At 63.7% G+C, this 50,058-nt stretch carries 49 protein-coding genes and 1 tRNA gene (1 of these 50 only partly in view); 21 read left to right on the top strand and 29 right to left on the bottom strand.

Going from position 1 to position 50,058, the window contains the following annotated elements:
* Nucleotides 1-219: 219 nt before the first annotated feature.
* The 3 genes from IVA98_RS36415 to clpX form a co-directional block, all read right to left on the bottom strand.
* The gene (locus tag IVA98_RS36415; RefSeq protein ID WP_247299521.1) at nucleotides 220-624 is read right to left on the bottom strand and encodes a GFA family protein; all 405 of its coding nucleotides are present in this window, start codon (nucleotides 622-624) and stop codon (nucleotides 220-222) included.
* Between the two features lie 69 nt (nucleotides 625-693).
* Nucleotides 694-3,117, bottom strand: coding sequence for an endopeptidase La (gene lon, locus IVA98_RS36410; protein ID WP_247356887.1), 2,424 nt, complete (start codon nucleotides 3,115-3,117; stop codon nucleotides 694-696).
* Between the two features lie 323 nt (nucleotides 3,118-3,440).
* Nucleotides 3,441-4,712 carry an ATP-dependent Clp protease ATP-binding subunit ClpX gene (gene clpX, locus IVA98_RS36405; protein WP_008547851.1) on the bottom strand — a complete coding sequence of 424 codons (1,272 nt, stop codon included), beginning with the start codon at nucleotides 4,710-4,712 and terminating at the stop codon, nucleotides 3,441-3,443.
* A 178-nt stretch (nucleotides 4,713-4,890) separates the two neighbouring features.
* On the opposite strand from clpX, the gene IVA98_RS36400 reads away from it, so the two are divergent.
* The gene (locus IVA98_RS36400) at nucleotides 4,891-5,094 is read left to right on the top strand and encodes a hypothetical protein (protein WP_247299522.1); all 204 of its coding nucleotides are present in this window, start codon (nucleotides 4,891-4,893) and stop codon (nucleotides 5,092-5,094) included.
* A 57-nt stretch (nucleotides 5,095-5,151) separates the two neighbouring features.
* Here the strand turns inward: IVA98_RS36400 and IVA98_RS36395 are convergent, their stop codons facing one another.
* The 3 genes from IVA98_RS36395 to IVA98_RS36385 all read right to left on the bottom strand — a co-directional run bounded on the left by IVA98_RS36395 (nucleotide 5,152) and on the right by IVA98_RS36385 (nucleotide 7,696).
* On the bottom strand, nucleotides 5,152-5,787 hold the full coding sequence (locus tag IVA98_RS36395; RefSeq protein ID WP_247299524.1) for an ATP-dependent Clp protease proteolytic subunit: 636 nt from the start codon (nucleotides 5,785-5,787) through the stop codon (nucleotides 5,152-5,154).
* A gap of 289 nt (nucleotides 5,788-6,076) precedes the next feature.
* Complete coding sequence (gene tig, locus IVA98_RS36390) at nucleotides 6,077-7,438, bottom strand: trigger factor (protein ID WP_247356885.1); 1,362 nt, start codon at nucleotides 7,436-7,438, stop codon at nucleotides 6,077-6,079.
* Between the two features lie 173 nt (nucleotides 7,439-7,611).
* Nucleotides 7,612-7,696: transfer RNA gene (locus IVA98_RS36385), tRNA-Leu, on the bottom strand.
* 153 nt (nucleotides 7,697-7,849) lie between these two features.
* Between IVA98_RS36385 and IVA98_RS36380 the strand changes: the two genes are divergently transcribed.
* Nucleotides 7,850-9,151 (top strand): multicopper oxidase family protein, encoded by a 1,302-nt coding sequence (locus IVA98_RS36380; protein ID WP_247337376.1) that lies wholly within the window; start codon nucleotides 7,850-7,852, stop codon nucleotides 9,149-9,151.
* A 12-nt stretch (nucleotides 9,152-9,163) separates the two neighbouring features.
* On the opposite strand, the gene IVA98_RS36375 is transcribed toward IVA98_RS36380, so the two are convergent.
* From IVA98_RS36375 to IVA98_RS36360, 4 genes are read right to left on the bottom strand one after another with little or no spacing between them, the layout of a single operon-like run.
* Nucleotides 9,164-9,451 carry an addiction module antidote protein gene (locus IVA98_RS36375; RefSeq protein WP_247299530.1) on the bottom strand — a complete coding sequence of 96 codons (288 nt, stop codon included), beginning with the start codon at nucleotides 9,449-9,451 and terminating at the stop codon, nucleotides 9,164-9,166.
* Between the two features lies 1 nt (nucleotide 9,452).
* On the bottom strand, nucleotides 9,453-9,749 hold the full coding sequence (locus IVA98_RS36370; protein ID WP_247299532.1) for a type II toxin-antitoxin system RelE/ParE family toxin: 297 nt from the start codon (nucleotides 9,747-9,749) through the stop codon (nucleotides 9,453-9,455).
* Nucleotides 9,750-9,780: 31 nt separating this feature from the next.
* Entirely contained in the window at nucleotides 9,781-10,197 is a 417-nt protein-coding gene (locus IVA98_RS36365; protein WP_247299534.1) for a GNAT family N-acetyltransferase, read from the bottom strand.
* 26 nt (nucleotides 10,198-10,223) lie between these two features.
* Nucleotides 10,224-11,723, bottom strand: coding sequence for an NAD(P)H-hydrate dehydratase (locus tag IVA98_RS36360; protein WP_247299536.1), 1,500 nt, complete (start codon nucleotides 11,721-11,723; stop codon nucleotides 10,224-10,226).
* 381 nt (nucleotides 11,724-12,104) lie between these two features.
* Between IVA98_RS36360 and IVA98_RS36355 the strand changes: the two genes are divergently transcribed.
* Nucleotides 12,105-12,443 carry a P-II family nitrogen regulator gene (locus IVA98_RS36355; protein ID WP_007603495.1) on the top strand — a complete coding sequence of 113 codons (339 nt, stop codon included), beginning with the start codon at nucleotides 12,105-12,107 and terminating at the stop codon, nucleotides 12,441-12,443.
* Between the two features lie 150 nt (nucleotides 12,444-12,593).
* Complete coding sequence (glnA, locus tag IVA98_RS36350; RefSeq protein WP_247277112.1) at nucleotides 12,594-14,003, top strand: type I glutamate--ammonia ligase; 1,410 nt, start codon at nucleotides 12,594-12,596, stop codon at nucleotides 14,001-14,003.
* Nucleotides 14,004-14,295: 292 nt separating this feature from the next.
* Here glnA and IVA98_RS36345 read toward each other — a convergent pair whose 3' ends face one another.
* The 3 genes from IVA98_RS36345 to IVA98_RS36335 form a co-directional block, all read right to left on the bottom strand.
* Complete coding sequence (locus tag IVA98_RS36345) at nucleotides 14,296-15,057, bottom strand: slipin family protein (RefSeq protein ID WP_247277111.1); 762 nt, start codon at nucleotides 15,055-15,057, stop codon at nucleotides 14,296-14,298.
* A complete protein-coding gene (locus tag IVA98_RS36340) occupies nucleotides 15,054-16,436 on the bottom strand; it encodes an NfeD family protein (RefSeq protein ID WP_247337374.1) in 1,383 nt (460 codons plus the stop codon). The genes IVA98_RS36345 and IVA98_RS36340 overlap by 4 nt, the downstream gene beginning before the upstream one ends.
* A 355-nt stretch (nucleotides 16,437-16,791) precedes the next feature.
* Entirely contained in the window at nucleotides 16,792-17,565 is a 774-nt protein-coding gene (locus IVA98_RS36335; protein ID WP_247277109.1) for a gamma-glutamyl-gamma-aminobutyrate hydrolase family protein, read from the bottom strand.
* Nucleotides 17,566-17,810: 245 nt separating this feature from the next.
* On the opposite strand from IVA98_RS36335, the gene IVA98_RS36330 reads away from it, so the two are divergent.
* Nucleotides 17,811-18,950, top strand: a complete 1,140-nt coding sequence (locus IVA98_RS36330; protein ID WP_247356882.1) for an AI-2E family transporter — start codon at nucleotides 17,811-17,813, stop codon at nucleotides 18,948-18,950.
* A gap of 9 nt (nucleotides 18,951-18,959) precedes the next feature.
* On the opposite strand, the gene IVA98_RS36325 is transcribed toward IVA98_RS36330, so the two are convergent.
* From IVA98_RS36325 to IVA98_RS36300, 6 genes are all read right to left on the bottom strand, one after another.
* The gene (locus IVA98_RS36325; protein WP_247277107.1) at nucleotides 18,960-19,256 is read right to left on the bottom strand and encodes an antibiotic biosynthesis monooxygenase family protein; all 297 of its coding nucleotides are present in this window, start codon (nucleotides 19,254-19,256) and stop codon (nucleotides 18,960-18,962) included.
* 101 nt (nucleotides 19,257-19,357) lie between these two features.
* Nucleotides 19,358-19,594 carry a hypothetical protein gene (locus IVA98_RS36320; protein ID WP_247299541.1) on the bottom strand — a complete coding sequence of 79 codons (237 nt, stop codon included), beginning with the start codon at nucleotides 19,592-19,594 and terminating at the stop codon, nucleotides 19,358-19,360.
* Between the two features lie 59 nt (nucleotides 19,595-19,653).
* On the bottom strand, nucleotides 19,654-20,874 hold the full coding sequence (locus IVA98_RS36315) for a GGDEF domain-containing protein (RefSeq protein WP_247356879.1): 1,221 nt from the start codon (nucleotides 20,872-20,874) through the stop codon (nucleotides 19,654-19,656).
* A gap of 229 nt (nucleotides 20,875-21,103) precedes the next feature.
* Complete coding sequence (gene rpsI, locus IVA98_RS36310) at nucleotides 21,104-21,583, bottom strand: 30S ribosomal protein S9 (RefSeq protein ID WP_247299545.1); 480 nt, start codon at nucleotides 21,581-21,583, stop codon at nucleotides 21,104-21,106.
* Between the two features lies 1 nt (nucleotide 21,584).
* Complete coding sequence (gene rplM, locus IVA98_RS36305; RefSeq protein WP_011087726.1) at nucleotides 21,585-22,049, bottom strand: 50S ribosomal protein L13; 465 nt, start codon at nucleotides 22,047-22,049, stop codon at nucleotides 21,585-21,587.
* Between the two features lie 155 nt (nucleotides 22,050-22,204).
* Nucleotides 22,205-22,633, bottom strand: coding sequence for a PaaI family thioesterase (locus tag IVA98_RS36300; RefSeq protein ID WP_247277103.1), 429 nt, complete (start codon nucleotides 22,631-22,633; stop codon nucleotides 22,205-22,207).
* Between the two features lie 86 nt (nucleotides 22,634-22,719).
* Here IVA98_RS36300 and IVA98_RS36295 point away from each other — a divergent pair, with 86 nt between their 5' ends.
* From IVA98_RS36295 to IVA98_RS36280, 4 genes are all read left to right on the top strand, one after another.
* Nucleotides 22,720-23,544, top strand: a complete 825-nt coding sequence (locus IVA98_RS36295) for an enoyl-CoA hydratase (RefSeq protein WP_247356876.1) — start codon at nucleotides 22,720-22,722, stop codon at nucleotides 23,542-23,544.
* 19 nt (nucleotides 23,545-23,563) lie between these two features.
* Complete coding sequence (locus IVA98_RS36290; protein WP_247299555.1) at nucleotides 23,564-24,148, top strand: CoA-binding protein; 585 nt, start codon at nucleotides 23,564-23,566, stop codon at nucleotides 24,146-24,148.
* 137 nt (nucleotides 24,149-24,285) lie between these two features.
* A complete protein-coding gene (locus IVA98_RS36285; RefSeq protein WP_247356873.1) occupies nucleotides 24,286-25,566 on the top strand; it encodes an O-acetylhomoserine aminocarboxypropyltransferase in 1,281 nt (426 codons plus the stop codon).
* Between the two features lie 154 nt (nucleotides 25,567-25,720).
* The gene (locus IVA98_RS36280; RefSeq protein ID WP_247356870.1) at nucleotides 25,721-26,065 is read left to right on the top strand and encodes a hypothetical protein; all 345 of its coding nucleotides are present in this window, start codon (nucleotides 25,721-25,723) and stop codon (nucleotides 26,063-26,065) included.
* Here the strand turns inward: IVA98_RS36280 and IVA98_RS36275 are convergent, their stop codons facing one another.
* On the bottom strand, nucleotides 26,066-27,148 hold the full coding sequence (locus IVA98_RS36275) for a COX15/CtaA family protein (protein ID WP_247299559.1): 1,083 nt from the start codon (nucleotides 27,146-27,148) through the stop codon (nucleotides 26,066-26,068).
* A 109-nt stretch (nucleotides 27,149-27,257) separates the two neighbouring features.
* On the opposite strand from IVA98_RS36275, the gene IVA98_RS36270 reads away from it, so the two are divergent.
* Nucleotides 27,258-27,479, top strand: coding sequence for a DUF2842 domain-containing protein (locus IVA98_RS36270; protein ID WP_247299561.1), 222 nt, complete (start codon nucleotides 27,258-27,260; stop codon nucleotides 27,477-27,479).
* Between the two features lie 5 nt (nucleotides 27,480-27,484).
* On the opposite strand, the gene IVA98_RS36265 is transcribed toward IVA98_RS36270, so the two are convergent.
* Nucleotides 27,485-28,528 carry a polysaccharide deacetylase family protein gene (locus IVA98_RS36265; protein ID WP_247337368.1) on the bottom strand — a complete coding sequence of 348 codons (1,044 nt, stop codon included), beginning with the start codon at nucleotides 28,526-28,528 and terminating at the stop codon, nucleotides 27,485-27,487.
* 129 nt (nucleotides 28,529-28,657) lie between these two features.
* Here IVA98_RS36265 and IVA98_RS36260 point away from each other — a divergent pair, with 129 nt between their 5' ends.
* Entirely contained in the window at nucleotides 28,658-29,839 is a 1,182-nt protein-coding gene (locus IVA98_RS36260; RefSeq protein WP_247299565.1) for a GNAT family N-acetyltransferase, read from the top strand.
* 79 nt (nucleotides 29,840-29,918) lie between these two features.
* On the opposite strand, the gene IVA98_RS36255 is transcribed toward IVA98_RS36260, so the two are convergent.
* Nucleotides 29,919-32,165, bottom strand: coding sequence for a GumC family protein (locus IVA98_RS36255; protein ID WP_247299567.1), 2,247 nt, complete (start codon nucleotides 32,163-32,165; stop codon nucleotides 29,919-29,921).
* 202 nt (nucleotides 32,166-32,367) lie between these two features.
* On the opposite strand from IVA98_RS36255, the gene IVA98_RS36250 reads away from it, so the two are divergent.
* The 3 genes from IVA98_RS36250 to IVA98_RS36240 all read left to right on the top strand — a co-directional run bounded on the left by IVA98_RS36250 (nucleotide 32,368) and on the right by IVA98_RS36240 (nucleotide 36,583).
* Nucleotides 32,368-33,501 carry a glycosyltransferase family 4 protein gene (locus IVA98_RS36250; protein ID WP_247299569.1) on the top strand — a complete coding sequence of 378 codons (1,134 nt, stop codon included), beginning with the start codon at nucleotides 32,368-32,370 and terminating at the stop codon, nucleotides 33,499-33,501.
* Nucleotides 33,502-33,619: 118 nt separating this feature from the next.
* Complete coding sequence (locus IVA98_RS36245) at nucleotides 33,620-35,170, top strand: undecaprenyl-phosphate glucose phosphotransferase (protein ID WP_247299571.1); 1,551 nt, start codon at nucleotides 33,620-33,622, stop codon at nucleotides 35,168-35,170.
* A 156-nt stretch (nucleotides 35,171-35,326) separates the two neighbouring features.
* Nucleotides 35,327-36,583 carry an O-antigen ligase family protein gene (locus IVA98_RS36240; protein WP_247337364.1) on the top strand — a complete coding sequence of 419 codons (1,257 nt, stop codon included), beginning with the start codon at nucleotides 35,327-35,329 and terminating at the stop codon, nucleotides 36,581-36,583.
* Here IVA98_RS36240 and IVA98_RS36235 read toward each other — a convergent pair.
* Entirely contained in the window at nucleotides 36,552-37,028 is a 477-nt protein-coding gene (locus tag IVA98_RS36235) for a MarR family winged helix-turn-helix transcriptional regulator (protein WP_247299692.1), read from the bottom strand. The genes IVA98_RS36240 and IVA98_RS36235 overlap by 32 nt on opposite strands.
* A 147-nt stretch (nucleotides 37,029-37,175) precedes the next feature.
* Between IVA98_RS36235 and IVA98_RS36230 the strand changes: the two genes are divergently transcribed.
* Nucleotides 37,176-38,372 carry an FAD-dependent monooxygenase gene (locus IVA98_RS36230; RefSeq protein ID WP_247356867.1) on the top strand — a complete coding sequence of 399 codons (1,197 nt, stop codon included), beginning with the start codon at nucleotides 37,176-37,178 and terminating at the stop codon, nucleotides 38,370-38,372.
* 134 nt (nucleotides 38,373-38,506) lie between these two features.
* Here IVA98_RS36230 and IVA98_RS36225 read toward each other — a convergent pair whose 3' ends face one another.
* The 3 genes from IVA98_RS36225 to IVA98_RS36215 are packed head-to-tail and all read right to left on the bottom strand — an operon-like array spanning nucleotide 38,507 to nucleotide 41,299.
* Nucleotides 38,507-39,685 (bottom strand): saccharopine dehydrogenase family protein, encoded by a 1,179-nt coding sequence (locus IVA98_RS36225; RefSeq protein WP_247299577.1) that lies wholly within the window; start codon nucleotides 39,683-39,685, stop codon nucleotides 38,507-38,509.
* A gap of 9 nt (nucleotides 39,686-39,694) precedes the next feature.
* Nucleotides 39,695-40,477: a DUF169 domain-containing protein gene (locus tag IVA98_RS36220; RefSeq protein WP_247356864.1), complete on the bottom strand. Its 783-nt coding sequence runs from the start codon at nucleotides 40,475-40,477 to the stop codon at nucleotides 39,695-39,697.
* 54 nt (nucleotides 40,478-40,531) lie between these two features.
* Nucleotides 40,532-41,299 (bottom strand): YdcF family protein, encoded by a 768-nt coding sequence (locus IVA98_RS36215; protein ID WP_247356903.1) that lies wholly within the window; start codon nucleotides 41,297-41,299, stop codon nucleotides 40,532-40,534.
* A gap of 168 nt (nucleotides 41,300-41,467) precedes the next feature.
* Between IVA98_RS36215 and IVA98_RS36210 the strand changes: the two genes are divergently transcribed.
* From IVA98_RS36210 to IVA98_RS36200, 3 genes are all read left to right on the top strand, one after another.
* Nucleotides 41,468-42,409 carry an acetamidase/formamidase family protein gene (locus IVA98_RS36210; protein WP_247299581.1) on the top strand — a complete coding sequence of 314 codons (942 nt, stop codon included), beginning with the start codon at nucleotides 41,468-41,470 and terminating at the stop codon, nucleotides 42,407-42,409.
* Nucleotides 42,410-42,609: 200 nt separating this feature from the next.
* Nucleotides 42,610-42,807 carry a hypothetical protein gene (locus IVA98_RS36205; RefSeq protein ID WP_007603456.1) on the top strand — a complete coding sequence of 66 codons (198 nt, stop codon included), beginning with the start codon at nucleotides 42,610-42,612 and terminating at the stop codon, nucleotides 42,805-42,807.
* A gap of 73 nt (nucleotides 42,808-42,880) precedes the next feature.
* Nucleotides 42,881-43,384 (top strand): GcrA family cell cycle regulator, encoded by a 504-nt coding sequence (locus IVA98_RS36200; protein WP_247356863.1) that lies wholly within the window; start codon nucleotides 42,881-42,883, stop codon nucleotides 43,382-43,384.
* Between the two features lie 260 nt (nucleotides 43,385-43,644).
* Here the strand turns inward: IVA98_RS36200 and IVA98_RS36195 are convergent, their stop codons facing one another.
* Nucleotides 43,645-45,198 (bottom strand): porin, encoded by a 1,554-nt coding sequence (locus IVA98_RS36195; RefSeq protein WP_247299585.1) that lies wholly within the window; start codon nucleotides 45,196-45,198, stop codon nucleotides 43,645-43,647.
* Between the two features lie 404 nt (nucleotides 45,199-45,602).
* Between IVA98_RS36195 and IVA98_RS36190 the strand changes: the two genes are divergently transcribed.
* On the top strand, nucleotides 45,603-46,109 hold the full coding sequence (locus IVA98_RS36190; protein ID WP_247277084.1) for a MarR family winged helix-turn-helix transcriptional regulator: 507 nt from the start codon (nucleotides 45,603-45,605) through the stop codon (nucleotides 46,107-46,109).
* 19 nt (nucleotides 46,110-46,128) lie between these two features.
* Here the strand turns inward: IVA98_RS36190 and IVA98_RS36185 are convergent, their stop codons facing one another.
* Both IVA98_RS36185 and IVA98_RS36180 read right to left on the bottom strand, forming a co-directional pair.
* Nucleotides 46,129-47,235 (bottom strand): alpha/beta hydrolase family protein, encoded by a 1,107-nt coding sequence (locus IVA98_RS36185; RefSeq protein ID WP_247356861.1) that lies wholly within the window; start codon nucleotides 47,233-47,235, stop codon nucleotides 46,129-46,131.
* Nucleotides 47,236-47,489: 254 nt separating this feature from the next.
* Nucleotides 47,490-48,461 (bottom strand): SDR family NAD(P)-dependent oxidoreductase, encoded by a 972-nt coding sequence (locus IVA98_RS36180; RefSeq protein ID WP_247299589.1) that lies wholly within the window; start codon nucleotides 48,459-48,461, stop codon nucleotides 47,490-47,492.
* A gap of 569 nt (nucleotides 48,462-49,030) precedes the next feature.
* Here IVA98_RS36180 and IVA98_RS36175 point away from each other — a divergent pair.
* Entirely contained in the window at nucleotides 49,031-49,270 is a 240-nt protein-coding gene (locus IVA98_RS36175; protein ID WP_247299591.1) for a hypothetical protein, read from the top strand.
* A gap of 520 nt (nucleotides 49,271-49,790) precedes the next feature.
* Nucleotides 49,791-50,058, top strand: the 5' portion of a protein-coding gene (locus IVA98_RS36170; protein WP_247299593.1) for a septal ring lytic transglycosylase RlpA family protein. Its footprint extends 245 nt past the window's final position; 268 of the gene's 513 nt are visible here — the first part of the coding sequence; it begins with the start codon at nucleotides 49,791-49,793; the stop codon falls past the right edge of the window.

Below are 50,058 nucleotides of genomic sequence, written 5' to 3'. Positions count from 1 at the left end.
AACTCGCTTTCCACGGCATCTACACCTCCCGCAGAACAAAAGCGGAAAGTGTAACCCGTCTGTCCGGTACGAAATGTCACCTATGTCTCGGGCCGCTCAGCTCGCTTCGCGACCTACGGCTGGGCAAGCCACCTTCGGAACATCATTGACGCGAAGCGGGCGAGGGCTGTCACGCCGGAGCCCGACAGGCGAAGGCGGACTTCCCGATACACGCCAAGCTCAATCCTTCGGTCTCCCCGGCAGCCCTGGCACCGCATCGATCCAGACCGCGGCCGACTGGCACCAGATCTGCCGGACCGGCCTAAGAGTGTTGCGCTGGCGGATGCTGCCCCAGCGGATGCCCCAGTCGTCGGCCTGGTCGCCCTCACCGCTCGTGAACAGCGGGGAACCGCAATCGGCGCAGAAATGCTGGAAGCGCATTCGGCCGTTGTCGCCCCGCTTGCCATAGATTTTGGGCGTGCCGCCGGTCAGGCGGACGTCCGCTCCGGAACAGACGGCCGTCACCCGGAACGGCGAGCCGGTCAGGGCCTGGCAGTCAGTGCAGTGGCAAACCGAGACCGCCTCGGGATCGATGTCGGCCTCGAAGCTGATCTTGCCGCAATGGCATTGCCCATCGATCTGCATCGCCTCTCCCTCTGGCCCCAAAACAAAAACGGCGCCCGAAGGCGCCGTTTTATCATCTTTCGCTGAACCTTAGTGGGCGGTCAGGCCGCCGGCGGCCTCATCCCCGTCCGGCTTCACCGTCACCTTGGTGTCCTCTTCCCAGACAATCGGCACCGGCTTCTTGACCAGCGCCTTGGCGACAACGTCGTCGAGGCGAGAAACCGGGATGATCTCCATGCCGCCCTTGATCGCATCGGAAATCTCCGTGAGATCCTTGGCATTGTCCTCGGGGATCAGCACCGTCTTGATGCCGCCGCGGGCAGCAGCCAGCAGCTTCTCCTTCAGGCCGCCGATCGGCAGCACGCGACCGCGCAGCGTGATCTCGCCTGTCATCGCGACATCGTGGCGGACCGGAATGCCGGTCATGACCGAGATGATCGCGGTCGCCATGGCGACACCCGCGGACGGACCATCCTTCGGCGTCGCGCCCTCCGGCACGTGCACGTGGATGTCGCGCTTGTCGAACAGCGGCGGCTCGACGCCGTAGTTGATCGCACGCGAGCGGACGTAGGATGCCGCCGCCGATATCGACTCCTTCATGACATCACGGAGATTGCCCGTGACCGTCATCTTGCCCTTGCCGGGCATCATGACGCCTTCGATCGTCAGCAGCTCGCCGCCGACGTCGGTCCAGGCAAGGCCGGTGACGATGCCGACCTGCGGCTCGCTCTCGATTTCGCCGAAGCGGTATTTCGGCACACCGAGCAGCTCTTCCAGAGTCTTCTCGGTGACCTTGACCGACTTCTTCTTGGAGATCATCAGCTCCTTCACCGCCTTGCGGGCGAGTGTCGAGAGCTCACGCTCCAGATTGCGCACGCCCGCTTCGCGGGTATAGCGGCGGATCAAGAGCAGCAGCGCGTCGTCGTCGATCGAGAACTCCTTGGAGTCCAGGCCGTGCTTGGACACCGCGTTCGGGATCAAGTGCTTGCGCGCGATCTCGACCTTCTCGTTCTCGGTGTAGCCCGCGATCCGGATGATCTCCATGCGATCCATCAGCGGGCCCGGAATATTGAGCGTATTCGCGGTCGTGATGAACATCACGTTGGACAGATCGTAGTCGACCTCGAGATAGTGGTCGTTGAAGGTCGCGTTCTGCTCGGGGTCGAGCACCTCGAGCAGCGCCGAGGACGGATCGCCGCGGAAATCGGCGCCCATCTTGTCGATCTCGTCCAGCAGGAACAGCGGATTGGACGACTTCGCCTTGCGCATCGACTGGATGATCTTGCCGGGCATCGAGCCGATATAGGTGCGGCGGTGGCCACGGATCTCGGCCTCGTCGCGCACGCCGCCAAGCGAGACGCGCACGAATTCGCGCCCCGTCGCCTTCGCGATCGACTTGCCGAGCGAGGTCTTGCCGACGCCGGGAGGCCCGACGAGGCACAGGATCGGACCCGTCAGCTTGTTGGCGCGCGACTGCACTGCGAGATACTCGACGATGCGTTCCTTGACCTTCTCGAGCCCGTAATGATCGGAGTCCAGGATGGCTTGCGCCGCTTCCAGATCCTTCTTCACCTTGGACTTCTTGTTCCACGGGATCGACAGCAGCCAATCCAGATAGTTGCGCACGACGGTCGCTTCCGCGGACATCGGCGACATCTGGCGCAGCTTCTTCAATTCGTGCTGCGCCTTCTCGCGCGCTTCCTTGGAGAGCTTGGTCTTGGAGATCTTCTCTTCGAGATCGGCGAGCTCGTCGCGACCGTCGTCGTCGCCGAGTTCCTTCTGGATCGCCTTCATCTGCTCGTTGAGATAATACTCGCGCTGGGTCTTCTCCATCTGGCGCTTGACGCGCGAGCGGATGCGCTTCTCGACCTGGAGCACGGAGATCTCGCTCTCCATCAGGCCCAGCACCTTCTCGAGGCGCGTGGTGACGGACAGCGTCTCCAGGATGCCCTGGCGGTCCGCGATCTTGACCGCAAGATGCGAGGCGACGGTGTCGGCGAGCTTGGCGAAATCGGTGATCGCCTGCACGACGCCGACGACCTCGGCCGAGATCTTCTTGTTGAGCTTCACGTAGCTCTCGAAGTCGGACACGACCGAGCGCGCCAGCGCCTCCGCCTCGACCGACTTCGCGTCGGTGTCGGCGAGCGCGACGGCGGTCGCTTCGTAATAGTCGGCGCGATCGGTGTATTTCTGCACGCGCGCACGCTCGAGCCCTTCAACCAGCACCTTCACGGTGCCGTCGGGAAGCTTCAAGAGCTGGAGCACGCTGGCAAGCGTACCGGTCTCGTAGATGGCACCGGGCGCCGGATCATCATCGGACGCGTTCTTCTGCGTCGCCAGCATGATCAGCGCATCGTTCTTCATCACCTCTTCGAGCGCGCGGATCGACTTCTCGCGGCCGACGAAGAGCGGCACGATCATGTGCGGGAAGACGACGATATCGCGCAGCGGCAGCACGGGATAAGCGTGCGTTTCGCCATGAACGATGGTTGGCCGAGGTTTGGGATTAGTCATGGCCTTTTCCTTTTGCTTTGCCCCCTTGCACGCAGCCCGCTGATCATGCGCAACCGCCACAAGGTGCCGACGTGATCCGCAGAGCCGGTCGGTCCTTTTGCGAGTCGGACCGGCTTGCCGGATCGGAACTGAGGCGAATCCAGAAGAGAATTTTCGCTCGCCGCCGACATTAGGTGGCTATCGACCCGGGGGGTGTCAAGTCATTGAAAAACGCGCGCCTTCAGGCGCTTACGCACGCAGGTAAGCGACGCAACACCGGCTGCGGAGATACAGCTCCGCAGCCCTCCTTGATGAGACGATTGGAGCGTTCCAGCGCCGGGAAATCAGGCGCTGGCATTCTCGACGGCGCGATCGGACCGATCTGCGTAGATGTAGAGCGGACGCGCCGTGCCTTCCACGACTTCTCGCGAAATCACGACCTCTTCCACACCTTCCAGACCCGGCAGGTCGAACATGGTCTCGAGCAGGATCGCCTCGAGGATCGAACGCAAACCGCGCGCGCCGGTCTTGCGCTCGATCGCCTTGCGCGCGACCGCGCCAAGCGCCTCGTCGGCGAAGGTCAGCTCGATGTTCTCCATCTCGAACAGGCGTTGGTACTGTTTCACCAGCGCGTTCTTCGGCTCGGTGAGGATCTTCTTCAGCGAGGTCTCGTCCAGGTCCTCGAGCGTCGCCACGACCGGCAGACGACCGACGAACTCGGGGATGAGGCCATACTTCAGGAGATCCTCAGGCTCGACGTGACGGAAGATCTCGCCGGTCCGGCGATCCTCTGGCGCGAGCACCTGGGCACCGAAGCCGATCGAGGTCGACCGTCCGCGCGCCGAGATGATCTTTTCGAGACCGGCGAAGGCGCCGCCGCAGATGAACAGGATGTTGGTGGTATCCACCTGCAGGAATTCCTGCTGCGGATGCTTGCGGCCGCCCTGCGGCGGGACCGAAGCCACCGTGCCTTCCATGATCTTGAGCAGCGCCTGCTGCACGCCCTCACCCGACACGTCGCGCGTGATCGAGGGATTGTCGGACTTGCGGCTGATCTTGTCGATTTCGTCGATGTAGACGATGCCGCGCTGGGCGCGCTCGACATTGTAGTCGGCAGCCTGGAGCAGTTTCAGGATGATGTTCTCGACGTCCTCGCCGACATAGCCGGCTTCGGTCAGCGTCGTCGCGTCCGCCATCGTGAACGGCACGTCGAGGATGCGGGCGAGCGTCTGCGCGAGCAGCGTCTTGCCCGAGCCGGTCGGACCGATCAGCAGGATGTTCGACTTCGCGAGCTCGACGTCGTTGTGCTTGGTCTGGTGGTTGAGGCGCTTGTAGTGGTTGTGCACCGCGACCGACAGGACCTTCTTCGCATGGCTCTGGCCGATCACGTAATCGTCCAGGACCTTGCAGATTTCCTTCGGCGTCGGAATGCCGTCGCGCGACTTGACCAGCGAGGATTTGTTCTCCTCGCGGATGATGTCCATGCAGAGCTCAACGCACTCGTCGCAGATGAAGACCGTGGGACCCGCGATCAGTTTGCGGACTTCGTGCTGGCTCTTGCCGCAGAACGAGCAATATAGCGTGTTCTTGGAGTCGCTCGTGCCGACCTTACTCATTCATGTCTCCGTCCGCGGTTCGATCCCGTTCCGCTCGATCGCTCCATTCCGACACGATGGCCGGCATGAAGCTTAAGTAGAGCAAATTCCGTACCAAAAAAGACCCTACGCGTTACATCCCGTGCGAATCACGGTCGCTCGATTCTCCGCGATCTTAGCCGATCAATCGTAGCCAACCATGCTGTCACCCGACTATCAAGAATTCGCTAATCGGGGCTCGCCGGCTACCCGTGACAATACCGTGATTTCCGGCCTTGGCACGGGCGAAGTGATCGAAATCATTCCGGCGTTGCTGGATTACCACGAAAAACAAGCACGAAAGCGGAACTTTCTGCCTGTCGCAGGACGCAAGACGGCGTTTTGCAACGCGCCCTTAACGTGAACACCGTCCTGACGGTCCCCGGCGATCCCGAGGGATCGCCGTAACCACCGGGTAGTGCTATTGGGTTTTCGCCGGCGCCGGTTCCTCGGCGCGCTTGTCGATCACCCTGTCGACCAGACCGAACTCCTTGGCGTCGTTCGCAGTCAGGAACTTGTCGCGTTCCAGCGCGTCCTCGATCGACTTGTAGGTCTGGCCGGTGTGCTTGACGTAGATCTCGTTGAGCCGCTTCTTCAGATTCAGGATTTCCTGGGCGTGCAGCATGATGTCGGTGGCTTGGCCCTGGAAGCCGCCGGAGGGCTGGTGAACCATGATACGCGCGTTCGGCAGCGAGAAGCGCATCTCCTTCTCGCCGGCGGCAAGCAGCAGCGAGCCCATCGAAGCCGCCTGGCCCGTGCACAGCGTCGAGACCGGCGGGCGGATGAACTGCATGGTGTCGTAGATGGCAAGCCCCGACGTCACCACGCCGCCCGGCGAGTTGATGTACATCGAGATTTCCTTCTTCGGATTTTCAGCCTCGAGGAACAACAACTGCGCGACGATCAACGTCGACATCCCGTCCTCGACCGGGCCGGTCACGAAGATGATGCGCTCCTTCAGCAGGCGCGAGAAAATGTCGTAGGCGCGCTCGCCACGGTTGGTCTGCTCGACCACCATAGGCACGAGGTTCATGTAGGTTTCAACCGGATCGCGCATGAGTCACCTAGGGTTTCGGAGACGGACATCGCCAGGCTTGGCTGCCAGTTTGGCTGGATTTGCCGGAAGGCGGATGGACGTCCTGTGATGCAGGAACTTGGCAGAGGTAGAACATTGGTACAGGGCGTACCGACAGATATAGCCCAATTCGCGCCTGACAAGTGCGGAGCGCATTAAGGCTTAATCCCTCGGGTAGTTGAAGCTGATTCGCACAAAGAGGCCCAGCCGGCCATCTGGCTAGCTTGGCCTCTTCGCTGATCATTCTTAATAGAAGACTGCCTCAATCCCTTCAGGCAGCGGTCTTTTCCGCCTCGTCGTCCTTGTAGAGGTCCTCGCGCGAGACCTTCTTCTCGGTCACGTTTGCGAGTTCGAGGATGAAATCGACGACCTTGTCCTCATAGATCGGTGCACGAAGCTGGGCCAGCGCCTGGGCGTTGTTGCGGTAATAGTCCCAGACCTCCTTCTCACGGCCGGGCATCTGGCGCGCCCGCTCGATCACCGCGCGGCCGACCTCGTCGTCGGTCACGGTGATCTTGTTCTTCTCGCCGATCTCGGAGAGCACGAGGCCGAGGCGCACGCGGCGGTCGGCGATCTTGCGGTACTCTTCCTTGGCGGCATCTTCCGTGGTGTTCTCGTCGGCGAAGGTCTTGCCGGCGGAGTCCATCTCGGCCTTGACCGAGTTCCACATCAGATTGAACTCCTCGTCGACCAGCGAGGGCGGCGCTTCGAAGCGATGCGCCTCGTCGAGGCGGTCGAGCAGCGCGCGCTTGACACGCTGACGCGTCGCGGTCGCGAACTCGGCGGCGAGACGCTCGCGCGCGGCTTCCTTCAGCTTGTCGAGCGATTCAAGGCCGAGCGTCTTGGCGAACTCGTCGTCGATCGCGATGTCCTGCGGCGCCTCGATCAACGTCGCGGTGGTCTCGAACTCGGCGGGCTGGCCGGCGAGCTTGTCGTTCATGTAGTTCTTCGGGAACGACACTTTTAGCGTGCGCGTCTCGCCCGCGCCGATGCCGGTCAGCTGCTCCTCGAAGCCGGGGATGAAGGTGTTGGAGCCGATGACGACCTGGATGCCCTCACCGGTGCCGCCCTCGAAGGCTTCGCCGTTGATGGTGCCCTTGAAGGCGACGGTGACGCGGTCGCCCGAGGCGGCCTTGGCGCCCTCGCCCTTGTCAGCATAGGTACGGTTGGAATCAGCGATGCGCTTGATCGCCTCGTCGACGTCGGAATCGGTGACCTCGGCGACGGGCTTCTCGACCTGGAAGGTCTTGAAGTCGGCGAGCGCGATCGAAGGCACCACCTCGATTGCGACCGTGTAGGTCAGATCAGTCTTACCCGACAGCAGCTCCTCGACCTCGGCCTGCTCGGTCGGCATGATGATCTTCGGCTCGGTCGCAAGGCGGAAGCCGCGCTCGGAGAACAGCTGGGTGTTGGTGTCGCGGATGGTCTGGTCGATGGTCTCGGCCATCACCGAGCGGCCATAGACCTTCTTCAGGTGACCGACCGGCACCTTGCCGGGACGGAAGCCGTTGAGGCGGACCTTGTCCTTGAGATCGACGAGCTTGGCATCGGCCTTGGCGTCGAGATCAGACGCAGGGACGCTGATCTTGAACTCGTGCTTCAAACCTTCCGAGAGGGTCTCTGTGACCTGCATGGCGTCCAATCTTCTTCTCGTTCGGTCCCGGCGCGCATGCGTCGGGACGCTGTCATTAATCGATCCGGCGCGAGGCAGACGCCTCAACGCCGGTGGTTCAACAGGCCGGCTCCAAGCGGACAAACATCCGCGAGGAAGCTGGCCTCGTAATCCGTGCAAACGCTGAAAGCGCTTGGTGCGGGCGGAGGGACTCGAACCCCCACATCTTGCGACACTGGAACCTAAATCCAGCGCGTCTACCAGTTCCGCCACGCCCGCGTGAATTCGCATCAAGGCCGGCCGCGATGCCGCGGGCGGCCGGGCTTATAGCATGTGCCCGACTGTTCGCAGCAAAAAAATGGCTGGTCGGAGGCAGGCATCAAATAGGCATGACGGCTGGACTTATCCAGCGCGGCGTGGTCCGGATCGGCCATGACAACGCGGATTTTTGACCTGAGCCGACGCGAGGTCTTGGCGGGCCTCGGCGCCACGGCGGCCGGGCTGATCGCCGGTGGCGCCACCCCGCCGGTCACTGCCCAGCTCGCCCTCCAGGCAAGGCCGGCGACGTTGGCGCTGAGGCAGGGTCAGCCGCCTACGCCGATCTGGGAGCTCGCCGCCGTAAGCCATCTGGGAAACGTTCGTCTCAAGCGCGGCAACCGCTGCGAGGTGGTGTTCCGGAACGAGCTGCCTGTGCCGCTTGCACCAGTCTGGTCCGGCCTGAACGGCCCGGCCGCTTCCGATCCGCTCCGGGGGCGCGCGCCAACCGCCCCGGACGCGACTGAAACATCAATCATCTCAATATCTAGTGCCGGAACCCTGCTGGCCGACTTCCGGCTCTTCGAGGACGGCCTGAAGCAACCCGCGCGGCCGCTTCCGATCATCGCCGAGGAGGCAAATCGGGTCCCCGTCGATCGCGACGAGGTGTTGCTGATTGAGGAATGGCGCCTGCGGCCGGACGGGACCGCGCTTGTCCCCGGTCGCGATCCCCAGGACAGGACGCCGCTCTATACGATCAACGGACAGACTTCATTCGAGCTCTCAGCCGCGGCCAATGAGCGGCTGCGGCTGCGCTTTATCAATGGCTCCCAACGCACTGTTCTGGCGATCAAATTGGAAAGCCACGAGGTCCGGGTCATGGCCCTGGACGGGCAGCCGGCCGAGCCCTTCCCGGCTCGCAATGGCGTCCTCGTGCTGGCTCCCGGTGCGCGGGCCGACGCGTTTGTGGACGCGGCCACATCGGCCGCTTTCGTGCTGCATGACGGCAAGGAGGCGCGAAGCGTAGGCAGCCTCAAGGTATCGGGCAGGCTGGAGCGCGCGCCGCTATTGCCGCCGCAACCTCTCCCTCCCAATGACCTGCCCGATCAACTCGATCTGAGAGGCGCCCTGCGGTTCGATGTCGCGCTGGGCGCAGCCGATTCCGGCTGGGCGCGGCCGGCAAACTTTTCCACCGCTTCCGCCCCCGCCTTCCGCGCCAAGACCGGCCGCACCGTCGTGCTGGTCCTGCAGAACGCCGCCCCGATCACCACCGTGTTCCACCTGCACGGCCACCCCTTCCGCCTGCTCGACAAACTTGACGACGGCTGGAAGCCCTACTGGCTCGACACGCTCGCGATCGAGCCCCGCCAGACCCAGCGCATCGCGTTCGCGGCGACCTCACCCGGACGATGGCTGCTCGAATCCGTTCTGACCGACTGGGCCGCCCCGCGCCTGGTGCGCTGGTACGCGGTGGAGTGAGCGCCCCGCCAATTAGGCGTGCGGCTTGGCCGTAAGCTCGATCCCAAGGGCCTTCATCACCGCGATAGTCGTCTTCAGCGTCGGATTGCCGTTGGCGCTGAACGAGCGATAGAGTTGCTCACGAGAAAGGCCCGTCTCCTTGGCGATCTGCGTCATGCCTTTGGCACGGGCGACGACGCCAAGCGCGTGGGCAATATAGGCTACGTCCTCCGTCTTGAACGCCTCTTCCATGAAGACGGCAATCGCCTCGTCGGACTGAAGGTCCTCCGCCGGATCATAAGTCGTCAGCTTCTCGCCCATCTCATTCGCTCCACATCTCGGCGAGGCGCTTGGCCGCCTTGATGTCCTTCGCCTGCGTGCTCTTGTCGCCGCCGCACAGCAGAACGATGATTGTGTTGCCCCGCTTTTGAAAATAGATGCGATAGCCGGGGCCGTAATGGATACGCAGTTCGCTCACGCCATCGCCCACCGGCTCGACATCGCCGGCATGCCCTTGAGCCAGCCGATCCAATCGCGACGCAATCACCGCTCTGGCACGCTCGTCCCTGAGACGCGATCGCCACTTCCGAAAGGTCTCAGTCTGCTTGAGGTCAACCACTTGTAGTTTATAGACTACATTCTTTTGCACATCAAGTGGGTTCGCGTATCCAGCGGTAACGGACGTCCGGCTCATTCTCCACGTTTCGCATACCGTCGGTCTGCTCGACCAAGCTAAAACCCCTTCTCTCGTAGAAGCCTCGCGCCGAGGCGTTGCGCTGGAAGGTCCAGAGCTCCAGCCGTTCACAGGCGCGCTTGGCGACCTCGAGCAGTCCGGTGCCGACGCCGCGGCCTTGGGCAACGGGAAGCACATAGAGCTGCTCGATCCATCCGTCACGGAAAGCGATGAGCCCGCTCAGCACATCGCCGTCGAAACTTCCCCACACGCGGCATATCGGAAAAACGCGCTCGCGGTAGAACCAGCGGTCCTCGTCCAGCGTGTGCAGCCCAACCAGCCACGACATGGCGTGGTCGAACGCGATGCGATGGACCTGTGCGGCGGCATCCATGTCGGGCAGCGCGAGTGGCCTGAGCACTAGTACTCTACCCCGAGCGCGTCATAGATCCGCCGATGGACGGCTGGCAGCGTCTCGGTGAGATCCTCTGCGATCAGCCCGGGCCCGGCTTCCCGCCCCGCCTCGCCGTGCATCCACACGCCGATGCTGGCGGCCTCGAACGCCGGCACGCCTTGCGCCAGGAGGCCAGCGATGATGCCCGAGAGCACGTCGCCGGCGCCGGCGGTGGCGAGCCAGGGCGGCGCGTTGGCGGCGATGATGGCGCGGCCATCGGGGGCGGCGATCGTCGTGTCCGGTCCCTTCAACAGCACGACGGCGCCGGAGCGCTCGGCGGCGGCGCGAACGCGCTCGAGTTTCGAGCGGCCCGGATGCTTGTTGCTGAGGTCGGAAAACAGCCGCGGAAACTCGCCCTCGTGCGGGGTCAGCACCACCGTATTGTCCTGCGACGACTTGATCGATTCGAACAGCCGCTCGGGCTTTGCGGCAAAGCTCGTCAGCGCGTCGGCGTCCAGCACCAGGCGCCGCTGGGCCGTCAGCGCGGTGTGAACGAGATCGCAGGTGCGCTCGCCGACGCCCGCGCCGGGGCCGATCATGCAGGTGTTATAGCGCTTGTCGCCGAGAAGCTCGCCGAACTCGATCGCGGTGTCGATCGGGCGAACCATCACCGCGGTCAGCGCGCTCGCGTTGATCGCGAGCGCATCGCGCGGGCTCGCCAGCGTCACGAGGCCGGCGCCGGCCCGCAGCGCCGCGCGTGCGGCAAGCCGCGCAGCGCCCGTTGCGGCTGCATCACCGGAGACGGCCAGCACATGGCCTCGCGCAAATTTGTGACCGTCGACGCGCGGCACCGGAAAGGCGGCGCCCCAGAAATCCGGATCGTTCTCGAAGAGCTGCGGGGCGATCTCGTCCAGCACGCTTGCGTCGATGCCGATGTCGGCGACGCGCACACGGCCGCAATGCATGCGACCGGGCAGCAACAGATGCGCCGGCTTCTTGCGGAAGAAAGTCACGGTCTCCGCGGCATTCACGGCCGCGCCCATCACCGCGGCGCTGGTGCCGTTGATGCCGCTCGGCAGGTCGACGGCCAGCACCGGCGCGCCGTTGCCGTTGATCGCCTCGATCATCGCGCGCGCCTCGCCATCGACCGGACGGCTGAGACCCGCGCCGAACAGCGCATCAATGATCAGTGCCGGCTTTCCGATCGCCTGCGGATTGAACGGGAGCACCGGGTGCTTCCAGCCGCGCGCGGCCGAGGCGGCGTCACCCTGAAGCTGGTCGCGCTCGCACATCAGGATCACCGAGACCTCGCGCCCTTGGGCGGCGAGCTCGGCGGCTGCGACAAAACCGTCGCCGCCATTGTTGCCGGGACCGGCGACGATCAGGATCGGCCCCTCCTCCACCAGCGCATTGGCCGCCTCGGCGACCGCCTGGCCGGCGCCGAGCATCAGCTTGAAGCCGGGCGTGCCTGCCGCAATGCTGAGCTGATCGGCGCGCTGCATTTCAGCGTTGGTCAGAACTTCCATGCCACTTCCCTGTCCAAACGCCCGTTCAACAGGCACGTTCCGTGCCGACCCATCCCACGAAACAAACGATCTGCACACATATTGAACCGTTTGCCTATTTCGTAGTCTTCGGTATTTTGTGCCGGTCGGCGCCACCTATCAGATTGTGCTCGTTAAAAGGCTGATAACGCTCCAATAATCAGGGCATTTGCAACTTGGCATAGACCCTGCTTTCGAGGAAGCCGCTTCGGTTTGTCGTGCTCACTGGCATCTATCAGGGCGTGGCCGGCCGTCGTTGCCGGGCTGGTCAGGCATCCCGGCATAGCGAAGAACGATTGTGCGTGACAAAAGCGCATCCTGACGAAGACGTTGCTATTTGATCGAAAGGCCGGGAGGCGCGCAGTGAAGAAAATCGAAGCCATCATCAAGCCATTCAAGCTCGACGAGGTGAAGGAAGCGCTTCAGGAAGTCGGCCTACAGGGCATCACCGTCACCGAAGCCAAGGGCTTTGGCCGGCAGAAGGGTCACGCCGAACTCTACCGCGGCGCAGAATACATCGTCGACTTCCTGCCCAAGGTGAAGATCGAGATCGTGATCGGCGACGATCTGGTCGAGCGCGCCATCGACGCGATCCGGCGCGCGGCGCAGACCGGGCGCATCGGCGACGGCAAGATCTTCGTCTCCAATATCGAAGAGGCGATCCGCATCCGAACCGGCGAATCCGGGCTGGACGCTATCTGAGCCGGGTGCTATCCCGCATTTTGCGACACTCTGACAGGAAATAAGGCTGCTTCGGCGGCCTGATTTCGTTTGTACGCGCGCAAAACTCGCCCAAAGCGAGAATAATCTTGCTCATCTGGAAACCGACCCGCAGAGCCAAAAGGGGTATGCATGAAGACCGCCAAAGACGTCCTGAAATCGATCAAGGACAACGACGTCAAATACGTCGACCTGCGCTTCACCGATCCGCGCGGCAAGTGGCAGCATGTGACGTTCGACGTCAGCATGATCGATGAGGATATTTTCGCCGAAGGGACGATGTTCGACGGTTCCTCGATCGCCGGTTGGAAGGCGATCAACGAGTCCGACATGTGCCTGATGCCCGATCCGGTGACCGCGACGATCGACCCGTTCTTCGCCGAGACCACGATGGTCATCACCTGCGACGTGCTCGAGCCGACCACCGGCGAGCCCTACAACCGCGACCCCCGCGGCATCGCCAAGAAGGCCGAGGCGATGGTGAAGTCGATGGGCGTGGGCGACACCGTCTTCGTCGGCCCCGAGGCCGAGTTCTTCGTGTTCGACGACGTGCGCTTCTCCTCGACCCCCTACAACACCGGTTTCCGTCTCGACTCCTCGGAACTGCCGACCAACTCCGATACCGAATATGAAGGCGGCAATCTCGGCCACCGCGTCCGCACCAAGGGCGGCTACTTCCCGGTTCCGCCGCAGGACTCCGTGCAGGACATGCGCTCGGAGATGCTCGGGGCCATGGCCAAGATGGGCGTCAAGGTCGAGAAGCATCACCACGAAGTCGCCTCCGCCCAGCACGAGCTCGGCATGAAGTTCGACACGCTGACGCTGATGGCCGACCACATCCAGATCTACAAATATTGCATCCACCAGGTCGCGCACATCTACGGCAAGACCGCCACCTTCATGCCGAAGCCGGTCTATGGCGACAACGGTTCGGGCATGCACGTTCACCAGTCGATCTGGAAGGACGGCAAGCCGGTGTTCGCCGGCAACAAGTACGCCGACCTGTCCGAGACCTGCCTCCATTACATCGGCGGCATCATCAAGCACGCCAAGGCGATCAACGCCTTCACCAATCCCTCGACCAATTCCTACAAGCGTTTGGTCCCGGGCTATGAAGCGCCCGTGCTGCTCGCCTACTCCGCGCGCAACCGCTCGGCCTCCTGCCGCATCCCTTACACCGCTTCGCCGAAGGCCAAGCGCGTCGAGGTGCGCTTCCCCGATCCGCTCGCCAATCCCTATCTCGGCTTCGCCGCGATGCTGATGGCCGGCCTCGACGGCATCAAGAACAAGATCGATCCGGGTCCGGCGATGGACAAGGATCTCTACGATTTGCCGAAGGAAGAGCTGAAGCAGATCCCGACGGTGTGCGGCAGCTTGCGTGAAGCCCTCGAGAATCTCGACCAGGACCGCGCCTTCCTCAAGGCCGGCGGCGTGTTCGACGACGACTTCATCGATGCCTATATCGAGCTGAAGATGACCGAAGTCGAGCGCTTCGAGATGACCCCGCATCCGATCGAATTTGACATGTACTATTCGGGCTGATCGGCTCGAATGCCATGCGACAAGCAAAAGGCGCTCCGAAAGGGGGCGCCTTTTCGTTTCGGAAGTTGTGGTAAGGCTATCGCATATGACTGCTGCAATCTTGTCGAACGTGCTCGGCCTGCCTGCATAGTTCGAGGCGCACGCTGAGGCGAGTTCCTCACCATGAGGACGTGATATTCGCCGGGGGGTCCGCCATAGGCGGGGTCCTTCGGATGTTTCTCCCGTTTAAGTAGGCATCAACATTCGAGATGCCCATTTTGGGCCGAGATGGGGTCATCCTCGCCGCTTACGGCTAAGGGTTGTTAGGCCGCGGCATGAAATGATCGAGCAAGCCCGTCGGCAGCGGAAACACGACGGTCGACGACCGTTCGCCGGCGATGTCGTGCAGAGCCGCGAAATAACGCAGCTGCATTGCCTGAGGCTCCTGCGCGAGGATCCGGCCGGCTTCGACGAGCTTTTCGGCGGCCTGCTGCTCGCCCATCGCATTGATCACCTTGGCTCGCCGCAAGCGCTCCGCCTCGGCCTGTTTGGCGATCGCGCGAACCATGGTTTCGTTGATATCGACGTCCTTGATCTCTATGCCGGTGACCTTGATGCCCCAGATGTCAGTCTGCTTGTCGAGGATCTCCTGGATATCGGCGTTCAACCTGTCGCGCTCGGCAAGCATCTCGTCGAGCTCGTGCTTGCCGAGCACCGAACGCAACGTGGTCTGGGCGAGCTGGCTGGTGGCCGCCATGTAATCGCCGACCTTGATGATGGCGCGCTCGGGATCGACGATGCGGAAGTACAGAACGGCATTGACCTTGACGGACACGTTGTCCCGCGAAATCACGTCCTGCGGCGGCACGACCTGCACCATCACGCGTAGATCGACCTTGACGAGTTGCTGCACGATCGGAACGAGGATGATGAGGCCCGGGCCCTTCACACCGGTAAAGCGGCCGAGCGTAAAGATGACGCCGCGCTCGTACTCGCGCAGAATTCGAATGGCTTGGGACAGAAACATGATGACCAGCAACGCGAGTGCCGCATAGGTCAGATATTCCAGCATCATGATGTACCTCCCTTACCACTCCGCAGCGGCGCGCGCCGTATCAGCAGCGTCAGGTCGACGACGCTGGTAACTTCGACCGTCTCTCCGGGCTTGAACGAGTCGGCGCCGCGCGCCTGCCAGCGCTCGCCATGGGCGAAGACATGACCTTCGCTCCCATTCCAATCGAGGACCTCAGCAGGCAAGCCTCGCATGGCCTGCGCGCCGACCCGTTCAGGAGCCTTGGCGGCACGCCGAAGCGAACCAAGCAAGACCAGAGCAAAGCCGACGAACACAGCTGCAGTGATGCCGATCACCGACCACGACAGGCGGTAGCCGGGCGCCTCGACCCTGAACAGCATCAGCGCACCCAGCACGAAGGCAATGATCCCTCCGAGACCGATCACCACCGTCGGATTGAAGGCTTCGACGGTGAGAAGCACGAGTCCGACCAGCATCAGGGCGAGGCCGGCATAGTTGATCGGCAGCAAATTGAGCGCATAGAGGCCGATCAGCAGACAGATCGCGCCGACCACTCCGGGAGCGACGGCTCCGGGAGACATGAACTCGAAGATCAGACCGTAAATGCCCACCATCAGGAGAATGAACGCCACGTTCGGATCGGTGATGACCGCCAGGAAGCGGGATATCCGTCCCGGCTCGATGGCTTCGACGACAGCATCCTTCGTCGCGAGGCGCTGCGACTTGCCGCCTGCAATCTCCACCACACGGCCATCGATCTGCCGCAGCAATTCGGCCTGATCGCGCGCGACGAGATCGATCGCATGTGCCTCTAACGCGCCATTGGCAGAGAGAGTGGCGGCCTCACGCACCGCCTTCTCTGCCCAATCCGCATTGCGGTTGCGCAGCTCGGCAAGGCTGCGGATAAAGGCAACGGCATCGTTCGTGGCCTTCGCCGTCATCGCGTCCTTCGGCTCACCCTTCTTGTCTTTGCCATCCTTCTCGGGTGTGCCGCTCGGCAAGCCCGGTAGCGGCCCGCCAATCTGGACCGGCGTCGCCGCACCGATATTGGTGCCTGGTGCCATCGCCGCGATGTGGGTCGCATAAAGAATGTAGGTCCCGGCACTCGCCGCGTGGGCGCCGGATGGGGCGACGTAGCCGACGATAGGGATGGACGAGGCGAGCACATCCGCGATGATCTCGCGCATGCTGGAATTGAGACCGCCGGGCGTGTTCATTCTCAGAAGCACGACCTCGGCGCGCCGTTCGCTCGCTTTGGCCAAAGCCTCCCGCACGTAGCTGGCTGACGCAGGGCCAATGGCCCCGTCGATCGAAGCAACCAGTGCAACACGGCCGCTCTCCTCCGCTGAGCTGGGAAGGAGGCAGCAGGTCAAAGCCACGACGGTAATCGCCGCAACGAGGGCCGCCTTCATGGTCTGCACGGCAAGGGCTCCCTTGCAGAGCATATGGTGGTCCTCTCGTGAACCTCAATGCTGCGCAGACCAACGTCGCGATTGTGCAACGCAATGCGATGGTCCTGCAGGATGGCGATGTGATTGGTCCAAGAGAGGCGGTGGCCGACCATGCCTAGCTGATCCGCCCTGCGCCCGGCGCTGCTATCGTACCACCTCACCCCGTCCGTGCCGATCGGTCCGAACGTGCTCGCGATCATCTCGCTCGTTGGCTGCATGCCGCCGAGCGATCAGTGCGAGGGCTCCTGCTCCCCGATTCTGGCACAGACGTTGCGGCAGAAACCGGATTGCGAAAAAACCGAGGCATTCTCGCCGTGTGCTTAGCCTACGCCGCAGCCTTCTGCCGCGCCGCGAGCGCCTCGCCAAAGGCCTCGAACAGTTTGCGATTGATCGGATTGCGTTGGGGGTCGTATTCGGCGTGCCATTGCACGCCGAGCGCGAAGGTCGGGGCTTCGGCGATGCGGATCGCCTCGATGGTGCCGTCCTCGGCGACGCCCTCGATCAGCACGCGCTTGCCGGGCTCCAGGATACCCTGACCATGCAGCGAATTGACCCGGATCTTCTCGCAGCCGAGGATCTTCGCGAACGCGCCGCCCGGCGTCAGGTCGACGTCGTGGCGGTCGGCGAACACCACGGTGGGATCGGGATGGATCTCGCCATTTTCGAGCCTGGGCATACGGTGGTTTATGCGGCCCGGGATTTCGCGGATCTCGGGATGCAGCGAGCCGCCGAAGGCGACGTTCATCTCCTGCAGGCCCCGGCAGATGCCGAACAGCGGGATGCCGCGGGCGACGCAGGCCACCGAGAGCGCCAGCGCGACTTCGTCGCGGTGGATGTCGTAAGGCTCGTGCTTCTCGCAAGGATCGACGTTGAAACGCGTCGGGTGCACGTTGGCCCGGGCGCCGGTGAGGATGACGCCGTCGACAGTATCGAGCAGCGCCCCGATATCGGTGATGTCGGGCGAGCCTGCGAACATCAGCGGCAAGCCACCGGAGACCTCGGCTACGGCGCGCAGATTTCGCTCGCCGACCATCTGGACCTGAAATCGATTTTCGACGCGATGGGAATTCCCGATCACGCCGACGACCGGCTTTCTCATCTCCCGTTCCGACCTCCCGCAAGAAGATTCTCCAAACATGCCCTTGGGGGAGAACAAATTCAACAGAGGGGATCGCGGGACGGCAATGCCATTTTCGCGCAAATGCCCGGCCAGAGGGCGGCCGCGACACTGTTCGCGCTGGCACGACAAGGTGGACAACGTCAAACCGGCGGTTTTCGACCGGCTTGATCCGAGGCGGGATTTCGCGAAAGAGTGCCTCCCCGCAGCCGCCGAAAGGACCCGATGTGACCATTCCCGCAGATGAACGGCCCCGCGCCCGCGCCGATCTCGCCTGGGCGATCTCGGTCGGGGGCGTCAGTGTCGTGCTGTTCACGGCGATGCTGGTCTTCACTTGGTATTTTGCCGCCACCCTGCTGCTGATCTTCACCGGCATGCTGCTCGGCCTGGGCCTTAACGCGCTGACGGGGGCGCTCGGCCGCCGCGTGCACCTGCCCCATCCCGTCCGGCTCGCGATCGTCTGCATCGCCCTCGCTTTGATGCTCGCGGGCGTCGCCTATCTCGGCGGCGCCACCATCGCGGAGCAGGCCTCGCTGCTGAGCAAAACCATCAAGTCGCAGATCACCAACGTCAGGTCTTTCCTCGAAAACCACGGCATCGACACCAGCTTCTTCGACCTCGGCAATGCTGCATCTGACTTCTCGGCCGACGCACCGGCGAGCTCGACGCCCTCACCAGCAGCGCCCCCGCGCGGTCCTTTGCCCGGCGCCGGCGCGCTCGCTTCCAGCGGCGGAGCGATCGTGAGCCAGACCTTCAAGCTGCTGCTCGGCACCATCCATGGTGTCGGGAACATTTTTATCGTGCTGTTCCTAGGGCTGTCCTTCGCCGCCCAGCCCGGCGTCTATCACGACGGCCTGCTGTTCCTCGCGCCGGCCAAGCATCGTACGCGCGTCACCCTCATCATCGACCGTACCGCTGAGACGCTGGAGCGCTGGCTGATCGCGCAGATTACGGTCATGCTCGCGGTCGGCGCGGTGACCTGGATCGGCCTGGCCATCATCGGCATCCCCGGCGCGGTCATCCTGGGAATCCAGGCTGGCCTGCTTGCCTTTATCCCAACCGTCGGCGCCATTATCGCCGGCGTCATCGTGGTGCTGGCGAGCCTGGCTTCGGGCTGGCTCGCGGCACTGTCGGCGCTGCTGCTTTTCCTCGCCGTCCATGCGATGGAGAGCTACGTGCTGACGCCGCTCCTTCAGCGCCAGGCGCTGGACATTCCACCGGCCACGCTGTTCGCGTTCCAGATCCTGCTCGGCGTCGTGTTCGGAATCTGGGGCCTCGCGCTGGCGCTGCCACTGGTCGCCATTGCCAAGGTCATGATCGATCATTTCAAGACGTATGAGGCGCCGTCTCTGACCGAGGCGGCCTGAGCCTGCTCGTCAGGTCGTCAGCACGATCTCGGTGTGCTCGACTTCGGGGGGTGAAGCAAAATACTGCCCGACGAGGCCGCGCCATTCGGTGAAGTTTTCGGAACCGCGAAAATCGACGGTGTGGTTTTCCAGGCTCGCCCACTTCACCATCAGCCGATAGCGCTGCGGCTTCTCGATCGACTTGTGCAGTTCGAAGCCGTGAAAGCCCTTGGAGCGGCCGAAGGCGGCCTTTGCCTTCGCGACAGCCGCCTCAAAATCCTTTTCGCTGCCCGGCTTGACATCGATCTGCGCGATCTCGGTGATCATCGGTTTCCACTCATTTTTGTTCGATGGGCGTGTCTACCGCAGCCGTCGCAAAAGAAAAAGGCTCCGAAACGGCGCTTGGCCGGCTGGAAAACGCAAACCTCTCAGGCGAGCAGCAGCACGGTGCCCACCACGATGAACGCGCAACCGACGAACAGCACGAAGGGCCAGTAGCTGCGGCCTTGGCCGTATCGTCCTTGAGAACGACGCTCCGTGATCAGCGCGCGCTCGTATTCGTCCGCGGTCGAGAACAGACAGGCGAAGCCACCGCGCGCCGAGGCAGCTTGGGCTTCGAGTGACATCAGGGCGGCCTGCGGGGTCTGTCGACGGATCGATTCCATGACCATGATGGTAGGGATCGAATGGTAAACAGAGGATTACCGCAAGGTCGCCTGCCGTCTCAGGCGGTGGCCGGACGTACCTGCGCGGCGCCGGTCCGCGCCGCGCTCTGGCGGCGCCAATTCTCCAGCGACAGCGGCAGCTCCTCCGCCGCCTCGACGCGGTTTCGGCCGCCGCGCTTGGCCTGGTACAGCGCGGTGTCGGCCGAGGCCAGCAGCACCTCGAGCTCGGTGCCGGCCGGACCGCCGGCGACGCCGATGCTGACGGTGGTATCGACCGGACCTTCATCGACCACGACGCCGGAGGTCTCGAACGCTTCGCGCACGCGCTCGGCGACCAGCACCCCCTCTTCCAGCGAACACGGCAGCAGGGCTGCGAACTCCTCGCCGCCGATGCGGCCCGAGAGGTCGGAGATGCGCAGGTTGTTGACGACGACGGTCGAGAAAAGTTTCAGCATCTCGTCGCCGGCGGGATGGCCGAACCGGTCGTTGATCGACTTGAAGTGGTCGATATCAAAGATCATCACGGTCACCGGCCGCCCGGCCTTGGCCTCGCGCTCGATCACGCGCGAGCAGGCTTCGTAGAAGCCGCGCCGGTTGAGCATGCCGGTCAAGGGATCGGTGGACGCCGCGGTCCGGTGCGCGGTCACCGTGCGCTCGGACACCAGCATGAAGATCACGAACACGGTGCCGACGGCATAGAGCACGAGTTCGACCGCGAACACGGTGACCCAGATGCTCGACGAGAAGGTCGCATCGTGGGGGCGCAGGAAGCTGCCGATGAGGATCGGCAGCATCAAGACGCAGCCATGCATCATCGGCACCGCGAAGGCCGGCCGGCGCCGTTGCAGGCTCTTGCGCCGCTCGGTCCAGAGTTCGCTCGCGGTCAGGGCCGCATAGACCGAGACGATGCCGGCGCCGATGATCATGCGCAGCATGGACGGCTCGGCGCCGAGCAGCGTCACCGCGGCGATCCAGGCGAGCGCGCCAAGCACGAGGCCGGGCCAGTTGGGCTTGCGGCCATGAAAGACTCGCGCGGCGTTCCACACCATGCCGCAGGCCGCGAATCCGATCGCGTTCAGCGCGAGGTAAAGATGCGGGCCCAGCTTTTCGCCGGCCGCAGTCCACAGCGCGACGGAGGCGGCACCGAGCAGATAGGCGGTGCCCCACCATTTCAGCGCGGGGCTGTTCTCTTGCCTGCCGAAAAACACCATCATGGCGCCGAGCAGAGCGGCAACCATGGTGGCGACCAAATAGAGCGTGATGCTATCGAGCGACATCATGTCGGCCCCCTCTAGAATATAGCAGTTACGCGATCGGCACCGCCGATTTGCGCGCCCTTCCGAATGCGACGCTATGTCCCGCGGGTTCCATTCAGGTTTTCACGCGGACCCAAGTTTTCGGGAAACACGCCATCAATTTGCGTACAAACGAACAACAAAAAGGGCGCTGAAATCAGCGCCCTTTTGCATCTCATTGAAGCCGCTTTCGCGGCGAATGCGGCCGAAGTGATTAACGCTTCGAGAACTGGAAGGACCGGCGGGCCTTGGCCTTGCCGTACTTCTTGCGCTCGACCACGCGGGAGTCCCGGGTGAGGAAGCCGCCCTTCTTGAGCACGCCGCGCAGCTCCGGCTCGAAGTAGGTGAGCGCCTTGGAGATGCCGTGACGGACGGCGCCGGCCTGGCCGGACAGGCCGCCGCCGGCGACGGTGCAGATCACGTCATACTGGCCGGCGCGCGCTGCCGCGACGAACGGCTGCTGGATCATCATACGCAGCACGGGACGGGCGAAATAGACCTCGACCTCACGCGCGTTGACCATGACCTTGCCGGCGCCCGGCTTGATCCAGACGCGGGCGACTGCGTCCTTGCGCTTGCCGGTAGCATAGGCGCGGTTGAACTTGTCGACCTTCTTCTCGTGCTTGGGCGCCTCGGGCGCGGCCGCCGTCTTGAGCTGCGAGAGCTGGTCGAGCGACTGGATGGATTCGGCCATGTTATGCGGCCCTCGTGTTCTTGCGGTTCAACTTGGCGATGTCGATCTTCTCGGGCTGCTGCGCCTCGTGCGGATGATCGGCACCGCCGTAGACGCGGAGATTGCCCATTTGCACGCGGCCGAGCGGACCACGCGGGATCATGCGCTCGACGGCCTTCTCGAGCACACGCTCGGGATGCTTGCCCTCGAGGATCTGGCGCGCGGTGCGCTCCTTGACGTGGCCGACGTAGCCGGTGTGCTTGTAGTAGGTCTTCTGCTCGCGCTTGCGGCCGGTGAGGACCGCATGCTGCGCGTTGATGATGATGACGTTGTCGCCGCAATCGACGTGCGGGGTGTAGGTCGGGAGGTGCTTGCCGCGGAGCCGCATGGCGACAATGGTGGCGAGACGGCCGACGACCAGACCCTTGGCGTCGATCAGCACCCACTTCTTCGTCACCTCGGCCGGCTTTGCCGAAAAGGTTTTCATGTCAGAATTTCCGTGAGGGAGACATCGGCGCGAACACCGCACCAGACTGGGCGGTTTCTAGAGAAGAGCGGCGCAGCGGTCAATGCCCAAAGCGCGAAATTACACTAACAATATCAATGGCTTAAAATTATGGTAGTAAGATACCTGCAAAAACCTCAAACATTTGGAATGGAATAGGTGGAGGTGACATGCGCGATTGGGTCGGGCGAGGTTCCGGACAGCAGATTTACCTCGCCGACCGCAAGGCGCTTGCCGAGCTTGAGCAGCCGCGCCTCCGCCAGCACGTCCTGCCCCGGCTGGCCCTTGCGCAGGAAGTTGATGTTGAGATTGGTGGTGACCGCGAGCCCGATCGGCCCGATCGCCGATAGCAGCACCACGTACATGGCGAAATCAGCCAGCGCCATCAGCGTCGGGCCGGACACGGTTCCGCCCGGCCGCAGCATCCTTTCGCTGTAGCGCTGGCGCAAAAGGCAGGTTTGGCCATCGGCGCTTTCGATCGTAACGTCATCGCCGCTGAAGGCCTGGGGAAACTCGTCGCGCAGAAACTGCTCGAGCTCTGCCACGCTCATTTTCGCTAACGCCATGCTGTTCCCCACCCTCGCTTCATGTCCCCTGGTACATTAAGTTATCTGCGTCATCCAAATGCAATAATCTAACCGGAAACGCTTCGATGTCCGCCCAGGTCGCCCGCGCCCCTTCCCCGCAACCGCCGATCCTGCTGCGCGAAATCGTCGGCAGCATTGCCATCCTCACGCTGAACCGGCCCGAGGCCCGCAACAGCCTCTCTGAGGCGATGATCGGGCACCTGCACGCGAGCGTGAATGCGATCGCCGAGGACAAGCGTATCCGCGGAGCCGTCATCGCGGCCAACGCACCGGCATTCTGCGCGGGCCACGATTTGAAGGAACTGAGCGGTCGCCGCGCCGATCCTGATCGCGGCCGCGCCTATTTTGCGCAGATCATGACCGCCTGCAGCGCCATGATGCAGGCGATCGTGCGCCTGCCCAAACCGGTCGTCGCCGCGGTCCAGGGCGTTGCCACCGCGGCCGGCTGCCAGCTGGTTGCAAGCTGCGATCTCGCGATCGCCTCGGACGCTGCGAGTTTCGCCACGCCCGGCGTCGATATCGGCCTGTTCTGCTCGACCCCGATGGTGGCGCTGTCGCGCAACGTTCCACGCAAGCAGGCGATGGAGATGCTGCTGACGGGCGAGCCGATCTCGGCCACGCGCGCCCGCGAGATCGGCCTTATCAATCGCGTCGTCCCCGCCGGCACTGAGCGCGATGCCGCGATTGCGCTCGCAAATCAGGTCGCGCTGAAATCTGCCTACACCGTCAAGCTCGGCAAGGAGGCGTTCTATCGCCAAGCCGAGATGAGCCTTGCCGACGCCTATCGCTATGCGGCAGAGGTGATGACCGAGAACATGATGGCGCGCGACGCCGAGGAAGGCATTGGCGCCTTCATCGAGAAGCGTACGCCGACGTGGCGGGATGAATGATGACAAGAAAAGATAAGAGATGAACCACGACGCCTACCCCGACAATTACATCCGCGGCATCCTCAACAGCGTGAAGTCGATCGCGATGGTCGGCGCCTCGCCCGTCAACGTGCGGCCGAGTTATTTTGCGTTCAAATATCTGGCGCAGCGCGGCTATGACATGATCCCGGTCAATCCCGGCCATGTCGGCAAGGAGCTGCTCGGAAACCCCTTCGTGGCCTCGCTCGTAGACATCGGCCGTCCCGTCGACATGATCGACATTTTTCGCAACTCGAGCCACATCATGCCTGTCGTCGAAGAGGCGCTCACGCTCGATCCGCTGCCGAAGGTGATCTGGATGCAGCTTGGCGCGCGCGACGACGCGGCGGCGGCGAAGGCAGAGTCCGTCGGCATCAAGGTGGTGATGAACCGCTGTCCCAAGATCGAATACGGGCGCCTGTCGTCCGAGATCTCCTGGATGGGCGTCAATTCACGCACGCTCAGTTCCAAGCGCGCTCCGGCACCGACGCAAGGCATGCGGCTATCCCTCAATCGGATGAGTGTCGGCGGTGGCGACACCGCGGCATCCGATCGCGCCGCCAAAAACAAGACCGAGCAGAGCTGACGCGATCGCGAAGGATTCATTTCGCGATCGCGACAATGCGTAGCACGATCGTTCCGATGTGAAGCAGCAGCTTGACGGCGGACGCCGCGCCGATCAGCATGCCGCGCGATTTCAGATCAAGAGAACAGGACGCCTCAATGAGCGATCGCCTTCCGGGATTTTCCACGCTCGCCGTGCATGCCGGTGCACAGCCCGACCCCACCACCGGTGCGCGCGCAACTCCGATTTATCAAACGACGTCTTTCGTGTTCAACGACGCCGACCACGCCGCCTCGCTGTTCGGTCTGCAGGCGTTCGGCAACATCTATACCCGCATCGGCAATCCCACCAACGCGGTGCTGGAAGAACGTGTCGCGGCGCTCGAAGGCGGCACGGCCGCGCTTGCGGTGGCTTCGGGCCATGCCGCGCAAGTCGTGGTGCTGCAGCAATTGCTCCAGCCCGGCGACGAATTCATCGCGGCGCGAAAGCTCTATGGCGGCTCGATCAATCAGTTCACGCATGCGTTCAAGAGCTTTGGCTGGAACGTGGTGTGGGCCGACCCCGACGACATCGCAAGCTTCGAGCGCGCGGTGACGCCCCGCACGAAGGCGATCTTCATCGAGTCGATCGCTAATCCCGCCGGCGGCATCACCGATATCGAAGCGATCTCGACGGTGGCGCGCAAAGCCGGCGTGCCGCTGATCGTCGACAACACGCTGGCCTCGCCCTATCTGATCCGCCCTATCGACCATGGCGCCGACATCGTCGTGCACTCGCTGACGAAATTCCTGGGCGGCCATGGCAATTCGCTGGGCGGTATCATCGTCGATGCCGGCACCTTCGACTGGTCCACCGGCGGCAAATATCCGATGCTGTCGGAGCCACGGCCCGAATATCATGGCATCCGCCTCCAGGAGACCTTTGGCAATTTTGCCTTCGCGATCGCCTGCCGCGTGCTGGGCTTGCGCGACCTTGGGCCGGCGCTCTCGCCGTTCAACGCCTTCATGATCCTGACCGGCATCGAGACGCTGCCGCTGCGCATGCAGAAGCACTGCGACAATGCCAAGGCGGTCGCCGAATTCCTCGTCGGCCACCCGGCAGTGGCTTCAGTCAGTTATGCCGCCCTTCCGAGCGACAAGTACAATCAGCTCGCGCGCAAATATGCACCGAAGGGCGCGGGCGCCGTGTTCACCTTCAGCCTCAAGGGCGGCTATGACGCCGGCGTCAGCCTGGTGTCGAAATTGCAGCTGTTTTCGCATCTGGCCAATGTCGGCGACACCCGCTCGCTGGTGATCCACCCGGCTTCGACCACGCACAGCCAGCTCGACGATGCCGCCAAGATCAAGTCCGGCGCCGGCCCCGACGTGGTGCGGCTTTCGATCGGCATCGAGGATAAGGAAGATCTGATTGCGGATTTGGAACAGGCGCTGGGCGCGTAAGGCTTTGGCGTCATTCCGGGGGCACAGCGCTGAACCCGAGATTCCGGGTTCGGTGCTTCGCCCCGCCCCGGAATGGCTGATGTCAGTTAACACTCCTTAACCATAGCTGCCGCATACATCGTCACTGGATCGCCCCTTTGATTCGGAGCCGACGATGCTGCGCTGGATGGTGCCTGGCCTTGCGGCGATGCTGACGGTTTCAACCGCGCTGGCTGCCGATCTGCCGGCCACACCGAAGCGGCGCGCAGCTGTTCCGCCGCAGGAAGCACCAACAGTCTATGTCGAGACCGATCCCGACGCGCTGATCTCGCCGGCCTATGGCATCGGCAGTTACATCCGCAACCTGCCCGGCACGCCGCTGCTGCCCGGCTCGCACACGCTGCCGGGCTATTACGGTCGCCCCTGGGATTACGATTATCAGGGCCCGTATTACGGCGGAAAGCAGGTCGACTATTTCTGGCGACTGCCCTACGCGTGCGGCATCTATGGCTATTGCTGATCAGCTCGCCTGACCGAGCGGAACACCGCGCGGCCGCGCCTCGATCGACTGCCGCGAAGCCAGTCGCTCCGTCTGCACCACCGCGAGTATCAACACCACGATCGCGACCGCCTGGTGCGCAAGCGCCAGTCCAATCGGAACCTGGTTGAGCAGCGTCAGGATGCCGAGCACCGCCTGCACGCTTACCGCAGCCAACAACCACAGCGCGCCGCTTGCCGCCGCACCTGTGCGCGAACGCACGGCGTCAAGTGCGTGCAGCGTCGCTAGCATGAACAACGCGTACGCCGTCATGCGGTGCTCGAACTGCACCGTCAGAACGTTGTCGAACAGGTTGCGCCACCACGGCGTTTCGAACCACAGCCGTTCCGCCGAGGGAATGAACGCGCCGTCGATCTGCGGCCAGGTGTTGTAGGCGCGGCCGGCGCGCAGGCCCGCGACCAGCGCGCCGAAATAGATCTGCACCAAGGTCACGACGAGGAGCAGCGCGCTCGTGAACCGCAGGCGCGCAGGTGCTGCGATCTGCGGCCGCTCCTTGAGCCGCCGCACCGTCCAGACGATACCGGCGAAGATCAGAAGCGCGAGCACCAGATGCGTCGCCAGCCGATATTGCGACACCTCGATGCGTTCCGTCAGGCCCGAGGCCACCATCCACCAGCCGACCGCGCCCTGAAGCCCGCCAAGCGCAAACAGCAGCCATAACCGCCGCTTCAGCTCCCCCGACAGACCGCCGCGCCATAGGAAGAACAGGAACGGCAGCAGATAGGCGATGCCAATGAAACGGCCGAGCAACCGGTGGCTCCACTCCCACCAGAAGATCTCCTTGAACTCGGACAGGCTCATGCCTGCATTGAGCTCGCGATATTGCGGGATCTTCTTGTAGGCCTCGAACGCCTCGGTCCACTGCGCTTCGGTGAGCGGCGGCACGCTGCCGGTGACCGGCTTCCATTCGACGATCGAGAGGCCGGATTCCGTCAACCGCGTCGCGCCACCGACCAGCACCATCAGCGCGATCAGCGCGGCCACGGCGATCAGCCACACGCGCACGGCGCGATGCGGCTCGGACGGGGCGGAAATCGTCGTCATTGGGAGCAAAAACCAGGACTTGAACCAAGGAGGCTTGAACCGGACTGCGCGCCCCTTATAGTCCCCCGCTCCCGCAGCGCAAGTTACGCGAAAGCAGCAAGCTCCCGCCATGACGATCCGCACCCGCAAGTTCCTCGGCGCCATCCTGCTCCTGATGCTGGCCACGGTCTGGGCCTTGCTCGGCATGGCGCTGGCGCAGATGCCGTGGATCGCCGAGTCCGGCTGGCGCCAGGCGATCTACTACGTGGTCGTTGGCATGGGCTGGGTGCTGCCGGCGATGCCGATCGTGAGCTGGATGCAGCGTCCCGATCGCGCCAAGTCCAGTTCGTAGCGCTTCTAGTTCGCGGCACTGCCGGTCGGTTTCACCGGCGCAAAGGCAACGCCCGACACCAGCACGCGCATCATGCGTAGCGATCGCACCCGGCCGTCCCACGAGATCCGCGGCAGCGCGCGCAGATTGGTGCGTCCCTCTGCATCCACGATGCCCGGGATCGTCGACACGGCACTGGCAAAGCCGGCCTCCTCTGCCATCACAACGTGGCTGCGCCCAAACGACGAGCGATCGCCGAACGGAAAGGCGAAATGCCTGATCTCGCGGCGGAAGGCCGCTTCTGCGACCGCCTTGCCCATGGTCATCTCGCGGAGCGCGGCCGCATCCTTCATGTTGGCGAGAACGGGATAGTTGACGGTCGCGCTGCCGATCGTGACGAGCGGATCGGCGGCGAGCTTCGTCAGATCTTCCCAATCCATCGACGCCTCGCGCGAGATCGCGGCGAGGTCAATCCGGTAGCGCGCGCAGAGATCGGCGATCGCCGCCGACAGATCCGCCGGCGGCAGCGAACGCAACCAGCTCTCGAGATACGAAAACAGCGCCTGCTTCTCGGCATTGTCCGTGACGGTGAAGCGCTGCTCCGTCTCGCCCATCATCAGGCTGATGCGGCTCTCGCGCGCGATCATCCGTTCGAGCCCGAGCCACCAGGCTTCGCCGACGCCGTCGGGAAAGGCGGTAGGGACATAGATCGTGCAAGGCACAGCGTGCCGCGCCAGCACCGGATAGGCGAAGTTGATGAAATCCTTGTTGGCGCCATCGAAGGTCAGCGCCACGAAGCGCCGCTTCTCCGGCAGCGTCACCGCCCGGCGGCAGACCTCGTCCATGCCAAGGAAATCGTACTTCCACTGCTTCAGCGCGCGAATGGCGCGGTCGAGGAATTGCGGCGTGATCTCGTGCGCGCCCAGCGGCTGAAAGCCGCCGCGCCGCCGCGGCCGCACATGCGCAAAGCGCAGGATGGTGCCGGCACCACGACTGCGCAGCGCAGCCTGGCCGCTGAACCAGGCCAGCTCAAGCCGAAGACGCTCCAGCCATCTGTCGTCGGATGCCAAGGTCCCACCTTCGCGCGCGCCGGCGCCTGCTCCCTCTCCTATTGTCATTACCCTTTGTTGACGTTTCTTTGCAAAGGTCGGCCACCGGCCGAAATACGTATATTTTCGATTTCTCGACAGGTTTCGCGAATGACCATGGCTGCGGCGATGCAAGGCCGGACGGCAGAAGCGCCAGCGCGGTCGAAAGCGAGCCGCATCGGCCAGGTCGATATCGTCACTGATCTCGGCGGGGCCGAGGCGGCCTGGCGCGCCTTCGAGGAGAGCGGCCACCTCTTCACGCCGTATCAGCGGTTTGACCTGCTCGGTCCCTGGCAGCAGCTGGTCGGCGAACGCGAGGGCGCGCGCCCGTTCGTCGTGATCGCCCGCGACATCGAGCACCGGCCGCTCGTGCTGCTGCCGCTGTCGCTGCACCAAGCCCACGGCGTACGCACGGCCTGCTTCATGGGCGGGAAGCATACCACCTTCAACATGGGCTTGTGGAACGCTGAATTCGCGGCACAGGTCGTTCTCGCCGATCTCGATGCGCTGCTTGCGCCGCTGCGCGAGCATGTCGACGTCCTCTCGCTGACGCAGCAGCCTAAGCGCTGGCACGATCAGCAGAACCCGTTTGCGCTGCTGCCGCGGCAGAGCTCGGTCAACGGCTGCCCGTTGCTGGCGATGGAACCGGGCGGTCCGCCCGCATCGCGGATCAGCAATTCCTTCCGTCGTCGTCTCAAGAGCAAGGAGAAGAAGCTCCAGGCCCTCGCTGGCTACCGCTACCACCTTGCGACCACGGATGCGGACATCGTGCGCCTGCTCGACTGGTTCTTTCGCGTCAAGCCGGCGCGGATGGCGGAGCAGAAGCTGCCGAACGTCTTCGCCGAACCGGGCGTCGAACAGTTCATCCGCAGCGCCTGCCTCGCCCGGCAAGGAGAAGGACGCGTGATCGACGTCCACGCGCTCGAATGCGACGAGGAAGTGATCGCGATCTTTGCCGGCGTCGCCGACGGCCAGCGCCTCTCGATGATGTTCAACACCTACACGATGTCCGAGAATGCCCGCTACAGTCCCGGTCTGATCCTGATGCGCTACATCATCGACCGCTGCGCCGAGCGCGGCTACCGCTCGCTCGACCTCGGCATCGGCTCGGACGACTACAAGCGGATGTTCTGCAAGGACGACGAAGACATTTTCGACAGCTTTGTGCCGTTGACCTCACGCGGCAGGCTCGCGGCGGTGGCGATGTCCTCGTTGAACCGCGGCAAGCGGCTGGTGAAGCAGAACCAGATGCTGCTCGACCTGGCGCGCAGTCTGCGTCAGGCGTTCGGGTAACGCCGGCGCCCTCGTCTCTCCATTTGCGGGGGGAGGTAAGAGCAGCACTGATCGATAGACTACGGGGAAGCGCCCTCGCCTACGCCGCCACCACGCGCGGCGCGTCCATCGCATCGGACGGCTGCACCGGTCTGCTCAGCATCGTCACGTCGCTGAAGCCGACGGCGCTCAGCTGCTCGCACATCAGCGTGCGCGCATCCTGTGCCATCGATGCATCCGGCACCACGACGGCGCGGGCATCGACCGTCAGCAACTCGGCCGGCAGGTCGGAGGCACTGCCGGCATCCAGCAGCACGTGGTCGTATGCTCGGAGCAGCGCATCGATCGCGAGCGCCACCCGCGGTGATTGCAGCAGGCTGCGATCGAAGCCAGGACGGCCGGCCATGACCAGATGCAGCCGCGACAGCTTGTCCCGGGTGATGACCTGCGCGAAAGACGCTTCGCCCTGCATCAGCTCGGCAAGGCCGGGCGTGGAGGCATCGACGGCCACCGCGGCAATGGTCGGCGAGGATGCGGCGAGATCGACCACGACAACGCGTGCGTCACGCGCGAGATGTCGGGCGAGGGTCAGGGCCGAAAGCGTAATCGAGTCGCCGGCCGCGGTGCCGAGCACCGTGATCTTCTTCGCCGCTGCGCCCGCGGCGCGCAGGCTCTTGGCCAGCTGCTCGATCTCGGCGAATTCGGTGATGTCGGCCTCAGGCGCCATCGCCGGCTGAAGCGGCCCGGGCTCGTCGACGACGGGATCGACCCTCGGCTCGACCACCGGCTCCGCTGCCGCTTCTTGGCGCAGCGTCACCCGCGACGGTAGGACCGCAGCCACAGCCCGCGGCGCAGTCTGGCGCAGCAGCTCACCGGTGACGACGACGCCGGACGACAGCAGCAGCGTCGCAATCGTCGCGATCAGCACGATCGGCAGCTTCTTCGGGTAGGCCGGGGTATTCGAGACGATGGCGCGCGAAATGATGCGGCCGTCCGTCGGGGCGGTATCGATGGTCTCGCGGGTGTTGGCCTCGCGATATTTGGCGAGATAGGTTTCCAGCAGGTCGCGCTGCGCCTTGGCCTCGCGCTCGAGCGCGCGGAGCTGCACGTCCTGGCCGTTGGTGGATGCCGCCTGCTTCTTGAGCTGCTCGAGGCTCGCCGTCAGACCGTCGACCCGGCCGCTGGCGATTCGAGCGTCGCTTTCGAGCGAACGCGAAATCTTGGCCGCTTCGTCGCGGATCTGATTGTCGAGGTCGCCAAGCTGCGCCTTCAACTCCTTGATCCGGGGATGATTGCCGAGCAGCGTGGACGACTGCTCGGCGAGCTGCGCACGCAGCGTCACCCGCTGCTCCGACAGCCGCCGCATCAGTTCGGAGTTCACCACCTCCGATGCCTCGATCGGCTTGCCGCTCTGGAGCATTTCGCGGATCAGCCGCGCCTTGGATTCTGCGTCGGCCTTGATTGAGCGCGCGTTGTTGAGCTGGGTATTGATCTCGCCCATCTGCTGGTTCGATAGCGTGGTGTTGTTGGTGCCGACGAACAGGCTCGACTTGGAGCGGAAGTCCTCGACCCGCCCCTCCGCCTCGGAGACCTTCTTGCGCAAATTCTCGATCTCGCCGGCCAGCCACTGGCTGGCGTTCTTGGCCTGCTCCTGGCGCACACCCTGCTGGAGCACGAGATAGACGTCGGCGATAGAATTGGCGACGCGCGCGGCGAGCTCGGGATCGGCGGACTGGAATTCGACCACGATCACGCGCGACTTGTCGACGGCGTAAGCCTGGAGGCGCTCGTAATAGGCATCCAGCACGCGCTCTTCCGGCGTCATCGAGAACGGATCGCGGCCAACGCCGACCAGCGCCGCCAGCGACTTCAGCGGCGAGATGCCTTGCAGCACCGGATCGAATTCGGGCCGCTCCGCGAGCTTGTTCTTCTTGATGATCTCGCGCGCGAGATCGCGCGAGAGCACGAGCTGCACCTGGCTGGTGACGGCCTCGGCGTCGAGCGCCTGCCGCTCTTCGGTGCGATCGCTGTTCGGGCGCAGGAACACGTTCTCGCGGCCATCGATCAGGATCCGCGATTCGGACTTGTAGCGCGGTGTGACGAGATTGACGGCAACAACCGATGCAACGAGCACCAGCACGGTCGGCACGATGATCCAGCCGCGCTTGCGCGCCAATGTCGCGCCGAGCGCGTGCAGGTCGATGTCGCCGGATTCGACTTGCGCCTGCTTCGCGGCGACCGGCGCAGGCTTCGCTTCGACCTTGGGCGCGGCTTCGGATTTGGACTTTGAGACAGCCCGCTCGATTACCGCCTTGTCCTTGCCGGCACGCCAGAACGCTAAACGCATCGAACACTCCCGCAGGGGCAACGCCACAAGCTGCCTCAACGGGGCGACTACACTCCATTAAGGTTGCCGCTGGGTTAATCGCTGCGTCCGGCGACCGACGCATGCGCGCCCGTCACCGTTTGTTAACCACGACGGCCCTTAATCCGTCTCGATTATTTCACGAGAATTGTTCGGCAGTTGCCGTCGAGCGCTGGTTTTGATCATGCCCCCTGCTTCCGACCGGCCGCTTCGCATCCTGCACGCCGTGCGCGCACCCGTTGGCGGCATCTTCCGCCACATCCTCGACGTCGCCAATGGCCAGGTCGACCGCGGCCATCATGTCGGCATCCTCGCCGACAGTCTCACCGGTGGCGAGCGCGCCGACAAGGCGCTTGCCGAGCTCGCGCCGCGGCTGAAGCTCGGCGTGCATCGGCTGGCGATCCGCCGCGAACCGTCACCTGACGACGTCCTGGTGTGGCTTCGCATGCGACGCCTGATCGCGACGCTCAAGCCCGACGTCATGCACGGCCATGGCGCCAAGGCCGGCGCCTTCATCCGCATGCGGCGGCGCTCCGACGACACCATCCGCATCTACACCCCGCATGGCGGCTCGCTGCATTACCCCCTCAACACATTCAAGGGCGAGTTCTACGCGCGGCTCGAGCGCACGCTGATGGACGCGACCGACCTGTTCCTGTTCGAGAGCGCATTTGCCCGCGACACCTATCAACGCATCGTCGGCACGCCTAAGGGCGTGGTGCATTGCGTCTTCAACGGCGTCACGCCGGAGGAGTTCGAGCCCGTCGCGACCGCCGAGGATGCCACCGACCTCGCCTATGTCGGCGAGTTCAGGCACATCAAGGGCGCGGATCTGCTGGTCGATGCCGTCGCGCGCCTGCACGAGAACGGTAAGAAGGTCACGCTGACGCTCGGCGGCGACGGCGAGGAAAGCGCGGCGCTGAAGGCTCAGGTCGAGAGGCTCGGCCTCTCCAGCGCGATCCGTTTCATCGGGCACGTCAAGGCGCGGTACGGCTTCTCCAAGGGCCGGCTGCTGGTCGTCCCCTCGCGTGGCGATTCCATGCCCTATGTCGTGATCGAGGCGGGTGCTGCCGGCATTCCCATGATCGCGGCCCGCATCGGCGGCATTCCCGAGATCTTCGGGCCGGAGAGCCCCGCCCTGTTCGCGCCGAGCAATTCCGAGGCCATGGCCGAAGCGATCGCGGCCGCACTCGACGATCCGCACGGGACGGCCCAGCGCGCAACCGCCTTGCGCGCGCGCATCTCAGCGCATTTTTCGCAGCAAGCGATGGTCGACGGCGTGCTCGCCGCTTATCGGGACGCATTTGCCAATCATTAACCATTCTTAAGCCCGCTTCAGAAAATCTTCCGATTTGTTCGATAATCGAAGTGCCGGGGGATGCTTGCCCGGGTGCGCAAAGCCGTGCCGCGGGGCTTTGGAATGGACGTGGACGCCCGTGGAACCGCTCAACGCACGCTCGATGCTCGATGCCGCGACCAGCGCCGTGGCAAAGCCGGCTGACCAACCCTTTGTGGAGCGCCGCCGCCGGCTCTCGCCCGCAGCGCTCGACGTCGTCAATCAGAAGGTCGCCCGCGCCTATTCGCCCATCGTGATCGCCGGCTTCGTCCGCCTGGCTGATTTCGCGCTGCTCAGCCTCGTCGGCATTGCGCTCTACGCCGGCTATGTCATGCCGCTCGCCGGTGGGTTCAACTGGGTCTATCCTGCGCAGATTATCGCGGTGGCGGTCGCCGCCGTGGTCTGTTTCCAGGCCGCCGACATCTACCAGGTGCAGTTGTTCCGCGGGCAGCTTCGGCAGATGACGCGGATGATCTCGTCCTGGTCGTTCGTCTTCCTGCTCTTCATCGGCATCTCGTTCTTCGCCAAGTTCGGCAGCGAAGTGTCGCGGCTGTGGCTTGCCGCCTTCTACTTCCTCGGGCTCGCCGCGCTGATCGCCGAGCGTCTCATCCTGCGCTCGCTGGTACGCGGCTGGGCGCGCGAGGGCCGGCTCGACCGCCGCACCATTATCGTCGGCTCCGACAGCAACGGTGAGCAACTGGTCCAGGCGCTGAAGGCGCAGGAGGATTCCGACATCCACGTTCTCGGCGTGTTCGACGATCGCAACGACAGCCGCGCGCTCGACACCTGCGCCGGCGCGCGCAAGCTCGGCAAGGTCGACGACATCGTCGAATTCGCCCGCCGCACTCGTGTCGACCTCGTGCTGTTCGCGCTGCCGATCTCGGCGGAGACCCGCATCCTGGAGATGCTGAAGAAGCTCTGGGTGCTGCCGGTCGACATTCGCCTCTCCGCGCACACCAACAAGCTGCGCTTCCGGCCCCGCTCCTATTCCTATCTCGGCGAAGTGCCGACTCTGGACGTGTTCGAGGCGCCGATCACCGACTGGGATCTGGTGATGAAATGGCTGTTCGACCGCATCGTCGGCAGTCTCGCGCTGCTCGCCGCGCTGCCGGTAATGGGACTGGTGGCGTTGGCGGTGAAGCTCGACAGCCCCGGCCCGGTGCTGTTCCGCCAGAAACGCTTCGGCTTCAACAACGAGCGGATCGACGTCTACAAATTCCGCTCGATGTACCACCATCAGGCCGATCCGACCGCCTCGAAGGTCGTGACCAAGAACGATCCACGCGTCACCCGCGTCGGCCGCTTCATCCGCAAGAGCAGCCTCGACGAGCTGCCGCAGCTCTTCAACGTGGTCTTCTCGGGCAACCTCTCGCTGGTCGGCCCGCGTCCGCATGCGGTGCAGGGCAAGCTCCAGAGCCGCCTGTTCGACGAAGCCGTCGACGGCTATTTCGCGCGCCACCGCGTCAAGCCCGGCATCACCGGCTGGGCGCAGATCAACGGCTGGCGCGGCGAAATCGACAATGAAGAGAAGATCCAGAAGCGCGTCGAGTTCGACCTCTACTACATCGAGAATTGGTCGGTGCTGTTCGACCTCTACATTCTCCTGAAGACGCCGATCTCGCTGCTGACCAAGAACGAGAACGCGTATTGAGTTTATCTGTCATGCCCCGCGAAGGCGGGGCATCCAGTACTCCGCAGCGCCAGCCGTTGTCCGCAATAGGCGCCGCGGAGTACTGGATCGCCCGGTCAAGCCGGGCGATGACAGCGGTATTGTGGCGTACCAGTAGCGTAAGCGTATGAGCGTGCGATGGCGTATGCGGCGACAGCCGGTGAAGTAAACGTAGCCGTACGGGCTGCACCCGGCGTGCTGGCCTTCCAGCGCGCGCTGGTATGGCTGGTCGGCGCGTCGGGCGCGATCGTGTTCATCGAGCCGAGCCCCTACGAGATCGCGACGCTGCTCGCGACCGTCACCTTCTTCGCCACCGGTCTGCGGCTGAAGCTCGCGCTGATGCCGCTGGTGCTGATGCTGGTCCTGCTCAATGTCGGCTACACCATCAGCGCGATCCCGCTGCTCGATCAGCCCGAGGTGGCGAGCTGGATCGCGACCTCCTGGTATATGGCGGTGACCGTGGTGTTCTTCGCGATGGTCACCTCGGAGGATACGGCGGCCCGGCTCGACATGCTCCGCCGCGGGCTCGTGGTCGGCGCCATGGTCGCCTCGCTATTGGCGGTCGCCGGTTACTTCCACCTGATCCCTGGCGGAGACGATCTCCTCACGCTCTACGGACGTGCGCGCGGCACGTTCAAGGATCCGAACGTGCTCGGCGCCTTCCTCATCCTGCCGGCGCTGTTCTCGCTCCAGAGCGTGGTTTCGGACAAGCTCGGCAAGGCGTTCCGCAATGTCATCGGCTTCGGCCTCATGTCGCTGGCGATCCTGCTCGCCTTCTCCCGCGCCGCCTGGGGCGGCTTGGTGTTGACCTCCGCCTTCATGCTGGCGCTGATGGTGTTGACCAGCCGCACCAACGCGCAGCGGTCCCGCATCATCGCCATGGCGATCGTCGCCGCGGTGCTGGGACTGGCCTTGATCGCGGTGCTGCTGTCATTCGACTCGATTGCCGAGATGTTCAAGCAGCGCGCGAGCTTCGACCAGAGCTATGACGAGGGCCGCTTCGGCCGGTTCGGCCGCCACATCCTCGGCGCTGACATGGCGCTCGACCTGCCGTTCGGCATCGGCCCCCTGCAGTTCCACCGCTTCTTCCCCGAGGACACCCACAATTCCTATCTCAACGCCTTCATGTCCGGCGGCTGGCTCTCTGGCGTGTGCTATCCCGCGCTGGTCTTCACCACCGTCATCATGGGCTTCCGCCACATCTTCGTCCGCGTGCCCTGGCAGCGCGCCTATCTCGCGGTGTTCTCTGCCTTCATCGGCACTGTCGGCGAAAGTTTTGTGATCGACACCGACCACTGGCGGCACTTCTGGATGATGCTGGGCGCGATGTGGGGCATGATCGCGGCCGCGCAGGTCTACAAGATCAAGGCTGACGACGAAGCTTCTTCAGCTTGAGAGCGGGACGCTTCTCCGGTGGGGTCTCGAGTAGGCCCTTGAGCGTCTCCGTGGCTGCGAGCACGGCCTTGTAACCTTCATTGGCGAAGCGCAGCAGCAGACGTAATTGCTCGTCGGAATAGCCGCCGAACACCTTCTCCATCGCCTGCTGCATCGGTACGTAGAACTGACCGATCTTCATCGCCGCGTCCGGCACGACCGCGATGAAAACTTTCCGGCGATCGGTCTCGTCGCGTTCACGGCGCACCAGCCCGGCCTTTTCGAGCCGGTCGACCACGCCGGTGATGGCGCCGGTCGTGAGCCCCGTGACCTCGGCCAGCCGGCCCGCAGTGACACGGCCTTCGAGATACAGGATGTCCATGCATTCAAGGTCGGAATTGGCAATTCCGGCAACGTTCGCAACGGTCTGGCCATAGAGCACGCCCTGCGCGGACGACCTGCGCATCGCCTCCTCGAGTTCCTGCAACAGCGCATCGCGCGCCTTCGTCCTTGACAAGATCCGCCTCATCACTTAGTCAGTATATATCTTAGCTACTAAGAGATTTAGCAGCCGTGATTTCTGCTAGCACCACGGACACGTCGGGAGCAAGCCATGTCCTACCGTCCCCGCAAAGCCCTGATCATCGGCGCCGGCATCGCCGGGCCCGTCGTCGCGATCCTGCTTCGCCGGGCCGGCATCGAGTCCGCGATCTATGAGGCCTGGCCCTATTCGAAGGGCATTGGCGGCGGCCTTCAGATCGCACCGAACGGCATGCATGTCATGGACGAGATCGGCCTTGCGAAAGAGTTGATCAGCCGCGGCTCGGTCGCGGAGGCCTTCGATTTCTATTCGCAGGACGGTGAGAGGCTCGGCTCGATCAACCGCGACATGGAGCGGCGCTTCGGCCAGCCGGCCGTCAACATCTCCCGCGCCACGCTGAACGAAATCCTGATCGACAAGGCCTGGTGTGCCTGCGTCTCACTCTACTTCGAGAAGCGCCTGATCAAAATCGAGGACCGCGGCAACCAACCGATCATCGCCTACTTCGCCGACGGCACCACCGCCGAGGGCGACTTCCTGATCGGCGCCGACGGCGTCCACTCGGTGGCGCGCCGCCAGGTGGTGCCGGACGGGCCGCAGCCGTTCAACACCGGACTGATCGGCTTCGGCGGCTTCGTGCCGCACGCGGTGCTCGACGGCAGGCCGATCGGCCGCCACGTCGAGACCACGTTCGGACAGAGTGGCTTCTTCGGCTACGGCTATTGCAGCCCCGATCCGGACGACGGCGTGATGTGGTGGAGCACGCAGCCGGCGCACGGCAGGGACGCGATGATGTTTCGCGCGCTCGACCACGCGACGCTGAAGCAGCATCTGCGCGGCTTCCATCGCGGCTGGCACGATCCGATTCCCGACATCATCGAAGCGGCCGAGAACATCGTCGTCACCGACACGCTCGACGTCGCGACCTTGCCGACCTGGTCGCGCAAGCGCTCGCTGCTAATCGGCGATGCGGCGCATGCGACCAGCCCCCATGCCGGCCAAGGCGCTTCGCTGGCGCTGGAGGATGCGATGCGGCTCGCGCGGCTGATGCAGGAGGGGCAGGAGCTCAGCGCCACCTTCCAGACCTTCGAGGCCTCGCGCCGCCCGCGCACCGAAAAGATCGTCGCCATGGCGCGCCGCAATGGCAACAGCAAGCGCGAATTTAGCGCCACCGGTGCGTGGGTTCGCAATCAGATGCTGAAGTGGCTCCTGCCACTTGGCGCCAAGGGCATGGATTTCATGTACGCCTATGACGCGCGTGCGGTGTAGCGGCAAGCTCGGTGTCATCGCCCGCGAAGCCGGGCGATCCAGTATTTCAGAGACGGTCGTGATAGAGCCGAGAGGCCGCTGCGTACTGGATGCCCCGCCTTCGCGGGGCATGACAGCGTCCTTGATGGCACCGCCTACGTCTCCACCTCGAACGTCAGCCCCGCATTGTCACGCAGCCGCTTGATCAGCTTGTGCTGCATCGCTGCACCCGGTGTCCAGAAGCCGGCCGGAACGTCAGCCGCCTCGCGCAGCAGGCAGATCGCGCATTCGGAGATCATCTTCGAGGTCGAGCCGTAGCCGGGATCGCGGTCACCGGTGACGCCGGCGCGCACCTGGCGGCCGTCCGGTGTGATCGCCACATACAGCAGATTGAAGAGACCCTTCTCGCGCTCCTCCTTCGAGGGCCCCTCGCCCGGCTTCGGTGCGTTCGGCCCGGTCTTCTCGGCATTGGCGGCCATCACGCGCTTCGCGTTGGCCTCACCCTTCTCGCCGGGACCGGTCAGAACCATCTCGTCGTAGACGAACTCCTTCCCGTAGGGAAAGCCCATCAGCATGTTAGAACGATGAACGTTACGCGTGTTGATCAGTGCCATCATGAACGGTGCAGCCCAGGATTGCAGATCCTCCTCATAGACCGCCCTGTTGCCCTTCGGCTGCTTCGGGCCGGTGAAGCCCGGCGTCAGTGCAAAATGGTCGTTGAGAATGGCGACAAGGCTGAGGTCCTTGGCAACCGCATCGAAGGTCGCTTTTGCACTCGCCGCGGTGCCGCCTGACAGCGTACCACGCATGTCGCGCACGCGGCCCTTGACGCGCGGCGCCGGCGCGCCGAACACGCGCTTGGCCTCTTCCTGCACGAAGAAAGTGCCAAGCTCGAACGGCACGGAATCATAGCCGCAGGAAAACACGATGCGCGCGCCGCTTGCCTTGGCTGCGGCCTCGTATTTGTCGATCATCTTCCGCATCCAGACCGGCTCGCCGCAGAGATCGAAATAATCCGCGCCCGCAGCGACGCAGGCCGCGAGCAGTTCCTCGCCATAGAACTGATACGGCCCGACCGTCGTGATCACTGATCTGGTCTGCGCCACCATCGCCTTCAGCGAAGCCGCATCCGATGCGTCGGCCACGATCAGTGGCGTCTCGGCGTGTGCGCCGATCGCTTCGCGCACCGATTTCAGCTTGTCGAGGCTGCGGCCGGCCAGCGCCCATGTCAGCGCCTTGTCGTCCTTGTAACGCGCCGACAGATATTCGGCGACGAGTTGGCCGGTGAAACCGGTCGCGCCGTAGACGACGATGTCGAATTTCGCAGAGCTCATAATCGGCCTTTACTTTTTCGCGTAGCTCACGCCCATGCCGGCACGGACGTCGCTTTGAATGCCATAGGGCGGAATCGGATAGCGCAGGCCATTCTTGGCCAGCGCCTTCATGCCCTCGATTGCCTTGGCGAGGTGCGCGGGCTTCAAAGCCATCAGCATCTCCTCGTCCGGCACGCCGCCATAGCGCCGTTCGGCATAGCATGGCAAGGACAGGCTGGGCTCGCCGGTCTTGAGCGCCCGCCCCCAGGAATCCGCGCAGGCGGTCTCCCCGACCACGCCCCATTCGAACTTCCTGTAGTCGGTATATTGCAGCCCGTTGATCAGGATGATCATCTGCCCGGGCGTCGCGTAAACGAGGCAAATGTCGGGCGGATCGAGCCTGCCGCTCGACAGCGGGCTGACGGCGAGCGCCTGATATTGCCCGAACGGCACCACGTCGAGCGCTTCCTGGCGCTTGCGTGCATCTTCCGCCGTGCCGTGCCACACCCCGACGTAATTTTCGCCCGCGAGCCATTTATCATCCTGCGGCGCAAGACCGATCACGGCGCGGCATTGCGCACCCACGAGATCGTCGGCCGTGATGCCGACGGTCCATCCCAGACGCGCGGCCATGCTGACGATCTGGTCGGTGGTGTGGATCGCGTTCGGCCGCCGGATTTTTGGGATCGCCTCCATGTCCGCGGCGCGCGCGAACAGTTTCATGCCGATCACCGTCGTCTTCAGCCGGAGCAGGCTATTGAGATCGGCGACGAGTGCAGCAAGGTCGATCCTATCCGCGCTCTGCTGTTGCATGGCGTCCTCCGGGCCGGCGATCGCGCCGTCTGTTGTTGTTTTGCGGCTCTCGTTCTAGTCCTTGGCGGGCCCCGGAAGCAACTCGCCGGTCCTGCCCATCACGCGGTAGGCCACGAGGCCGATCCACTCGCGCACGGCGACGTCGGTTCGGCCAAGTCCGTCCGCACCCCTATTGGTGAAGGAAAACAGATCGTCACGCCCACCCATTCGCCAGTCCACCGGATAGGCTTCGACGTCAAATCCGGCCTTGCGAAAGATCCCCATCGAGCGCGGCATGTGAAAGGCCGACGTCACCAGAAGCCAGCGCTGGCCCGGCTTCGGTGACACCAATTGCTTCGTGAAGATGGCATTCTCCCAGGTGTTGCGCGAGTCCCGCTCGATGATCAGGCGTTGCTTCGCTATGCCGACATTCTCCAGGACTGGCGCGGAGTAATCAGCTTCCCTCGCGACGGTCGAGACCAGGTTCGACGTGCCCCCGGTGAAGACGATGCGCGCATTGGGATAGCGGCGGGCGAGCTCGGCCGGCGCAAACAGACGATCGGCCGCGTGCGCGACCACCGGCGTGCGATGCGCCGCCGACAGCTCGGTGTCGACGGAGCCGCCGAGCACGACGATGCCATCTGGCGCACCGCGCGACGGATCCCAGGGCGCAAAGCGCGACTCCAGCGGATAGAGCAAGAGATTGCCGAGCGGCGAGAACGCCGCGAGCGCCAGCAGAACCAGCGTGACTGCGGCAAGCTTACGGCCGAACGCGGCAAAGCGCGTCGCCATCAGCACGACAGACAGCATCCCAAGCTCGACCAGGAGATTGATCGGCAGCAGCGCGACGCCGAGGGTCTTGGAGAGAGCGAAAAACAGGAGAGCCTCGCTGGAATGATCGTGCCTGTCATGCGCGGGCTTGACCGGCCCGGCCTTCTTCAGAAATCTTCTTGAAAGAGGATCGATCGCCGGGTCAAGCCCGCGGCCGATGAAACCAACCGGACCCGGCAAATGACCCATCATCACCTGCATTCCAGCCCAGAAACCTGCCATTGGGGCTTCTTCGAAGCCGCGCTCAGGCCCGTCCTCACCATCGCCAGCGGCGACGAGGTGACGATCGACACCATCAGCGGCGGTCCGGACATGCTGCCCGACCGCAATCAGTTTCACATTCCGCCGGAGATGTTGGAGGTTCACGCCAGGAACGAGCGCATGCTGCCCGGCCACATCCTCACCGGTCCGATCGCGGTCGAAGGCGCCGAGCCCGGCGATGTCCTCGCGATCGAGATCCTCGACGTCGAGCTCCGGCAGGATTGGGGCTGGAACATGATCAAGCCGCTGTCCGGCACCCTGCCCGACGATTTCCACGCGACGCGTATCCTGAACATCCCGCTCGACCGAACGCGGATGACCGGCCGCATGCCATGGGGTCTGGACCTGCCGCTCAAGCCGTTCTTCGGCGTCATGGGCGTGTCACCGCCGCCGGCCTGGGGCCGCATCTCCTCGCTGGTCCCCCGCGCGATGGGCGGCAATCTCGACAACAAGGAGCTCGGCGCGGGCGCAACACTTTATTTGCCGGTGTTCGTGCCGGGCGCGCTGTTCTCCTGCGGCGACGGGCACGGCGTGCAAGGCGACGGCGAGGTCTGCGTCACCGCGATCGAGACTGCACTCCGGGGCCGCTTCCGCCTGACATTGCGCAAGGATCTCAAGTTCGACTATCCCCGCGCCGAGACGGCGACGCACTACATGACCATGGCGATGGACCCGGACCTCGACCAATGCGTGGTGCGCGCGCTGCGCGACATGATCGCGCTGCTCGGCGAGACGCGAAACCTGTCGCGTGAAGACGCCTACACGCTGTGCAGCCTGGCCGCCGATCTGCGGGTGACCCAGACCGTCAACGGTGCCAAGGGCATCCATTGCATGATCGAAAAGGCGATCGTGCACGGCTGAGCCGGCCCGCCTCTCCTGATGTGGGTGAAGCCACGCCGCCGCCCGGCTTTCGGGCGGCGCGCCGCGCCGTGCCCAACTTCTCCAGCGATTCCAATGGGCTGATACACCGGTCTGGCCCGGATTTGACTCGCACCCCCGAACCTAAATAGAGTCTTAATCGTTACTTTTATGTACCCGAGTAAGAGGCTAGCGTTCGGGCCATGGCCACCGAAAAAGCCGAGACTGACCGCATTCCCGTAACCTTGGCGCTCTCGACCATCACCTATCTGGAGAAATTGGTGAGACAGGGCACCCACGGCACGAGCGTTCCCGGCGTCGCGCGGACATTGATCGAGGAAGGCATCCGTCTCGCCATCAAGGACGGGCTTTTGTCGATCCGCGACAATGGCAGGACGTGAGCGCGCGCCGGACGTGAGGCGGACCGATCTCGAGAGGCGGATGGCCGACATCTGCAACCTGGGACCGTTACACATGCCTGCTCTTTCCCCGACTCCTTCTCAAACCGCTTCACCGACTTGGACCGACGAACGCATTGAACTCTTGAAGCGGCACTTCGACGCTGGCCTCTCCTGTCGAGAGATCGCCGCCGACATCGGCGTCAGCCGCAACGCGGTGATCGGCAAGCTGTCCCGATTGAATCTGACGCGGGGGCGGACGGTCGATGAGCGCAAGGTTCACGACAGGGGCTTTGCGTCGGCGCGCGCGCCGAAGGCCGTCCCGCGCCTGCAATACGAGATGCTCGCCACGATCTACGGCGAGACCGGCATGCCCGTGGTTGCAGAGCCGATCGACGACGGCAACCGCTGTTCGCTGCTGGAGCTGTCCGAGAATCGCTGCCGCTGGCCCATCTCGACGCCGGGCGAAGACGATTTCTGCTTCTGCGGCAATGCTGCGCCGGAGGGGCAATCCTACTGCGCCGGTCACAGCCGCCTCGCCTACCGGCCGAACTCGCGCACCCGCGCCATCAGCGGCTGAAACAGGCACAACGAAAAACCTCCGGTGGGGCATCACCGGAGGTTTCTGGAGGCTTAGCGTGAAGCCAAGAGCCGCAACTTTCGTAATCGGCTGAGAGCTATATAGCTTAGTAACTCAGGTAAGTAAATAAATCTGAGGCGATTGAATCGCATAGCACGTCTTCATCGACTGCGTGGGAGGCTGCCGATTTCCGAACCGCCTCATTGTAAAAAAGCCCCGGCGGTTTCCCGCCGGGGCTGCTTCATCTTCGAGGGCCGAGCTTACCAGTTGCGCTGTGCGCGCAGCAGCAGGCTGTAGGTGTCCTGGTCCTTCAGCTCGTAGGTGGCCGCCGGCTTGGCGACGGTCGTCAGTGCTCCGGTCGTGATCGCGCCCGAGTACTTCTGGTCGAGATGGCTGTAGGTGAAGTCAGCCGAGAACGTCAGGTTCTTCACCGGTGTCCAGCGGGTGATGACGCCGACCTGGCCAATGTTGAAGTCCGGGTTGCAGGTGCCGGTCAGGGTGGCGAACGCCGCGCTGCCGCAGATCAGGCCCTTGGCGGTGCCGTTGTAGTTGACCGCAGCCCACGCACCATAGAGTGCCGTGTTCCAGTACGGGCTCCAGTTGTGGGTGTAGGCACCCCGGAAGCCGTAGGTCTTGGTCAGCTCGAGGTTGCCGCCCGGGCCGAACACCGCGTCAGACACGCCGGCGAAGCCGATGCTCTGATAAGCGGCGTTCGAGCTGCCGAACATCGAGTAGCTGGTCGCGGCCAGCGACTGGAAGTTGTAGCGGCTCGCGCCCTCGGTGTAGACGCCCGACACGTTGATCACGTCGCCGGCGCCGGTCGGAATGTTCTTGATCGACAGAGCGAGCTGGACGGCCCAACCCCACTTGTCCTCCGGATGACCGGTGACTTCAGTGGCGCCGTAATAGCCGACGTGGTTGTCGTGTGCGGCGACCGACGCCTGGAACATACCCCAGGCCTGGTCGACGCGGACCGTGCCGACGAGGTCGGGCGACCGGGTGCCGCCGATGTCGTTCGACCCGTAGGCGCCGCCGAGGACGCCGGTGGTGCTCATGCCCGCCGTGTTCCAGAGGTTGGTCGTGAAGAACTGAGTCTGGTCCTGCGCCGAGATCGTCGCCGTCACGCCCTGGCCGAAATCGGCCGTGTAGGTGAACTGGGCGACGCCGTTGGTCGAGCCGCTGCCGCCGACCAGCTGATCGAAGTTGTTGCCGGGATAGTTGACCCAGGGCGCGTCGAACTGCGATACAGCCTTACCCATCGTGAAGCCGGCGAACTGGATGAAGGCATAGTAGACGCCGAGCGCGCCGCCCGAGATGCCGCCATCGGTCGGGTTGATGCTGCTGGCCGAACCGGTGAGGGCGGTGCCGGCTGCGTTGAGGCCGATCGTGCTGCTATACTGAGTCCCGCCCGTGGCCGAACCGGTTCCGCTATAATTGCCAGTCGTCCAGGTGAAGACCGCGTCGAAATAGGTGCGGACCACGCCGTACTCGGTCGCGGTGCGCGTGTCGATGTTGAGATCTTCACGAGCGCGCATCGAGTAGTAGTTCGTCAGCCGGTTGTTCGCCGCGAAGACGCCGTTGTACTGGGCGTTGTAGTTGCCGCCCGCGTTGAGGGCGACTTCAGCACGCAGATAGCCGCCCAGCTTGATGCAGGTGTCGGTGCCCGGGATGTAGTAGAAACCCGCACCATAGAGCGTGCAGATCTTGACGTATTCGACCGCCTTGGCCTTGACCGGAAGATCGGCCGCCTGGGCTCCACCGACGGCGATCAGACCCGCCGCAGTGCCGAGCAAAAGGCTCTTCACCAGTTTCATTTAAAACCTCCAAGTTGCTCTTTTTACGGAGACCGGACCGTATGGCCCCCCAGATCTCCGTCTCTCAAATCCGCTCGGCCGCTTTGCGCTTTCGGACACACCCGCTTCGAGCGAGGGACGTGAGCGAACCACCTGCAACGGGACGATCGAGGACCCCCCACCGTCATCGATCAATATGCCTGCGTCTTTCGTTAATCAAAATAGTTTATTAGATCAGCTTTCTGGTTTTGCTGGACCTGTGCCCGGCGCGCAACACCCGCCCAAGGAGCAATCAACTGAGCTAATCATCTTTGTAGTTTTAGTGACGAAATTACCCTGCTCTGCACTTGCGTCAGGACAGGCTTGCGTGGACTATGGCCTGCTACGAACACTGGCCTGAAGAATCAGTTCACGGGAGTGACGCTGTGTCCGCAACGAGGAAAGAGGGTTCACGCCTGCGCTCCGTCGGCAATCTGGATATCATCAGGCGCTTCACCTGGGAGATCTCTTCGATCAACATGTATCTGGAGGAGCTGCGTCAGTTCTGGGCGAGGACGCTCGGCATCAGCGGCCCGCAATGGCTGATCCTGATGGCCATCTCCGACCTCGACAAGGACGACGGCATTCCGGTCAACGTCGTCTCCAAGCTTCTCCACGTCGATCCGTCGTTCGTCACCACCCAGTCCAAGCTGCTCGAGAAGAAGGGCCTGTTGCGCCGTCGGCCCTCGCCGACCGACGCCAGGGTGGTCCGGCTGTCCCTGACCGAGAAGACGCAGAAGCACCTGGCGAGCCTCAACGAGCAGTACAAGACCATCAAGGAATTCGTCTTCCAGGAGTTCGACGAGCAAGAGCTCACCGAATTCACCGCCAAGCTCGCAATGCTGAAGTCGCGCCTCGAGAAGGCCTGCGTCCGCCTCACGCTCGATTTCTGACGCGCGCTTTACATCATATCTAGCCGGCTGCGCCGAGCCGCGATTCGAGCCAGTCGAAGATGTATTCGTTGGCAAGGCTCGGATTATCCGCATGGGCCTGCGCCGCGCCGGTCTCGGCCGCAGTGAACACCTTCAACATGACGTCCGAGCTGCCAATGCGGGAGCTCTGGACGATCTGACGCGCCCGGTCGGCCTTCAGCCAGCCATCCTCGCCGAGCGTGATCAACACCGGGCAGTCGATGCTGGAAGCCATCAGCGGCGCATGGGGCACCGGCACGATGCTGACGTCGCTCAGTGCGAATCGGCTGGCGAAGAAGGCCCGCTCGTGCAGGTCCCACAGGCCGCCGTCGCAGACGGCAGCGGCAAGCCGCGGCTCCTGCAACACCGCACGCGCCACGAAGGAAGAGCCCCAGCCATCCGCGACGATTGCAACGCGCGCGAAATCGACGTCACTGCGCGTCTCCAGATAGTCCATGACGCACGCTATCGCGCTCTCAAGATCCCGGCGCCGCAACAGCACATCGATATAATCGTCGCGCTGATCGCCGAACAGGTCCAGCGCCAACACCGAGAATCCACGCTCGCACGCATGTGGCACGAGCTTGAACAGGAATTCCTCCTTGCGGTGGCCGGGCTCGCCGATGCAGATCACGGTCGGAGCCCGCCCGCTTCCCGACGGCGCAGGTAGGAAGTAGCCCTGCAGCGCATGTCCGTCGAGCCAGGGGACGGTCACGACTTCACCGGCCGGGCTGCGCGCGGAAAGGTAGCGGCGTGCGCATTCCTGCATTGCGAGCACAACGACCCAGCGGCGCTCGTCGTCCTGCTCGAGCGGCATCGCCGCGGCGCCATAGTAGTTCATGGCGCGCAGCCAGTTGCGCCGTGCGCTCGCCATGTGACCTTCTGCGGAGGCCGCCTCGGCGCGCTGCCGATTGGCTTGCGCCAACTTCTTCCACTCGCGGTGCCAGGAGCGGCCGTCGCCCCGCTTCAGCTGCCGCGCGATCATCAGGCATTCGGCGATGGTGGCGCCGCCCTCCTGAGCCGCGGTGAGCAGCCGCGTGAATTCAGCGGAGATGTCCTCTCGCTCCGGGCAAAGGGTCCAGTCGTCGGAGAGGCATGCGGGCATCATCGGGAGCTACGCTCTATCGTCGCGCGTTACGCCTGCTTGACTAAACCATTTCAGGTCCCCAACCAAGCAGCCGCGACCAAAATGAAAGCCGTTCGAGATCACCATCGCTTGAACATTGTCGTGTCGCATGCGTGACATACCGATCGGTCATGATGCGGACGTCACATTGGCAAGAGGTGGCACGTAAAATTGCCTGAGCACCTCTTGCCATGACGATCATCATACCCACATGGGCGCCCCGCTCGCAGGCGGCCTCAACCCAGCCGCCAGCCGACCTCCTGCGTAAAACTTTCGTAGAAGGCGCGGTCGTAGGCCTGCTCCGGCGCGGCGCGCACGCGCTCGTCGAGGCGCTTGGCGTCCTCGCCGACGAGAATGCGCCATCGCTCCGCCTTGACCCCGTCGAGAATGATCTTCGCGGCCTCGGCCGCCGTCGTCGGCGCATCCTCCAGGAAGCTGCGGGCGCGCTCGGCAAACGCCGCCTGGATGTCCTCCTCCGTCATTTTGTCGGCATCTGGCACGCCGGCCGCGATCATGCGCTTGCGGGTCAGCGCGACCTCGTCGGCATTGAGCCGGTCCGAGCCATCACTGCTCTGCACCTTGCGCGAATTGGAGACGATCGAGGTGCCGATGTGACCGGGCATCACCACCGAGCATTTGACGTGCGGCGCGTGCAAGCGGAGGTCGTTGATCAGCGCTTCGGTAAATCCCTTCACCGCGAACTTCGCCGAGCTGTAGGCGGTGTGCGCCTGGTTCATGCCGATCGAGGCCCAGAAGCCGTTGACGCTCGCGGTGTTGACGATGTGCGCCTCGTCCGCGGCGACCAGCATCGGCAGGAAGGTGCGCACGCCGAGATAGACGCCGCCCCAGCAGATGTTGAAGGTGCGCTCCCACTGCTCGCGCGTGTTGGTGAACAGGCTGCCGCCACCGCCGATGCCGGCATTGTTGAACAACAAATGGATCCGGTCCGTTTTCTGCTGCTCGGCGAGCTCGTCGCGAAAACGCTTCAGATGGTCCTCGATCGCGACGTCGGCGACATGCGTCGTGACGCGCAGGCCTTGCGGCAGCTTCTCGGCCTCGCAGAGCCGCTTGGTCTCGGCCATCGCGGCTTCCGAGACGTCGCACATCGCGACGTTGCAGCCCTCAGCCACGAGCTGCCGTGCGAGCTCGCGCCCCATTCCCGTGCCGCCGCCGGTGATGACTGCGATCTTTCCTGCAAAATCCTTCATGGGACTTCGGTCCCTCCCCTTGTCGGTATGTTTCTTCAGAGCTGCCCGCGCTGCGGGGCGCCGCGTAAAATGTAGCAGCGTCGCATCGGCAGGTAAAAGCGCATCAGCGCGATCATTCGACGCCGGTGATTTCGGGCCGCGGACTATTCACATGAGGGCATCGGCAGCCTCGTCGAGGTCACCGTGGTCCGGCGACCTCTCACCGCGGCGCATCCTTCGAGACGCGCGCTTTCAGCAGGTCCTCAGGATGAGGACACAATGCGCGGCATCAGTTTGAGCGAGCCTCATCCTGAGGAGACCGCGTGAAGCAATCGTCTCAAGGACGAGGTGTGCGCGCAAGGCCGCTCAAAAAGCCGTATGCGATAGCCCACAATCCGCCCATTGCTGAGGCCGGCCCCGTATTTGTCCGGCTTCGTGTTAGCGGGAATTTTTTTATAATCCGAATCGTCAAATCGATTCCGTACGCTGGGGCAAGTCGGCCCAGGCCAGCGTATTTGTTGCGTGTCACAGGCTCTGGCACTCCGCTTGCATCCTCTTCGTGGTCAGAAATAACCGATGAGGTGACAGGAATGTTCGTGACCGTCGTTGCCGTGCTCTGCCGGCTAAGCGCAGCCAGCTCAGGCAGTTGCGTCGAGGAAATCGTGACCGACAGCAACATGACGCCCGAGATGTCGATGATGCAATGCGCGATCGGCGCACAGGCCCCGCTTGCGAAATGGATGGGCGAGCATCCGATCTATCGCGCCAACTGGCGCCTCGATCGCTACAAATGCGTGCCTGGTCACTACGAGATCAAGGGCCACGCTTAAGCCCGTAGAACTACGACGCCGAGGAAACGCCCGGGAAGGCGCGCCCCTCTCCCTCCGCATGGGCTCGATAGCGCCAGCATCATTGAGCCGCCGCGCTCCGTGACAATGATCACGCGCATCGACCCGAAACTGTACCGCGTCCCCGCCGAGCAGATTCCCTGTACCGGCCAGCTAAAGGACGTTGAAGCCTTCAACCCGATGCCCCGTTGTGGCAGCTAACACAAATTGCGAAGCTCGAGCAGTTTCGAGATCGAAGGACTGCACTCTCCGAGTAGAAGCCAAGCAGCGGCTGCTGGGTGCGGCAATTTCGTGCCTCGCCGCAGATCTACGGCGTGATGCGCCGCAGCGAGACAAGTGCTTGCTGCGCTGCGCCTTTAGTACTCTCGGAACTAGGCATCGAACCAGCGGTATGCATTCACCTTTGTCTGCACGAGAAATGCTGGTGCAGGAACACAGGCCGATGAGTTTGCATTGTCCGTCAGTTTCATGCGTGAGGCCGATCATGCAAGTTCTTTGTAGAATGATCGCGATTGCAACAATCCCAGCTTGGATGGCGATCTGCTCGACTCCTGCTGTCGCGCAAACCTTCGACGACAGGTGGTCCATCATTCCCAAAGCACACGCGGAGCCAGTTCCTGAAGGGCTCGACCAGACAAAGAAGGACGAAACGCAATCGCAACCTTCGACCCCACAGCAAGCGCAACCTCTGACTCCGGAAGAGCCCTCGAAAGATCGTTTAGGAGCCCAATCTTCTCATCGTGTCATTTCCGGCAAAGCCTCCTACTATT

The sequence above is a fragment of the Bradyrhizobium sp. 160 genome (genome assembly GCF_023073735.1).
Lineage (GTDB): Bacteria > Pseudomonadota > Alphaproteobacteria > Rhizobiales > Xanthobacteraceae > Bradyrhizobium.
This window is presented reverse-complemented; position numbering and strand designations above follow the sequence as displayed.

Bases quoted from the DNA above. Each gene is read 5' to 3' on its own strand.
- IVA98_RS36415 (WP_247299521.1), bottom strand. From the start codon at position 624: ATGCAGATCGATGGGCAATGCCATTGCGGCAAGATCAGCTTCGAGGCC.
- lon (WP_247356887.1), bottom strand. From the start codon at position 3,117: ATGACTAATCCCAAACCTCGGCCAACCATCGTTCATGGCGAAACGCAC.
- clpX (WP_008547851.1), bottom strand. From the start codon at position 4,712: ATGAGTAAGGTCGGCACGAGCGACTCCAAGAACACGCTATATTGCTCG.
- IVA98_RS36400 (WP_247299522.1), top strand. From the start codon at position 4,891: ATGCTGTCACCCGACTATCAAGAATTCGCTAATCGGGGCTCGCCGGCT.
- IVA98_RS36395 (WP_247299524.1), bottom strand. From the start codon at position 5,787: ATGCGCGATCCGGTTGAAACCTACATGAACCTCGTGCCTATGGTGGTC.
- tig (WP_247356885.1), bottom strand. From the start codon at position 7,438: ATGCAGGTCACAGAGACCCTCTCGGAAGGTTTGAAGCACGAGTTCAAG.
- IVA98_RS36380 (WP_247337376.1), top strand. From the start codon at position 7,850: ATGACAACGCGGATTTTTGACCTGAGCCGACGCGAGGTCTTGGCGGGC.
- IVA98_RS36375 (WP_247299530.1), bottom strand. From the start codon at position 9,451: ATGGGCGAGAAGCTGACGACTTATGATCCGGCGGAGGACCTTCAGTCC.
- IVA98_RS36365 (WP_247299534.1), bottom strand. From the start codon at position 10,197: ATGGATGCCGCCGCACAGGTCCATCGCATCGCGTTCGACCACGCCATG.
- IVA98_RS36360 (WP_247299536.1), bottom strand. From the start codon at position 11,723: ATGGAAGTTCTGACCAACGCTGAAATGCAGCGCGCCGATCAGCTCAGC.
- glnA (WP_247277112.1), top strand. From the start codon at position 12,594: ATGAAGACCGCCAAAGACGTCCTGAAATCGATCAAGGACAACGACGTC.
- IVA98_RS36345 (WP_247277111.1), bottom strand. From the start codon at position 15,057: ATGATGCTGGAATATCTGACCTATGCGGCACTCGCGTTGCTGGTCATC.
- IVA98_RS36335 (WP_247277109.1), bottom strand. From the start codon at position 17,565: ATGAGAAAGCCGGTCGTCGGCGTGATCGGGAATTCCCATCGCGTCGAA.
- IVA98_RS36325 (WP_247277107.1), bottom strand. From the start codon at position 19,256: ATGATCACCGAGATCGCGCAGATCGATGTCAAGCCGGGCAGCGAAAAG.
- IVA98_RS36320 (WP_247299541.1), bottom strand. From the start codon at position 19,594: ATGGAATCGATCCGTCGACAGACCCCGCAGGCCGCCCTGATGTCACTC.
- IVA98_RS36315 (WP_247356879.1), bottom strand. From the start codon at position 20,874: ATGATGTCGCTCGATAGCATCACGCTCTATTTGGTCGCCACCATGGTT.
- rpsI (WP_247299545.1), bottom strand. From the start codon at position 21,583: ATGGCCGAATCCATCCAGTCGCTCGACCAGCTCTCGCAGCTCAAGACG.
- rplM (WP_011087726.1), bottom strand. From the start codon at position 22,049: ATGAAAACCTTTTCGGCAAAGCCGGCCGAGGTGACGAAGAAGTGGGTG.
- IVA98_RS36300 (WP_247277103.1), bottom strand. From the start codon at position 22,633: ATGGCGTTAGCGAAAATGAGCGTGGCAGAGCTCGAGCAGTTTCTGCGC.
- IVA98_RS36295 (WP_247356876.1), top strand. From the start codon at position 22,720: ATGTCCGCCCAGGTCGCCCGCGCCCCTTCCCCGCAACCGCCGATCCTG.
- IVA98_RS36290 (WP_247299555.1), top strand. From the start codon at position 23,564: ATGAACCACGACGCCTACCCCGACAATTACATCCGCGGCATCCTCAAC.
- IVA98_RS36285 (WP_247356873.1), top strand. From the start codon at position 24,286: ATGAGCGATCGCCTTCCGGGATTTTCCACGCTCGCCGTGCATGCCGGT.
- IVA98_RS36280 (WP_247356870.1), top strand. From the start codon at position 25,721: ATGCTGCGCTGGATGGTGCCTGGCCTTGCGGCGATGCTGACGGTTTCA.
- IVA98_RS36275 (WP_247299559.1), bottom strand. From the start codon at position 27,148: ATGACGACGATTTCCGCCCCGTCCGAGCCGCATCGCGCCGTGCGCGTG.
- IVA98_RS36270 (WP_247299561.1), top strand. From the start codon at position 27,258: ATGACGATCCGCACCCGCAAGTTCCTCGGCGCCATCCTGCTCCTGATG.
- IVA98_RS36260 (WP_247299565.1), top strand. From the start codon at position 28,658: ATGACCATGGCTGCGGCGATGCAAGGCCGGACGGCAGAAGCGCCAGCG.
- IVA98_RS36255 (WP_247299567.1), bottom strand. From the start codon at position 32,165: ATGCGTTTAGCGTTCTGGCGTGCCGGCAAGGACAAGGCGGTAATCGAG.
- IVA98_RS36250 (WP_247299569.1), top strand. From the start codon at position 32,368: ATGCCCCCTGCTTCCGACCGGCCGCTTCGCATCCTGCACGCCGTGCGC.
- IVA98_RS36240 (WP_247337364.1), top strand. From the start codon at position 35,327: ATGGCGTATGCGGCGACAGCCGGTGAAGTAAACGTAGCCGTACGGGCT.
- IVA98_RS36235 (WP_247299692.1), bottom strand. From the start codon at position 37,028: ATGCGCAGGTCGTCCGCGCAGGGCGTGCTCTATGGCCAGACCGTTGCG.
- IVA98_RS36230 (WP_247356867.1), top strand. From the start codon at position 37,176: ATGTCCTACCGTCCCCGCAAAGCCCTGATCATCGGCGCCGGCATCGCC.
- IVA98_RS36225 (WP_247299577.1), bottom strand. From the start codon at position 39,685: ATGAGCTCTGCGAAATTCGACATCGTCGTCTACGGCGCGACCGGTTTC.
- IVA98_RS36220 (WP_247356864.1), bottom strand. From the start codon at position 40,477: ATGCAACAGCAGAGCGCGGATAGGATCGACCTTGCTGCACTCGTCGCC.
- IVA98_RS36210 (WP_247299581.1), top strand. From the start codon at position 41,468: ATGACCCATCATCACCTGCATTCCAGCCCAGAAACCTGCCATTGGGGC.
- IVA98_RS36205 (WP_007603456.1), top strand. From the start codon at position 42,610: ATGGCCACCGAAAAAGCCGAGACTGACCGCATTCCCGTAACCTTGGCG.
- IVA98_RS36200 (WP_247356863.1), top strand. From the start codon at position 42,881: ATGCCTGCTCTTTCCCCGACTCCTTCTCAAACCGCTTCACCGACTTGG.
- IVA98_RS36195 (WP_247299585.1), bottom strand. From the start codon at position 45,198: ATGAAACTGGTGAAGAGCCTTTTGCTCGGCACTGCGGCGGGTCTGATC.
- IVA98_RS36185 (WP_247356861.1), bottom strand. From the start codon at position 47,235: ATGATGCCCGCATGCCTCTCCGACGACTGGACCCTTTGCCCGGAGCGA.
- IVA98_RS36180 (WP_247299589.1), bottom strand. From the start codon at position 48,461: ATGAAGGATTTTGCAGGAAAGATCGCAGTCATCACCGGCGGCGGCACG.
- IVA98_RS36175 (WP_247299591.1), top strand. From the start codon at position 49,031: ATGTTCGTGACCGTCGTTGCCGTGCTCTGCCGGCTAAGCGCAGCCAGC.